Here is a 57,671-nt window from a genome sequence, read left to right as displayed (position 1 = left end):
TCCTATTACACTTTGATAACGGATATACAGCTTATTGATTTCGTATTTCCCTCTCTCAGAAGGAACAGTATTATATGTAATAACATTGGCAGAATCCGCCAGAACCCTTCCGGATACCGGAAACGGCTTTGAAAAGGTTTGCGGCAGACCATCAATGAATCGGTAGTTTAGTGAATATGGAGAATTATTGCGAATCTCAATCGTAATCAGATAGATAAGTCCCCGTTCCATTTCCTCCGTTATTGTCCGTTTGAAGAAAAGCTGTGTTTTTTTCGCTGAGAACAATAAATCAGCCAGACTAATGAAAAAGACAACAATATTAACCATAAAGACAAACCACCATGATAGATCCCTTAATATCCCCAGTGATAAAAAAATAGTCAGCACAAGGTAAGTCAGAATCAGCCGCTTCGTCGGGAGTATACCTCTATCTTGGAACAGGAACCGAGCCCACAAGCTCTTCGATGATTTGGTCAACGGTTGCTCCCTCCAATTCTACATGAGGAGATAACTGAATCCGATGACGTAAAGCAGGTTTTGCAACCATCTTAATATCATCCGGAGTCACATAATTTCGGTCTGACAAGCAGGCCCAAGCCTGTGCTGCTTTACCAATCGAAATCCCCGCCCTTGTACTGGCACCGAAGCGAATCATGTCCGTATCCCGCGTTTTCCTAACGATTTTCATAATGTAATCAAGTACATTATCACTTATTGTGATCCCTTCAATTTCTCTTCTTATGGCCACAAACGTGTCTAAATCCAATATTTGAGAAACAAGAGTCTTGTCAAAGTTGTTCTCAATAACTTGTTTCAACACATTTTTTTCTTCTTCGAAGGATGGAAAATCAACATGAAGTTTAAATAAAAATCGGTCCTGCTGGGCTTCGGGCAGCGGATAGGTTCCCTCAAATTCGATCGGGTTTTGTGTTGCCACCACAAAAAATACGTCTGGCAGCAAGTAGGTTTCCCCTTGGATGGTCACCTGCGTTTCCTCCATCGCCTCAAGCAGGGCTGCTTGTGTTTTGGCTGGTGTCCGGTTAATTTCATCGGCCAATAATATATTGGTGAAAATAGGCCCTTTCAACGTTTGAAAGGAGCTTTCTTTCATATTGTAAATCATGCTGCCGGTTATATCACTTGGCAGCAGATCCGGTGTAAACTGTATACGGTTAAAATCCCCGCCAAGCAGTCCTGCAAGCGTACGGACCATTTGAGTTTTCCCGGTGCCAGGCACCCCTTCGAGCAAGACATGGCCGCCTGTTAATATCGCGGATAATAACAATCGTAAATTGACACTTTGTCCTAAAATTCGCTTTTCGTACTGTTCCAATAGGGATGTTAGTTCTGTCCTCACCCTTCTTCCACCTCTTTCTGTAACTGGTCTAACTTTTTAGACCAAAGCAAATATTCCTGTTTAGTGATTTTGTTTTTATCGAGAATCATTGCCAATTCCTGAAGAAATAAGCGAATCTCATTAGTTTGTATTCCTGTCCATTTGCGTTCTAAATACCCCAAAATATCCTGCCATTCTTTGTGATAGGGAACATGCCACCGCTCTTGAAGCAGCTGCTTCAGATAATCGGCTTGAATCAACAATGAATCCTGATATCGTCTTCCCCGAAGATACCAGGCTGATATCGCGCGAATTCCTTCATCACTAAAACGGACCATCTCTTCCCGTGGAACCACAATGGGGCCAAACCGTTTGCCCTTATTCCAAAGCCAAATGAAAGCAATCAATATTCCCTGAAGCATCAACAGTAAAAACCACTTTGGAAAAGCAGACAAAAATGTTGAAGTTGTTTGCTCGCCATGAACATACTCATCAAAGAAAACTGTCTTCGAGTGGTTTTCATTAACCAGTGAAACTAGGAGTGGTAAATGGTCGTTTTTTAAAATCTTGCCATTCGTTATCCACTCTGGGGTAATTGCAACAATTAATTGACCTTTACCAACAGCTCGTTTCAATGCAACGGGTCCGTATTTATCGTGTAATAACGTGTCTTCTCCGTTATGGGGCTGCAGCCGAACGAGTGATAGGACTTCTGCCTTTTGGGCTTTGCCTTCCTTCCCATAGATTTTCCAGGTTTCTGAAGGCGGTAGATCTTCCTCTATTCTTTTTGTCTTTAAATCAAACAGACTATCTGGATCTCGTGCTAGTAAAAGAACTGAATTACCTGCTTTCATAAAATCGTTGTATGCGGCGATTTCTTCTTTTTCAGTAAAATTCCTGGGCTCTACCATGATTAATAACTGCTGTTCTTTATTCTTTGGCAATAAAGAAGGCGAATGGTTCCAGCTTTTTGCACTCATTTCCTTTTTCAAATATGTATAAAAGCCCTTTGTCCCGGTTGGGGAAGGAGATTCCGTTACGTAATTCGGATATACTTTCGGATTTGGAGTAAAGGTGAAATAGTTAAAAAGCACAAAAACAGTCACTAATATAAATAACCAAAGCCAACCTTTTCTAGCCTTGTGCAACGTTTCCCCCTCCCTCCTTGTTCACTTCCGACAAAAGACTCAAAACAACAGATTGAAACTGCCGGTATTCCTCTTGAAAGGCCTCCCTTTCGCCATAAGTCACTTCATCAAAAAAATGCGCGAGATGGAAAAATTGGCCGGCCCGATGTTTATTCTCTTTTCTAAGCTCCTCATAGTACTCCCAATTGGTCTTCCATTTTCTTGCCTCAAGCCATCCTTTATCGTGAAAGAAAAGAAGCAGGGCCAAAAACAGGTGTCGTGTTGCACCTGAATAATCGGCTGCAGTTTCCAGCTTTTCTGCTTCTTTTAAATGCTCATGATAGGTCCAATTTATATCCTTTAAAGATTGAAGCGGTTTTTTGTTTCGGAGAATCCGTTCTCTTTTATAATGACGAATCAGAAAAAATACAGCTAAAGCCAATAAAACAATGACCACAATAATGACGGCGATTAAAATAGAGCTTGCGGCGTTATCGGCAGATTCAATTGATGGAAACAAACCCGCTAACTTGTCGGCAATCCACTGCTTAGCCTTATCCCACCATTCAGCAAAAAGTCCTTTAGAAGCTTTGTCATAAACCCGATATTCCTTTTCGATCAGTATTTTCTCTAGCTTTTCCCGTGCTTTTTCAGTAGTTAGCATCTCAATCACCTAATTTAAAAAAGAGGTACGATCATAGTCTTCAATCATTTCCTTTAAATCATCGGCATCGTGGCGCACTTTTAAATCTAGGTACATCACGGCATATCCAACCGAGAAAATCATTGTTGTAACTAAGGTCACAAGATTTGAAATAATGGTAAACAATACGCTATTTCCTAAAGCCAGCCCAATTGTCCCTTCCACTGAGAAGCTGATAATAGTAATAATTAAATAAAAAATAATATAAAGTCCCATTAGCGGCCATGTACGTTTCTTGGTCAATCTCCAGCTTCTGCCTAATCCTGGCGATTGTCTGTCAAGAACTACCGACCCGAAATAAAAACTCCAGCGCGTTAAAAAGTAAGCTATTATTGGTGCAAAGATTAGAAATAACCCGATCGCTAATAATATGCCTAAAACAGGATTGGCCATTGAGCCAATTACTCCTGAAAAGGCGATGATTAAAATAGGAACCAGCATGATGCCAAAAACAAGCAATCCAAATAATATACTGCTGCCCAGCATTGGCCAGAATCGTGATAAGGCTTGCTTGATAACCGAACCGACTGTAAACTCCTCATTTTTGCGAATATGATTGACTGCAAAAAGAATAGCTGCCTCTGTGATCGGACCTAGAATCACTGTGATAAGTCCAATCACCGCCATTCCAATGTCAGCCCCAAAGCTTCCGGCGTCAAAGGTTCCTTGATTTTCAAAGCTGGTCATGAATTGCTCGAACCAATCCCCGCCCCCTTTCGATTCTCTAAAGAAGCTTGTTCCTGATATTAATAATATGATGGCTTGCAATAAGTAAACAGGACCTAAAAGCAAGAGAAAAATCATAAAAAAATCCTTAAATCTGTTTTTACTTAAACTGAATGTATGATCGAGTATTTCTCCGAATCCTTTCGGCTTTGAAAACTTAGAATCCAATCTATAATCCCCCTTACTATGTTTGTCACAACAATTATTTTAACATTACTTTTGTCTAATAAGTGTAAAAAGTTGCAAAAATTTACAAGTCCCATTAAATAACAAAGGCTCCCCGAGTTAACTCAGGGAGCCTTTGTTTTATTTGGAAGAACCGTCTTGATCCTTGTTATAGTTATATTTTGTTCGGTCGATTGGTTTAAAGCCATCAGGTGTATAGAAACGCAATAAGTCGCCATTTACGACTTTATCGGATTCTGCCAGCTTTTGGTCCACGATCTCGTGGTACTTCTTAGCCTCATCCAATTTATCCTGTGAGAGCTCTAAACCAGTCGTAGAATCATAATATTTATCTCTAACAGCTGTAATGGTTGGACTTACATAATCGCCATTACGGAATGGCACTAGTTGGTCGTGTTGTTCTGACAATAAATCAGTACCAAACTGCACATACTGTTTTGAATCAATTCCTAACAAGTGCAGCAGTGTAGGAAGGACATCGATTTGGCCGCCGTATTCATGATGAATTCCTCCCTGGATGCCAGGGACACGAATAAATAATGGAACACGCTGCAAGCCGGCACTTTCAAACGGAGTAATTTCCTTCCCCAATACCTGAGCCATTGCTTTATTATGGTTTTCGGATATTCCATAATGGTCACCGTACATAATAATAACAGAACGATCAAGTAATCCTGTCTGCTTTAAATAATCAAAGAACTCTTTTAAAGCTTCGTCCTCATATCTAGCTGTTTGGAAATAATCATCAACCGATGCATCACCAGTTTCTGCAGGTGCAATCGTTGCCAAGCTTTGGTCCATTTTATATGGATAATGGTTGGCTACCGGAATAAATTTCGTATAAAACGGCTCTGGTAAAGTTTCTAACATTGGTTTAGATTGTTGATAAAATGGTTTATCCATCATTCCATATTCCGCTTGATCTTCTGGGTTTACATGATAATATTTTCCGTCAAAAAAGTTATTATAACCAAAAGATTTATAAATTTCATTGCGGTTCCAAAAGCTTCCTGAGTTTGCATGAAATACTGCAGATGTATAACCCTGCTGACCTAAAATCCCCGGTGCTGATTGGAATGTGTTCATGCCTTTTGTCGTAAAGGCAGCACCTTGCGGCAGTCCGTATAAGGAATTCTCAAGCATAAATTCAGCATCTGCTGTTTTCCCTTGTCCTGTTTGATGGAAGAAGTTATCAAAGTAAAGGGTATTCTGGTCACGTGTTAACGAGTTTAAAAATGGTGTTACCTCTTCCCCATGAAGCTTATAATTAATTAAAAAGTTTTGAGTCGATTCAAGATGCAAATAAATAACGTTCATGCCTTTAGCGGCACCAAAATATGCCGGGTTCGGTGCAGCATAATTGGAGTTGGTGTAGTTTTTCACCTCAGTAACATCGTCGCTGCTCGCCATTACCCGTTGAGCAGAGGCTGTCGTACTTTTCACCGTATCATAAATCGTGTAATTGTACATACCTAAATATTTTACAATGTAATTTCGGTCAAAGCCTCTTGTTAATAATTGTGGTCTGTCAGCTTCTGCTAATGAAAGATTAGCACAAGAAATGGCAAGTGCCATGGAGAATAAAGCAGCCACCTTCGGACGGCTCATATCTTTTTTCTCGATTTTCACAATCTTAAAAACAAGTAAAGCAATTAATAGAATCGTATCAATAAAGAATAAGAAATCATATGGCTTCAATAAAGAAGACACACTGCTGCTGACATCACCAAAGTTCTGTGTTTGGGTTAATGTTGGCAACGTGATGAAATCATTAAAGAACCGATAGTACACTACATTAGCAAACAATAAGAACGATAATAGAAAATCAATGACAATCAGTGTAATATATTTTTTTCTGCCTTTAAATAATGCGGAAATCCCTAAAAATATTAATGCCGATCCTAATGGATTTAAAAATAATAAGAACTTCTGGATTGAATTCTGGACTCCTAAGTCAAATTGTGTTAATTGGGTAACATATGTTTTAATCCAAAGAAGAATGACGGCCAAAAAGAAAAAGCCAATATATTTTTGAAAAATACTTTGACCTTTCAGTTTCATTATTAAGCACCTTCCTTCTAGCAACTCATTATTGCATATTTTTAATTACTTTCCTATATGGGATTAGTACTATTTAGCATAATAATTATCTTAAATGGTAAATATGAACAAACTATGAATAAAACAAGAAAAAACGTAAATGACCTGCTCACAAGATAGTAACTATACTACTTTTTTTGAAAAAGTCAACCCATATGTTTAATGCAATCTTGTCCATTATATTTAGGCGAGAATGGTATAATACATGTAATCTTGATATTTAATTACATATGTTTCCATCAATAGATCTGAGGTGAAAAAAAGTTTGTCTCTAACAAAAAGACGTCAGGAATTCCTTGATCATATCTACCGTCAATTTAAGAAAACAAACAACCCTGTCCATTATTCGAAGGTGGCGGAAGCCATTGGCGTAAGCAAATGGACAGCCTATGATGTATTAAAAGAATTGGAAAACCAGGGGCTTGTAAAAAGAACGTATTCCACGAATGAGAATGAAGCAGGTCGTTCACTTGTTGTCTTCTCCCCTACAGAAATTGCAGAAAGCTTTTTCCAAAAAGAACGTAGAGAGCTATCAAATGCGGAAGAGTGGGAAGTCATCCTGCCAGAAGTCATTAAATTAGTTGATAATCCGCAAAATCTGCCGTTAAGAGAAGCGATCCATCATATCATTTCGCTCATGAAAAATGTAGAAGTTAAGCTGGAGTTTTGCGCCTACTTTCTTAGTATTTTGCTATTATACTTGAATACACTGGGAAAAAACGTGAAGGAATTAACGGTGAACTTAATCAATGCTTCCAAGGAAGCAAAGTTGCAGTTAACTGTTTTTACCGGGGCAGTTGTTGGTATGATTATTCAATCAGTTGGTGAGGAATTAAGTCCTGATATGGTGAAGCTCGTTCAACAATTCCTTGACAATGTCAGCGAGCTTAATGCTGGCGAATTAAGTTTATTAATTAATTTTATTGGACAAAGTTAAAATCAGCCGAAATCGGCTGATTTTTAGTTTCATAGATAGTTTTTTGGTTTGATTTCAATTCTAGTTTATATACTACAAAGGAAGTATATTTCAGAATTTTTTAAATATTCTCTTGACGTTCTCTCCATTTTTACGATATATAGTTTGTATACTTTTTTGGTTTTTTGGGTATTTTGTGTATTTTTATTTTTTATTGAAAGCGGGGGATTATTGATGTACGAATTATATTGCAGAACGTATCAAGGTGGGATGAAGGTAGCCTCCTTTATACTTCCTTGGCGAGAGCCGGAATTATTAGAAGGAGAAAACAGCCTAAGTAGACTTCCAAGCCTTATTAAAAGTATGCGAGTTGAAAGCGTTTTAATCGTGACAGATCAAGGGATTATTTCCATTGGCCTGATGGACACTTTTTTAGATGGCTTGAAAAATGGGGGCATCCAATTTTTCATTTATGATAAAACCGTTCCAAACCCAACAATAGAAAATATTGAAGAAGCCTTTCAAATGTACAAGGAGAATAAATGCCAGGGGATTGTTGCATTTGGCGGCGGCTCGCCAATGGATTGCGCAAAAGGTGTAGGCGCCCGCGCGGCAAGGCCTAAAAAAAGTATTCCACAGATGAAAGGTGTATTGAAGGTATTAAAAAGAATACCACCTCTGTTTGCCATCCCAACGACAGCAGGAACAGGCAGTGAAGCAACGCTTGCCGCTGTTGTCTCAAACAGCGAGACACATGAAAAGTACGCGATAATGGACACGGCCCTTATCCCCCATTATGCTGTATTAGATCCGCTTCTTACTGTTAAGCTTCCTCCCCATATCACTGCTGCAACCGGTATTGATGCACTGACACATGCAGTCGAGGCGTATATTGGGAAAAGTAACACGAAAAAAACAACACAGTGCAGTATTGAGGCGGTACAGTTAATTTTTGAAAATCTTTATGAATGCTATACAAACGGTACGAACATTCAGGCGAGAACGAACATGCAAAAGGCTGCATATTTGGCGGGAATCGCTTTTACCCGGGCATATGTTGGCTACGTGCATGCTATCGCCCATACCTTAGGCGGGTTTTATCAGGTTCCCCATGGTCTGGCGAATGCGATTATTCTTCCATATGTACTGGAGTATTATGGGGAATCCGCTCATAAACCGTTGTCAGAATTGGCAGATTTGGTTAACATAACAAAGCCTACCGATACTGTTGAACAAAAAGCGCGGAAATTTATTGATGCCATTAAAGAGCTTAATGAAAAAATGGCTATTCCGACCAAGGTAAACGGAATCATCGAAAAGGATATTCCGCTCATGGTGGAACGGGCTTTGAAAGAAGCAAATCCTCTCTATCCTGTTCCAAAGATTTTTTATAAAAATGACTTATTAAAGCTTTATCATCTGATAAAGGAGTAGATATGAATATGAGTATTTCCTCTCCCGTTTTAAATGAAAATGAAGGCGGTACTAAAGAAAATTACAGTTTCCTAGTTAATAAACAAAAGGCTTTCTTCCGTAAAGAACAGACAAAAAATATTTCCTTCCGATTGGCTGCCTTGAAAAAATTGAAGGATGCCATAAAGGTAAATGAGCAAGAGATTATGGCAGCATTAAAAGAGGATTTAAATAAATCAGAGCTTGATGCGTATGCGGCAGAAATCGGATTTGTCCTTGCCGAGTTGACTTTTACAATTAAAAACTTGAGCTCTTGGGTTAAAGTAAAAAGTGTCAAAACGCCTATGACCCATTTTGGTTCGACGAGTTACATTTATTCAGAACCCTACGGTGTGGCATTAATTATTGCGCCATGGAACTATCCATTTCAGCTGGCGATTGCTCCGTTAATCGGAGCGATTGCGGCGGGAAATTGTGCCGTTTTGAAACCTTCTGAATTAACACCAAAAACGTCTGAAGTATTGGCGAAGCTTATCAATGGTCTTTACCCTGAAGAGTATGTTTCGGTTGTTGAAGGCGGTGTAGAAACGAGTACAGCGCTCCTGGAAGAGAAATTTGATTATATCTTTTTTACTGGAAGTGTACCTGTCGGGAAAATTATTATGAAGGCGGCGGCGAAACATTTAACTCCGGTTACGTTAGAGCTTGGAGGCAAAAGCCCCTGCATCGTCCATGATGATGCCAATCTTAAGGTAGCTGCTAAACGGGTAGCCTGGGGCAAATTCACGAATGCTGGCCAGACCTGTATTGCCCCCGATTATCTTTATGTTCATAAAAATGTCAAAGACAAATTTCTAAGCGAGTTTAAAAATACGATTAAAGAATTATATGGAGAAAATCCGTTACGTAATTCCGATTTCACCCATATTGTTAGTGAGCGGCATTTCAAGCGGCTGGAGGGCTTTTTGGATAATGGTCAAGTATATTCTGGGGGTAAAACAAATTCGGAAACCCTAGCGATTGAGCCGACTGTTTTAACGAATATAAGCTGGGATGATCCAATTATGCAGGATGAGATTTTTGGCCCGATTCTTCCTGTTATGGAATATAGCAATTTATCAGAAGTGGTCGATGGCATCCATAATCATCCGAAACCGCTTGCCCTTTATATTTTTTCGGAAAATAACCAGGTCCAGCAAACGGTTCTAAATAGTGTTTCGTTTGGCGGCGGCTGTGTGAATGACACTGTCTATCACTTTGTCTCCCCTCACCTGCCCTTCGGCGGTGTCGGACCAAGCGGCATTGGCTCTTATCACGGGAAAGGCAGCTTTGATACCTTCTCCCATAAGAAAAGTGTCTTAAAGCAAACCACCCTTTTTGACATCCCGTTCCGCTATCCGAATTTTAAGAATGGGCTTAAGATGTTGAGGATGTTTTTAAAATAAAGGAAAGTCCCTGATTCTCAAAAAGAATTCAGGGACTTTCTTTTTAACCTATTTTATATTGCTGGTTTTCGATCTGTTGATGGTCTGCTTCAGATTTTAAAATAAACATTACGATTTGATCTCCTGGATTTGAATCCGCCAAGAAGGCATATGCCGCTTTTTGCTCATCAACCTCATCCTGTCCTGGATCCCCTTGGTCAACACTTATAGAAATGCTTACTCGATCCGGACTTTCCTTTGGAGAGCTTGTTATCGAAAAAAAACTTGGTTTAAGTGAAGGCAATAGCTCTAAGAAACGTTCGAATGGCATTTCACATGCTTCATATTTTTCAAGCAAGTCAAGCATCGAAACTCTATTTTTCAAAACAAGTTCTTCATAGACCCCATCCGCTAATAACGCTTCTAATTCCCGCTTATGCGGAGGGCAAACCGTATAGGCAGCTAGTTCACGAATTTGCGTCCTTGTTGCCGCTTCGTTCACTTCCACACTTTGACTTATAAGATCAACTAGACTTACCGGGCGGTCTAATGGAAGATGGGAAACAGAACGGCCGCTTGCGGTAATAATCACATGGTCCTTCCCATTTAATCCAAACCGGTTAAGAATTTGCTGAACGGTTTCTTTGCTATTCCATGAAAAGACCCCAAGTTGGTTACCTTCCTGATAGGTTTGCCCTTCTGGCAAGGAAATCACAATTTGCCGTGTTGGTTCATTTTCGTTATTAAACACTAACTGATTTTCTACAATCGAACCTTGTACGGAATCGTACTTTCCAGCCAAAGGTGAACCCATGACAGTATTGACAAACTGTATGGAAATCGTATTTGACTCTTTTTCAGTCCTTTTGTCCACTTGAATTCCGAAGGTTTTAAAGGCATCCTGCCACATCTGGTTTTTCCATTCTTCCAATTGCTCTTCAAAGTCACCGCCTGCATCACCTTCCCCCCGCTCTGAAAATCTGACTGCTCCTTTAAGGGCAAGTTGTTCATCAATAAAACGAGGCACATCCTGGTAGGTGTTCGCCCAGTTGTGATCTCCACATCCAAATACCGCGTACTGGACACCTTTTAAACTACCTGTTTCCAGATGTTCTAGCCACTGAACAAATTGGCGTGCGTTTCTCGGCGGTTTCCCATTATAGGAGGATGTGACAATGATTACGGCTCCTTCAGTTGGTAACTTACCAATCCTGTCGTTTAGGGGAGCAGCCTCGCTTCTTACCCCATGCAAACGGGCAATATCGGCAAGCTTATGTGCAACCCGTTCTGCTGTTCCCATATTGGAACCATATAAAACAAGCAGCGGTCTATTATTCACGCCAATAAGTGAATACTTTGGAGCTTCTTGGTCATTTTTCGGGGCTGCCACTTTTTCAGTAGATAAAGCAAATGTATCGATTCTTTTATTTTCCCGTAATTTTACAAGAATTTTAAAATTATCCGGTTTCAGCGTTAATGTTTGCTTAATTTTTAATTGATAATTCATATGGTCGATCAAGTCAAAATGCTGGAGAATCATGCCCAATACAACTGTTGCCTCATGGAGGGCGAACTGCATCCCGATACACGCTCGCTGCCCGTTACCAAACGGCTTATAGGCATCTGCGGGAATTTTAGTAATATCTGCAAACCGCTCCGGACGAAAAGCTTCAGCATCCTCTCCCCATGCATCCTTATCGCGATGAAGTTTTGGAATAATAACGGACACATTATCGTATTTTTTGAGCCGGTATTTCCCGCCAATGACCGTATCCTCCTTTGCGTACAAAGTAAATTGGGGCGCAGTAGGATAAAGACGTAATGCTTCATTTAATATCATCCGAATGTACTTAAGGTCGAGTACCTGCTGATACGAAGGAATAGAATCGACTAGAACCTGGTCAACTTCCTTGTATGCCTTCTTCAATACTTCAGGATGCTTCAAAAGTAAGTAAATGGCAAAAGAAAGCAATCCACTTGTCGTTTCATGTCCTGCGATCAGGAACGTAATGATTTGGAACCGAATATTTTCATCATCAAGCCTCTCTCCTGTTAGCGGGTCCTTGACATTCAGCATTCGTGCCAGTAAATCAGTTTCTCCTTGATCGCCGCCTTCTTTGCGTTCAGCGATAATTTTATCTACTAGAGAAAACATTGATTTAATGTCGTGTTCAAACTGCCGCTTGGTTCTTACCATCAGCTGGTTTTGGATAGGCAGCCTTGTGCTTTGGTGCATTGCCTCGTCAAGTGCCCGGATCATACTGATGATAAACGGATTGTGGGTTTCCCGATAGAAACTGTTAAAGCGATAGTTAAATCCGCATAAACCAATCGTATCAAGGGTCAGACGGGTCATATCATCGGGAATATCGATGCTCTCATTTGGATTCAAACGTGACCACTTTTGTACGAGTTGCGAGGCGATGTCAACCATCATCGTATGATAGCCTTTCATTGCTTGCTGGCTGAAGGCAGGCATAAGAATGTTATGAGCTTTCTGCCAATTCGGCTCTTTTGTTTTGCTTGTAAATAGGCCATCTCCTCCCAAAGAACGCAGAAAATACAACCCTCCGGAGAGACTCTTGTCAAAGCGGGATTCATCACAGACCTCAGCGATTAATTCATGACTAGAAACAAAATGCATGATAAATCCGAAAGCCTCAAAGCGAAAAATCGGACCGTATTCATCGGCGATTTTCCAAAATGACAGCGTCGGTGCGTCTTTATCGATCAACGGTATATTTCCTAAAAGGCCATACGTTTTTGGCTGCGGAATCCGCATAAAATTTTCCATAAAAAGCTCCTTTCTGCTTATAAGTCACTTTTTTCCTAATAGGCCGTATAAAATAACATCGGCAATTTCATCCTCCATATGATCGAGCGGTAATTTTTCTGAGATGATTTCTTCCTGGAGTTTTTCAAAGTTGAGTATGGACCAAATAGCGCTAGTGATGCCAAGCTCATATAGAAGGGATTGGACTGGGGTGAGATTTCCGTTAGATATCTTTTGCAAAAGCTGTTCCATACTTTTGTCCTGAATATAAATTTGCTCCATAAACATCTTTGCCAGCTCTGGATGGTTTGGCGATTCCCTAAAAAGGATGTTGAAGCTGTCCAAATTGCTTCGGATTACTTCCACCCTTGCTTTGATGACGTCCCTGACCAGATCGGGATTATGATCAGAATTCATCTTGGGGGGCACAAAAACAGACGGAGTAATGCAGGCAAGAAAAATATCCTTTTTGCCTGAAAAATGTTTATAAAGAGCAGCTTCTGAAACTTCAACACGCCTGGCAATTTCGGCGGTTGTGGCGCCATTATATCCTCGTTCGGCAAAGAGCTTGCGTGCCTCCTGGATAATTTTCTTTTTTGTATCCGATTGCAATCCCAAATTCTTCACCCTCTCTTTTGGTTAGTGAATACTTACTAACTATTATATACAGTATTCAGAATCTTCTGTAACGGGATAATATACCTATTTTTCAAATGAATCAAATGGCGTAAATTTTCTACCTCTTTCACCAAATTTAAGACATCACTTATCACAATTTTTGTTTTTTTATCATTACCTGTATCCTGCTGTTTTTTGGTGTTATTTCGTGTAGAAATATTTCAATATACGAAGTAATATGCTTGTCCTATAATCAAAGTGGCTGAATATTAGAACTAATATTCCCAATATTATATTACCTAGGGGTGGTTTCATGAAAAAAAGAAAAAAAGGATTTGCATCCGTTTTAGCTACAACTCTCTCTTTATCTGTACTCAGCTCCGTAGCATTTGCAGACCAGCCTTCACCTTCACCATCTGATTCATCCACTTCACTGAATATTAAACCGCCAGAGTTTTTTGTTCCTAATGGGCAGAATAAGAAAAATTTTTATGTGGATAAAACACAATTAAATTCTTTATCACATTTAGAAGGGTATGAAACAACAAAACTGTTTAAGGGCATACATAACGGTGCCGGTTACTGGATAGAAGCTCCTAAGAATTGGAATGGCAAACTGGTATTGTATGCCCATGGTTATCGTGGGACTGGCAGTGCTCTAACTGTAACTGCACCGTCTGTTCGTAAAGAGCTTCTTGAGCGCGGATATGCTTGGGCCGCATCGAGTTATAGTACAAATGGTTATGATGTTGAATCTGGTGTAAAGGATACACATGATTTAAACGGTTTGTTTAGAAAATTGGTCGGTAACCCTAAACGTACTTATATTCTGGGCCACTCTATGGGTGGTCATGTTACTGGTGTATATGCTGAGCAGTACGGTGATGTTGATGGAGCCTTGCCAATGTGCGGAGTTTTGGGAGACTCGGAGTTGTTTGACTTCTTTACGGATTATGGGCTGGTGGCTCAAGCGTTAGATGGAAAAACAAAAGAACAACAAAGGTTTGTGGCAGATGATAATTATTTTGTTAATTATGTTCCACATTTAAGAGAAATTTTAGGGAATGGATTGACTAAAGATCCAATTACGGGGTCTATTGTTTTTAAATCATTAACTGACAAAGGGGTATTATTAGAGAAGGTTACTGAAAACCTCTCAGGTGGAGATCGGCCGTTATTTAAAATTGCTTATGAGAGAATGTTTGACGATTTCCTTCTTCAGCGTATGCCAACAAACCCTGCATACGGGGAAGCAACAGGCAATGTTATAAACAATACTGATTCTGTTTACCAGTTAGATAATGATCCAGAACTGTCGCCTGAAGAAGTGGCATTAAATGAAAGTGTCCTAAGAATTTCTAATGATCCAAACGGCCGTCATAATAACGGTTTGGCTGCCATTCCAAAGGTAAACGGAGACCTAAAGGTGCCAACTGTTACGTTACACACATTGGGAGATCTTTATGTTCCTTTCTCAATGGAACAAATTTATGCGAAAAGAGTGGCTGAAAAAAATAAGGAGGACCTATTAGTATCTCGTGCAATTCGTGGAATAGGACACTGTGAATTTACAAATCAGGAACAAATTAATGCATTTGATGATTTGGTGAATTGGGCAGAAAATGGGGAAAAACCAGCCGGAGATAATATCCTTGATCCAAAAGTTGTTGCAGATATTAACTTTGGTTCAAAGTTTACTTCGGTCAGACGCCCATATGATCTAACGCCATGGGATGTTAAATAATAAACTTATGAGAGCAGAGAGACACAACTCTCTGCTTTCGTATTATCATATATTTTATTTGCTTATTCTGTATTAATCTCTTGATCATAAACCATCCACCCAGTCCCATTGATTCTATTTGAAACATCAATAATTTTCTTGTTCACTCTATCAAACTCCGAACCATTTAACTTGGTAGGCTGGTAATTATTTTTCGACGAAACAGAAGAAATCGAAAATGGAACAATATTGATTTCTTTTTTATCAGTCAGCACTCCATTTTCGAGATGAAATGTCTGTTGAAAAACGTACGTGTCTTTATCAGATGGATTCCTGTTTCCTCCAAACATAAAATTCCCAAGACTGTAAACAATAAATTTACCGTTATATTCTTCAATTCCCTGAACGACATGTGGATGGTGTCCTAGAATCAAATCGGCACCACTATCGATTGCAAAGTGGGCCAATGATTTTTGCGAGGCTGTTGGAACGTATTGCCGTTCCACTCCCCAGTGAAAATGAACAAGAACAATCTGTGCCCCCTGCTCTCGCAGTTGTTTAATACCTTGTGAAACCTTATTCCTTACTTCACGTGTATCCTGCCAGCCCTCATAGCCTAAAGCCCCGATTTTTACGCCCTTGACGGTTGTTATATATTGATTTTCATAGCCGAAGTAGCCGATTTGTTGGTTCTTCAAAGCTTCAATCGTGTCTGCATATCCTTTCTGAAGGTAATCATGGATATGATTGTTGGCGAGGTTAACTGCCTCAATACCGCCCAGTTTTAAAATTTCTGCATAACCGGGGTCTCCTTTAAAGCGAAACGTTTTTTGCGCTTTTTGTGTTGAATTTGTTAACGTCGTTTCTAAATTGACCGTAGTAAGATCGTCCTCCAGAAAAATATTATCGAGTCCTTGAACAAAATAAGCCAAACCATTTGCCGATGCTGTATGAACAAAAGTATCTGGATATGTAAAAGTTTCATCTGTCCCCAATGTAAAATCGCCTGCTGCACTTATTTTAATTGTCGTTTCTGCATTCGGCTGAGTTTGTATTTGAGCCTGAGATTGTTCAGGCTGCTCCTCCTCTATCACACTCTTCTCTTCTTTCTTAGAATCATTAACTTTTTCAGAGGAACTCGAAAGTACAGCCTTATCCGTCTTCATATAAAACGCAGCAGCAAAACCTCCGGCCGCTAAAATAAATACTGCAAGCAGGGTAAAACGTAATGAATTTTTGAACCGCTGTTGTTTAGCTGATTTCGTCCTGCTTAAGTGGTTCTTATTCTCCATTTCTCCCAATAGCCCCTTTTTATTTATTTCTTTGGAAATGACTTACATTTACAAATTGTACTATAATTCGAGCTGTGCATAAAGAATTTTCTGAATTTTATAACTCTACAAGATATTACCATCCACTCCTTCCTCCTTATCTGTTAAACTTTTAATGTCATATTTTTATAGGAGGAAGTCAGCCATGAATAAACGAAAAATCCTCCTTGCACTGGTAATCTTATTTACCTTTATTGGAGGAATTGCTGCCGGATTGTTCTTTTCCGCAAATCATCATGATTCAAAAATAGTAAAAATAGATCAATCACCAAAATCCGCTTTAAAACCAAAGGAAAAAGCAATCCCTGAAGTGGAAAAAGCGCACTCAAAAGTTCTCATTGGATATGTACAAGATTTTCGTGACCCAAATACGTTCGAATATGACAAGTTATCCCATGTAATCTTCTCTTTTGTGCATCCGACCAAGGATGGCGGAATTTTGCTAAACGGAGATACAGCGCTTGGTAACTTGCGAGCAATGGTCGCAAATGCGAAAAAACATAATACGAAGGCAATTTTAGCCATTGGTGGATGGTATCACATTAAAGGTGGGGAATCGTATGAATATTTCAAAACGGCCATTTCAAATCCGGAGTCGCGGACAAGACTAGTAAATGAACTAACTGGAATTGCCGATAGAGAAAATTTGGACGGGATCGATATCGATTTTGAACACCCTCGTTCCGCCGACGATGCTCAGAATCTGGCCGCGTTCGCGAAAGAATTAAGCGAACAGCTTCACCCTAAAAACAAAGAGCTTTCTATTGCAGTATATTCAATGATTCATGCAGTAACATTAACGGAAATTGGGTTTGTTAAATATGAGCCAGAAATGTTTCAATACGTGGACCACGTAAACATCATGGCCTATGACGGACAATGGGATGACGGCTACCATGCTGCTAATTTATCTCCCTACCCATTCACTGAAAAAATCGTAAGCTATTGGACGGGACTTTTTGATAAATATAATATTTCAAAAGAGAAATTGGTTTTGGGAGTTCCGCTTTATGCGCAGCCTGAGGATCCAAAAATCAAGCAGGTTTCATTCGGAGCTATATTAAATCAAAATCCTGCCAATGCTGGAGCTGATACAGTCCAAATGAACGGTACAACCTACTATTATAATGGTGAAGAGACAATGAAGAAAAAAACGAGATTGGCCCTTGACCACGGCATGGGCGGAATGATGATGTGGGAGACCGGACTTGATGCCCAAGGACCGGAAAGCATCACAAACACAATCTCAGAAGTCCTGAAGGAATCCGAAAAGGATCCGATAAAATATTACACTGTAAAAAGAAATTAAGGATGAAAGGGCCTGACCCCGCTGCGCTGCTGTTTATAAGTGCAGGGGATCAGGCCTTTTTAGTGTAGAGAATTTATATGACCTCGATTGCTTAAAAAAATCATCGCTTTGGTAGCATAGAACCTTTATATGAGCTCAAACGCTTGAAAAAAACATCGGTTCGGTAGTATAGAGCCTTTATATGAGCTCAAACGCTTGAAAAAATCAACGGTTCGGTAGCATAGAACCTTTATATGAGCTCAAACGCTTGAAAAAGACATCGGTTCGGTAGCATAGAGCCTTTATATGAGCTCAAACGCTTGAAAAAAACATCGGTTCGGTAGCATAGAGCCTTTATATGAGCTCAAACGCTTGAAAAAAACATCGGTTCGGTAGCATAGAGCCTTTATATGAGCTCAAACGCTTGAAAAAGTCATCGGTTCGGTAGCATAGAGCCTTTATATGAGCTCAAACGCTTGAAAAAAACATCGGTTCAGTAGCATAAGAGCCTTTTATACAGCTTTAATCTATGAGCACTCCCGGGTTAAGAATATATCCAGGGTCTAGTGTGCGTTTTACCGATTTTAGTGCAGAGGCGAAGAGGTCCGGACGCTGTTTGTCATACCATGGCCTGTGGTCACGGCCAACTGCGTGATGGTGGGTAATCGTGCCGCCGAGGGAAATGATGGCCTCAGATACAGCCGCTTTGATTTCGTCCCACTGCTCCAGTTCACTGCCAGGCTTTCCAAGAGCTTTAACGGTGTAATATGGTGCCGGTCCATCAGGGTAGACATGTGTGATTCGGCATGTCACCCATCCATTATGGCCGGAAATTTCTCTAACCGCCTTTTGAGCGGCCTCCATTACTCCAGTATGAAATCCTTCAAAACGGTCCCATGTTATCGCTGTTTCGAAGGTTTCCACGATAATCCCTAAGCCGACAAGGACATCCCTTAGATACGGTGCTTGGATAAACGCATTTCGCCACGTACCCACATCACCTTCCCTGCTTGCGGATGAATCACTTCTAGTTTTGATAACATCCTGCCCATATACTCCGCCAAATTCCTTACAGCATTCTAATGCCCTAATCATCCAAACGTCAAGAAGATGATCATGCGACTCAAAGCCAAGGATGAGTACTGCTGTTTGTCCGTCCCCTGCCCCAGAGTCGTGCGCCTCACCTGTATCAAGCAAACGGCAATTGGAAGGATATAAACCAGATTGGCTTAGTACCCGGACGGCTTTCACTCCGGACTGAAAATCCGGGAAACGTACCGAGGCTGCAGTTCGATAAACCGGACGGTCCTGAAGCCTGACCCAGGCCTCAGTGATTATTCCAAGCGTACCTTCAGAGCCAATAAACATCCTGTCAGGGCTTGGTCCTGCACCAGAACCAGGCAGCCTTCTTGTTTCAACCACGCCTTTTGGAGTAATGACACGTAGCGATTGCACGAAATCATCGATATGTGTGTGCAGGGTGGCAAAATGGCCCCCTGCACGGGTAGCAATCCATCCTCCTAACGTGGAAAATTCGAAAGACTGTGGAAAGAAACGGAGAGTTAAATCCTGCTCCTTTAATTGCTTTTCAATAGCCGGCCCGCGAATCCCCGCCTGAATACGTGCAGCACGCGAAATTTTGTCAACCTCAAGGACTTGATTAAAATTCCTTATATCAATCGATACTGAACCCGAATATCGGTCATCGATTTCAGGCTCAACCCCTCCTACTACACTTGTTCCGCCGCCATAAATAATAACAGCAGCCTGAATTTCGTTACACCAGTCTAGAATATTAATAAGTTCATGGTCATTACGGGGAAAAGCCACTATGTCTGGAGCATTCGTAAAATCACGGCGAAAAGCCCTCACGACATCCCTGTAGGATTTTCCATATGTGTGCGATAAGCGCTCGTGGGTATCATTAGTACATAGATGCTGAAGAGATTGTGGTATGTGTATGCGAGGCTGCTTGAGAGATATTTCAGTGATAGCTGGCGGCGGCGTCTTCTTCCAATCGCTTACTCCAAACCGTTTTGCCATTGCTGCTTCCACTTGATACTGAACCTGAGGGGACAGGCCATCTTCATAGCCCCATCCCCAAAATTTCATTTTGCGAGGTGTCACTTAAATTCCCCCTCATTAATTAATATTTTCATATAAATGAAGCTCCAATTCCTGTCTGATATCATTAGGAATTGGTTCGGATTTCTGCGTTTGAAGGTTAAAATTCACATATACTGCAGTACCAATAACGCATAGTCTGCCCTCTTGATGAATTTCCTCGTATAGCTCCAAACTGGAATTGCCGATTTTCTTCACCCATGTTTTTACCTCTACGTCTTTACCAAAATAAATTTGTGCTACGTATTCTACATTTGTTTTTAAAATAATCATCTTCCAGTCATGAAAGGTATCCTCCGGGTTGAATAATTTAAAAAGCTTGTTTCGGCCTGCCTCCAGCCAAATTGGGATCGTCGTATTATTGATATGGCCGACACCGTCCGTTTCAGAAACCCTTGGTTCGATTAATGTCAAATACATGAGAAAACCACCTTTAATCTAAGCCGTTAAAAGCCATTTGATAAATTTGATAGATTTCATCTTTGCCGAGAGGTTTTGGGCTTCGGGCCAGGAGTCTTTTTTGTTTGATTGCATCTTCAGTTAAGCTTGAAAGACTGGATTCTGGTATGCCATATTCTTTTAGTGTCGTTGGAAGCCCGACGCTTTCGACCAGTTTATAAAATAACGTTAAAATTTCATCTTCAGTTCGTTCCTCACCGTGATTGGTTAATATGTTGCATACCCGATTCAGTTTGTTACGGCAGCTTGGAGAAATCGTTTTCATGACATACGGAAGTAACACAGCGTTGGACTCTCCATGCGGTAATTTGAACTGGCTTCCGAGCGGATAGGCAAGGGCATGAACACCGGCGACACCTGCGTTGAAAAAAGCCAGTCCGGCAAGATAACTGCCGTAGCTCATCGCAGTTCTTGCTTCCCTGTCTTCTCCATTATCAACTGCATTCATTAATGAGCCACCGATTAATTCGACAGCTTTAATAGCAAGTGCATCTGTTGCCTCGTTTGCATTAACAGAAAGAAAGGCTTCCACAGCATGTGTTAAGGCATCAATTCCGGTGGCCGCTGTTATTCTTTTAGGAACAGACAGGGTTAATTGTGGATCAACTATCGCAATATCAGCTAGTAAGAAATCATGAGTGACGACATCCTTGGTCCCTTCAAGGGAAACAACGGCAATATCTGTTACCTCACTGCCAGTTCCAGATGTTGTGGGAATTAATATTTTTGGGACTCCCCTCGTTTTTAGCTTCCGTGTACCAGTGAGATTAAGATAATCTGCTGTATCACCCTCATTTTGCGATATGACGGCAGCGATTTTTGCCAAGTCTAATGCACTACCGCCACCTAAACCGATTACACAATCGAACCCGCCTTCGCGAGCATACGCCGCTAATCTCTCTGCACAAGCGAGCGATGGTTCCGGCTCAACATCAGTATAAAGGCTAACATCATATTGTTCATTTAGGGGAGATAAGTATTGATGGACCAATCCGATTTTAACAAGGGTTTGGTCGGTAACTACTAGAATACGGCTAGGCTTCATATCCTCCAGTTCTTCAAAAAGCTTCGCTATGGAGCCCCAGCCGGTATATGATTGTTTTGGGAATCTTAAGGTTGAAATCATTTACGTTGTCCCTCCTTTAAAATTTTCAGTACCTATTAAACTATTTCAACAAGGAAGGCAATATCCCTGCTGATTTTTACATAATAAATAGCCCGGCGGACACCAGGCTATTTATTCGAAATCAAAGCTTATTTAAATTTTGTAATGACATTAAAGCCATAGGTTTTAAAATTAGTCATATCATTGAGGACGTCATTCACTTGGTCTAGAGCTATCTCCCTTGATACGAGGGAACGTGGATTTAATTTTCCCTGAGCAATCATTGACAATAATCCATCGTACTCCGACCGTGGATTCCCTAGGCTCCCGACAATTTCTAATTCCATCGCTGTGATTGCATCAATCGGAAGGCCGGCAATTCCTTGTTCGTTATGGGTTGTTAAGCCGATTTGGACATGGCGGCCGCCCTTTCTTAAACAAAGCACGGAATTTAATATGGTTTCCTGGATTCCCAGTGCTTCGATAGAGGCATGGGCACCCCCTCTAGTAATTTCCTTTATAGCTGCCACCACATTCTCGCTGCGTGCATTGACCGTCGCTACAGCCCCTTCTTTTCGGGCCATTTCCAGCTTGGCATCATCCACATCTACCGCAATGACTTGAGCGCCAATAGCATTTCCGACCTGAACGGACGACAACCCTACACCGCCTGCCCCGTGGACCACCAGAAAATTTCCTGGCTTCAAGTTGGCACGCACCACACCATGGAAGCCCGTCATGTAACGGCAGCCGATTGCAGCAGCAGTAACTGTATCAACTTCATCCGGAAGTGGAACTAAATTAAAATCTCCCTTAGGCACTTTTACATATTCCGCATAAGCTCCATCATGGGCAAATCCAAAAATTTGCAAATTATCACAGCGGTTAGAATGGCCGCCTAAACAGCTTGGGCAGTGTGAACAACCTTCATGAAATGGTGCCGTCACCCGGTCGCCTGGTCTGAAGTTTTTTACTTCTTTTCCGACGGCTTCGACAACTCCGCCAAATTCGTGGCCTGGTATAATTGGCAGCACTGGACTTAGACCAAGCCATGCCCAATCTCCCATCCACGCATGCCAGTCACTCCGGCACACGCCGCTTGCCTCTACCTTGACAATCACATCATGTGGACCAGGTGTTGGATCAACTACATTTCCGATTCTTAATGGCTGTCTTTGCTCAATAATTTGTGCAGCTCTCAAATAGATTCCCTCCCAAACTTTTCACCTATTAATTTCAAATAATTACCTTAAAAGATATTCTATGTCCTAACAAAAAAAGAACAAACTATTGAAGATTTATTTCTTTTTTAACGGTGTTTTCAGAATCTTTCCAGTTGTTGTTTTCGGCAGTTCTTTCATAAAATATATTTTTCTAGGAATCTTGTAATAAGCCAGCTGTTGTTTACAGAAACTTGCGATCTCATCTGGTGTGATTTCCGATTTCGTCACAACATAAGCGGCTACTTCTTCTCCAAAAACAGGGTCAGATTCGCCAACTACTGCGCACTCTACTATATTTGGGTGAGTATAAAGTACCTCCTCTATTTCTCGTGGATAGACATTGTAGCCGCCGCGGATAATCATGTCCTTTTTGCGGTCAACAATATAAAGGTATCCTCGCTCATCCCTCCTCCCTAGGTCTCCGGTATAGACCCAGCCGTCTTTTATCGTCTCGTTCGTTGCTTCTTCTTTTTTATAATAGCCTTTCATGCCGTTTGGCCCTTTAAAAATAATTTCCCCTACTTCGTTAACAGGGACTTCCCTGCCATTCGGGTCGACTATTTGCAGCTCGATACCAGGAACGGGCACCCCGACTGACCCTGGAACCTTTTCAATATCGCTAGGGAAACAGCTAATCATGACAGTGCTTTCGGTCTGGCCATAGCCTTCGCCGATTTGTACACCCATTTCCTCCTCCACTTTTTCTAGAATTTCAACTGGGAGACTGGCTCCGCCTGAACCTGCAAGTCTGAGGCTGGAAAAATCTAATTCTTTTATTTTTGGCGAATGGATAAACTTCGTGTACATGGTAGGAACACCGAGAAAAATGGAAATATGGTTGTCGGCAAGCTTCTGTAGGATAACATCTGGAATAAAGCGTTCTTCCAAGTAGATCGTAGCCCCTCTTAACAAACAGATAAGTAAGCCCTGCAGCTTTGCATACGCATGAAATAATGGGAGAACGACAAGAACCCGGTCTTCCTTTGTTAGCTCCAAAAGGTCAGCACTCGTTTCCGACATCCAACCCAGATTTCCGTGTGTAATCAATGCCCCTTTCGGCTTGCCAGTTGTTCCTGAAGTATAGATTATTTGGGCATTATCATATGGATTTTTTTGTTCGATAAAGAAATTTGCGGGTTCACCAGAGACTTCTTCCCACGCGACATAGGCTTCTGTTTTGGTTAAAGTGAAGATAGATCTTACTGATGAGAGAGACTTGTGGGCCTTTTGAACTTCACCAAGGCCAATTTCATCAACTATAAGGGCAACAGCATCGGAATCATTTAGAATATAGGTTATTTCATTTTCTTTGAAGGTAGGATTAAGAGGAATCACAGTGGCACCAATTGCTAGCAAGGAAAAATAGGCAATTACATATTCCGGCTTATTGGCCATCATCAGACCGACATGAGAACCGTTTGTAATTCCATACTTTCGAAGTCCTGCCGCTTTTTCCTTCACCTTATCAGATAACTCATGATAGGTAATTTTCTCGTTCCGAAATACAATAGCAGCATGATTGGGCATTTCTTTTGCCGTTTGAAACAAAACTTCACTAATATTCAACAATGTCCCCTCCTTATTCTATTGTTCAGAAAAATAGGCATATAGAAAAAGTGTATGCGCTTACATATTAATCTATGAAAAAGAAAAGTGTCAAGCAATATGGTAATTTTTTCATATCGCTTGACTCTTCGGTATAATATATATTTTTAATTAAAACTCAAGACATTACGTTCTTTTAGGAAATTTAGCGCAAATTCAAGGTCTTGTTTGTGTAGGTTAAAGGTTGATTGCATCATGTTGAGCCATTCGTCCTTATCTTCGAAGTTCTGGACTTGGATATGCTGGTCCGATTTGATGATTAGTTTCGAATTCACGACTGCATAGCTAACCCGTTCCTTAAAGATGGTCGCTACAATCCTGCGCATAAATGGGTTTTCCCCCTCATCCCGATGGGAATGGAAAATATCTTCTTTAAAACTCTCAAGCTGTACTGGAACCCATTCTATTGTTTTGACGACAAAACTTTTCCCGCCAGTTCTCCTATCAATCAGATATTCAAGCTCTTTTTCTTTTTTTATGATAATTTCTTCGCCGCAGCGAATCAAATAGGGCTCCTTCTCAATTAATAGCGGTTCGAACAACGGGGCCATGTACCCGACATCTGAATAATAGGATTTACCCTCGATTGTCACCATCAATGCTAAATGGTTATTTCCGCCTCTAGCACGGACAAATTTTGCTTCGAATCCCAGAGATTGTAGCAGTTCCCCGAAATGAATATTTAAAATATAACAATTTCCTCCAAAGCCTCGTTCAAGAAAGTTATCCAAAAACTTTTCCTTGGAGGGAATGAGCTCATTGTCTTTCTTAGTGGAGAAATAATAATATTTACTGCATACTTCAAATGGTAAACGATGTAAATGAGCCTCTACTAAGCGCTGCAAAAATTCATAGTTTGGTGCAGCTGCCTCAACGTTTAATATTGATAAATACTTTTTCGTCCATTGATCCAATTTTCTCCTCTCCTTATACCGGTTTTAAGACCATCAGAGCAATAATCACCAATACAATCACACATGAGGCGATATGGTAGTTTCGCACTTTTGAAAGAAGGTCTAGAGTTATTGGATTTGTTTCGGATTTGCCCTGTTCGGTTAATTGGGTTAGAGTCATAGCAAGCTTTTTAGCCGCAGGAGTCAGAAATCCAATGATGACCACTTCCGCTAAAATAAACAAGATGAGCACGGCCGCAATCCATAAAGTAAAAAACGTGCCGTAATTGCCAAGCCAGACCAATAATATCCCGGTTAACAACGTTAATCCGCCAAAGATTTTTGGAAGGATCTCTAATCTTGTCACCAAGTCCGCCATCCTTTTTACTTCCTCCAGTGATTTTTCCTTCCTTAAAATCAAAGGAAAGGCATAAGCAGGGCCAAGCCCGACAACTGCCGATACAACATGTAATAAAACAATCCATTCCATAAAAAACACCACCTATTCATAAGTCTTGAACTTATCATAAGTGGTTTGCCAATTGAAAAATATCGGTTAAAATACGTAATTTTAAGTGGATGATTCTGTCAGGCCATTTTCATGAACATACTTTGTCAAGGCAGCGCGGGAGCCTATCTCTAATTTTTGATAAATCCTTTTCAAATGGGTGGTGACCGTCCGCTTACTTATGAACAAATTTTGTGCGATTTGGTCATTCGAAAGTCCTTTTGCGACCTGTATCGCAACCTGGATTTCCCTTGGACTTAAAGGAATTTTCACCTCAGAAGTCTGTTTTGAGACCTTAAACAGGACATGTTCAAGCTCCTGTTCCATTATCTTCAGACGTTCGTTTTCGTCATTAATTCCGCTGCTTTTTTCAATTAACTTTGCCAATCCTCTCGAAAAGCTCTCCAATACCTCTTCTTCAAACCTACGAAATTTATCAGAATCATTGCTTTGACAAGCAATGACGGCAATGACTTCCCCGTGTTCCCCTATAAGTGGGAGGGAGATAAAATGTTGGTGGATTTTCCTATAGTCTTGGCCGGTGAAATTTTCTTGACCATCCTGAAGGCGAAGAAAGGTGGTAACTGCATATTGAAACTGCGATCTGATATTTAAAATCCGTAATGGCTTTTTTTGCTGAAGAGACAACTGCGCAACCCGTTTCAGAACTGTAGCTGCTATTTCCTCCTCCATTCCGCGTATTGTAACAAGATGTAGTTCATCAGAATTTTCATCCTCTATCCATACTCCCGAGGAATCCCAGCCTAATTTTTTCTCTAATTGTTCCAATAAGGGATTATATAAATCGGTATTAGAAATCAAATGACTATTTTCTTCGTCACAACTACGGACTGACAGTACCTGGAATACCTCAGCACTTTTTACAGTGATAGGTATGCCAGACTCCAGCATCATCGAGAGAACCTCATATTGCTTCTTCATTTCCGTGAAAATTGCTCCGTCCAAATTTGAACCCTCGTATTCTACATCCAGTTCCCATGTGGTAAATGTATTAGTATCCATTGTCCGAATAAAGGCAAATCGATTGTGGCGCAAATTTTGAATGCTCTTGTTTAACATATGGTTGGCGATGGCAACATGATGAGAATCAACAAACCATATCCTGGCGATATTTGTAATATTGGGTACTCCATCCTTATTGCTAGTAATTATGGTTGCTGGTACTACTCCCATTAAGGCCGGATGCATTTCCTCAGGTATCATGGGTGTCCACTCCTTTTTCATACCTACTCCCGGCATAAGGACCGGGTGTTTGGACATAAACTTGTTCTACATAATACGATAAGGAATCACAAATCGTAGCTGACAATGGAAATTTGTCGTACATTTTTGGAAAAAGCTTTAGGCTGCCTTTCCGATACCGTGATAAGAATTCATTATCCTCCTCAGTACACAATTTTGATTCTATATAACTCCCTTTTATTTGATAGGATTCATTCGTAAAACCATCCGTTAATAAGCTCGAAATTCTCCCAGAACCTGAATGAATAAAAGATAAAACCTTCTTTGCTTGTGATTTAAGTATGAAAATTTTAAGCTGGTCCTTCCCTTCATTTGTTTGCACACCAAAACCCCCGACGGAATAGGAACGCCCTTCAGAATTGGCGACAGCAAGATGTATATAAAGCGGTTCTGTTTTTCTTAAAAAATGAACAACCGAATCGTCTAAAATCATAAAACCCTCCAAATCAACCATCCTAAGAACACCAATCTGGCTCCAACAATATTTTCTTTATTCTAATGAAAAATTCCTGCCCGATAATAAATAGAAAAAGAACCAAATTGGGATTTATTTGAAAAATACCAATTTGGTTCTCCGCTATTTTATAAACTTCAATTTTAGTTGAACAATTTCAGACTGAGTACCAATTCTTAAGGGCGTTCCCCAGAAACCATATCCCGACGTGACTATCGAATGTAGCTGTCCTTTTTTTAGATAGCCCCAATCATTTTCATAAATCTTATTTGTTATCAAATTAGCCGGAAACAATTGTCCGCGGTGAGTATGTCCAGACACCATCAGGTCTACTCCATTATTTTCGGCAACATCCAAATCATACGGCTGGTGGTCAAGGAGAATAACCGGTTTTGATAAATCCACCTGTTTCATTAAATCGGAAAGCTTCATCCTAACCACATCCTGATAACCGCGGTCTTTCCTGCCAACCAAGGTAATCCCATTATCTAAAACAATTACTTCATCTGCCATTAACCTCATACCGCTGTTATTAAAAATTTTAATCAGATCAATCCCAGGGTCCTCCCGGTCATGATTCCCCATAGAGGCATAAACCGGTGCTTTTATCTTTTTCAAAATATCTGGAATTCCTTTATCGAGAAAAGGATCCACATCATCATCAATAATATCCCCCGGAAAGAGCACAAGGTCAGGTTTCAAGGCATTGATGTGTTTAACAAGATTTTTAGCGTGGTTCGCCCCCGACATCTCACTAAAATGCATGTCGGATGCCATGACAATGTTAAGACTTTTTACCGCTTCCACATGCTTCGGAATGTTTATTTCATAGGTTCTTACGACAGGAGTAAAGGCATTGTATAAGCCTACTGCAAATAATCCGGAAATAATCAATACAGTGGTAAAACCGGACCATTTTACAACCTTTTCTTTTTGAATACAGGTAAACCGTGTTAAAAATACAAAAAGATTCACAAATGGAAGCAGCAAAACCGAATAATAAAAAATCCCCAGCCAAATCCCGCCAAGCCATGTAAAGATGGCACTGTCATCCAAAAACCTGGCGTAGACAAAGGTATAGGCAACAAAAACGAGGATCAGCCAGTAGATAAACCTTGCCCGATTTTTTCCGATAATAAATGTTTTCATCCATTTCCAGCCATTCCAGCCGATATAGAACAAAAGTAAATTATAGATTACTAAAACACCTGCAAAAAACCCCACACATGATTCCCCTTTACCATACGAAAATACTAATTCTATTAGACCTTATTTAGGATAAATTGACAACTTTTAGGGCAACAGACACAATTTCGGCATATATTTTGGTGTTTTTCAAAAATATTACCGGGTATTTTGAAGGAGATTGTCGAAATAAATAGAATGATAGTACAGAGTTTAATTAAAGGAGGAAAAAAGTATGAAGAAAAAAATGTTGACCGTTATTTGTGGTGGATTTATTGCTCTTTCCCTTTTTGCTGCACCCGGTAATCCTGTAAAAGCAGCGGAAGATGAAAATTGTACTTGTCATGATGTTACTCCTATTTACGGGGCACAGAAAAACAAAATAATTGCAAATTTAATCAGCAGTCAGGAATTTAAAAAAACAAAACTTTCTATTATTAAGGATGGAGATAACTGGAGAGGGATAAATAACACTGAAGTACTTGTACATAATTCTTATGGAATTACAATTGTAGGGGTACCTTTTATATCTCAAGACGGCACAATTATGATGGCAACTTTCTTTGATGGATCCTTTATGGGCTCTGCACCAAAAGATGAATAGGGGTTTATATAATTCCTTCCCAATTTCATTTATTGGGAAGGAATTAATTTAATTTTATTGTATTTCTCCATCAATAATCGTCATTTCAACCGAAGTTTGCAGCAGTTCATCAGGGTCTTCAAGTTCGAATAGATTTTTCGAATAAACTGTCATATCCGCCAGCTTTCCTCTAGAAATTGTTCCTTTTAAAGTTTCTTCGTTGGTAGCGTAGGCACCACCAACTGTAAACAATCTAATAGCTTCCTGTATAGATAGCTTTTCTCCGGCATTCCAACCTTCATGGGAATCCCATGGGGCTCTCCGAGTTATTGCTGAATGAATACCTAATAAAGGGTCCACAGGTTCAACTGGGGCATCAGAACCACCCGCACAAATGACACCTGCCGCAAGCAACGATTTCCAAGCATACAAATACTGCTCCCGCTTCTCCCCTAATCTTTCCTTAATCCATGGATAATCTCCGACCACAAATCTTGGTTGAATATCAGCAATTCGGCTTGGCACTGCCAACCTCTTAATCAAATCCGGCCTTACCAAAGAAACATGGATAATCCGGTCACGATACTCGACCGCCGGGAATTGCTCAAGCACATCCAGAACATTTTCCAATGCTTGATCACCAATAGTATGTACGGCAATTGGCATGCCATGTTCCCTAACGTTTTTCACGATCTCATATAGTTTTTCTTGGCTAAGCATTGCATCCCCATACGCACCAGGTTGATCATGATATGGCTCAGATAATAGAGCCGTTCTTCTGCCAAACGCGCCGTCAGCGAATATTTTGATAGAGCCGATTTGCAATTTCTCATTCCCGTAACCGGCATACATTCCTCTATCCTTCAATGCTTGAAGATAAGGATAATCGATCAAAAGATTGCAGCGTAAGGCTTTACCTTCCTGATTATTTAATTCATCATACATTCTATAGGTTTGCTCTAATCCGCCAAAAAAGGCTGGGTCATTCGTGTGGACACTTGTTAACCCTTTTTTTACAGCATAATTCATTGCCTTCTCTAAACCGCTTTTTAACTCTTCATAGCTTTTCTCCGGAATATGATTGGTAAATAGTTTAGATGCTGATTCCAAAATCATTCCTGTTGGTTTTTCCGTAATAGGGTCTAATACAACCGTTCCCCCGACAGGAACCTCAATGGCAGGGTGGTAACCAGACACTTTAAGAGCCTTACTGTTTACTAAAAAGGCGTGGTGGCAAATTCGTTTTAAATAAATTGGACAATGCGGTGCAGCATAATCCAGCTCTTCTATAGTCGGAATTCCGCCATCGGTAAACAAATTCTCATCCCAGCCCATTCCGACCAGCCATTTTCCGGGTGGAATGCTGTCAGATTTTGAACGCAATTTATCGAGCATTTCCTTTTTCGATTTGACCCCTGTTAAATCAAGGTCTAAGAAATTAAAGGCCACGCCAGAAAGATGCAGATGACTGTCAATCAGTCCGGGAGTAACCGTCCTTCCTTGCAAATCAACAACACGAGACCCATCTCTTCCCCATTGAAGAGTCATTTCAGCATGAGTACCTAAATCAACAATTCTTCCATTCTCCACTACAACTGCCTCTGCCAAGGGCTGAAGTTCATCCAGCGTATAGATTTTTCCGTTCGTGAAAATTGTCTTCGCCATACAGACACTCCTCCAAAAAACTGATATGTATACCTTTCTATATAATACCAAAGCCGACAGTGCAATGGACTAAATGTATAGTCATTTCACTGTCGGCTTGTTAAATGTATTTGAATCTATAAATAATTATCCAAATTGCCAAACACTATGTGTCAAGTTTCCATATCGGAAGCTGCGGTGCAGCAAGGCTGCTTTTTTCGCATTGTCGGCGGCACCCATCGCGTAAAACAGCGGGATAAAGTGTTCTCTTCCATATGGAGGAACGGCATATTCCGCATTTGGAGCTAAGGTATCATATTGGAATAATGAGTCTAGGTCCCAATGGTTCAGATGGTAGGCAAGCCAGTCTTCAAATTCGAGCGCCCATTGGTCCACTCCGCTATCGGCCCAATTGACGGCTCTTAAGTTATGCGATGTTCCCCCGCTGGCAATGATTAAGATATCTTTTTCTCTTAGGCCGGATAAAGTTTTGCCGATTTTATACTGTTCCTCAGGCGACAAAATAGGATTTACCGACATTGCAATAACTGGGATATCTGCGTTTGGATAAAGCATCCTAAGAACAACCCAAGAACCGTGATCCAGGCCCCGCTGCATTTCGGTTTCAAACGGAACCTCATTCTCGTTGAACAAATTCTCTATTTCTTGCGAAAGTTCATGATTTCCCTGTGCAGGATATTGAATGGTATATAATTCAGGAGGAAAACCTCCAAAATCATAAATGGTACTATATTGTTCAACATCGCTTACCTTTTGAACTCTGGACTCCCAATGTGCTGAAAAAATAACAATTGCCTTTGGACGAGGAAGATTTTTTCCTAATTGATTTAAAAACTGTGTGTATTCATTGTTTTCAATCGCCAATAATGGCGCGCCATGTGCGATAAATAATGATGGAAGCATTATTATTCCTCCTTTAATTAAGCCGCTTTACTAATATTATTGTCTTTCTTTTCTTTATTGAATAATAGTTGGTCGAGAGCGAACAACTTGCTGTTATTGATGGCAATTAATAAAGCCATGGCCAGAAAAGCAAGTTCTAATTCATAACCGGCACCTTGACCATTTCCCAAAAAGCCACCTGCTAATTTTACTTTAAAAATGGCACCAGCCATTAACAATACAAATAATGCGGAAACGATTCTGCTTCCAAATCCGACAATTAAGGCGATACCCCCAACTATTTCAATAAGACCAACCGCATAGGCCATGAAACCTGGCAGCCCGATACTTGCAAACCAACCTGCAATATTTTCGATTCCGCCTTGAAATTTAACAAATCCATGGATAAAGAACGTCACACCTAAAACTATACGTAAGATCAATGTACTTACTTCATATTTTTTCAACATTTTCTCATCTCTCCTATTATTTTTTTATTTTTCTAGTTTGTTGATTAACCATTGTGTAAAGTCTTGTTGATTCTTTAATGAAACAGTATGTCCTGCTGGATACGAATGGAAAGCAACTTTTGCACCCAGACTTCTAAAGTATTCATCGTTTTCAACACCCCATTGGTATGGAAGAATCTGGTCGAATTCACCGTGGGAAATAAAAAGCGATAGTTCCTCTACCGGGTTCTTTTCATATTCTTCTTTCACAAATCCAGGAATGTACCCACTTAAAGCGGCAATGCCTTTAATACGGTTACCCAGTTTAATTGCGAGGGACATCGAAAGAATTGCTCCCTGACTAAAACCGGCCAAATAGAGTTGATTTGGATCTACCGGATATTCCGCCAAAACATCATCAATAAAATTGGAGATCATCCCTACTGTCTCATCAAAAACATGGCGGTGCGGTTTTCCAAAGCCTTCAATCGTAAAAAACGCGAAGCCAGGTGGCTGCACTAGCGGACCACGGATACTAAAAATGAAAAATTTCTCTTCCAAACCGGCAACCAATGGCAGTAAATCTTGTTCATTACTGCCCATTCCATGCATCAAAAATAAGGCAGGATAGGATTTATCGGGATCAACTTGCTCAGGCTTAAGAAGTGAGTAAGTCAATGATGATTTCAATGCTATCACCCTTTCTATAAAAATAAATTATTGATATCTATAGGTTATCTATAGACGTAAATACTAATCCCAAAGAATTGAGAGTCGTGGTATTTAAATAATAAACAAAGATTCATATTAGAAAACTTTAATGCAAAAAAATAAACGTGTTTCTTAATATGAACTTTTGTTATTTATAAGATAACAACGGATGTGTGGATTGTCAATTAATTTTTTGCTAATATATAAATAAGTTCTATATAAGAGAACATTAGAGGTGAAAAAATTTGGATATTGGATCGAAAATACGCGCCATCCGAAACAGGAAAAAAATAACGATTGCCCAAATGTGTGATGGCACTGGTCTTTCAAAAGGATTTATTAGCAATGTTGAAAATAATAACACCTCTCCATCGATCAATACTTTGCAAACGATTGCTAATTATCTAGAGGTCCCATTACCGTATTTATTGTTAGAAAAAAAACAGCACATGCGGGTTGTCAAAAAAAGTGAGCGTACCTATTCCACTTTTAATGAGTTGAAAATTGAGCATATCGCGTCCATTGGAGGGTTAAGGCTAATGAGTGTGGAGTTTCCACCCGGAGCGTCTATGGGGGAGGCGAATGCCCATGAGGGTGAAGAGTCTCATCTAGTCTTGGAAGGCAAGGTCCTTGCTGAACAAGGCGAAGATTCCTACATGTTAGAGGAAGGCGATTCCTTTAGCTGGAATGCGAGTGTCCCGCATTTTGTTAAAAATATAGGAGAGCAAAAAGCAGTCATCCTGATTGCAACTTATACTGACTCTGAACATAATCGCATTTTTTAAAAAAGAAACCTCAGGATCATAAAATCTTGAGGTTTGCTTTTTCTGTAATATAAATGGATTAAGCTATGACGTTCCTTAATGTCCCAATATTCTCAATCGTGACTTCCATTTCATCACCAGGTTTCAACCATATCTGCTCATTCTCCGGCAAACCTAAAATGACTCCTTCAGGTGTTCCAGTGAAAATTAAATCTCCAGGTTTCAAGGTCATATGCCTGGATATGTAACTTACAATTTTCGCACAATTAAATATCATATGTTTTGTATTGGATGATTGGCGGACTTCACCGTTTACCTTACATTCAATGTTTAAATTGAATGGATCAATCTCTTCAGCTGGGACAACATACGGTCCTATCGGAGCAAAACCGTCTGGCGATTTCCCAATCAGCCACTGGCCGGTTAAAAATTGCAGGTCACGGACAGATAGATCATTTCCTGCTGTATAGCCGAAAACATAGGATAGAGCTTCCTCTTCTGATACATCCTTTGCCTCTTTCCCTATCACCATAACAAGCTCAGCTTCGAAATCAAATTTTTCCCCAACTTTAGGCAGTGGGATATTTTCACTGTGTGCTGCTAAAGCATTGTTAAATTTACTAAATAAAACAGGGTTCTCAGGTACATTTACCAGCTTTGCTTCCTCTACGTGACTTTGATAATTCAGGCCCACACATATAATTTTTTCCGGATTCAGTAATGGCGGTAGAAATTCGATTTCTGCCTCACTTACGTAGTTTTCTGAGCCCGTGTTATTAATGATTTCTTTTACAAGTGACAGTCCGTTTTCATTTTTCACTAATTCTTCGAGATTTAAATCAAGCCCAGCTTTATTCAGGTCAAGGATGCCCTTGTCTGTCTTCACACCAAGCTTGACTTCATTGTCTTTTTTAAAGGTTAGTAATTTCATACGTAACTCCTCTCTCCTGAAAAAATATATATCTAACTTTAAGTATTAACGAATTGTCGAAATTGTCAAGAAAATGTCGTGATAACTTTTATAAGCTCATTTGGAGTTTCGTACATACTCATATGTCCGGCGTTTTGTATTTCAGCGTGCTTGATGTTTGTTCTTGTAACCGAAAAAGTTTTTTCAACTGGGATTATTTGATCCTGTTCTCCCGCAATTAATAGGACAGGTACCTCGGTATTTTGTAATACATGATTGCGGTCTGGGCGATTTCTCATTGCTAAAAGTGTATCCATTGCCCCTTGTGGTGAAGTGGTGTAGCCAATTTGTTTTGCTTTTTCTACATAGCTTTCATTTAGATTTTCCGGTGAGAAAAGCTTCGGAACCAACCCATCAATAAAAGTACGAATGCCTTCGTCCTTTATTTTTGCAACGCCTGACTCTCTTCCCTTTTTCGCTTCATCTGAATCCGGGAAGGCAGTAGAGTGTACAAGGGAAAATCCATTTATATAGGAATTAAATTTTTCCGCAAAGGCAACCGTTATGTATCCGCCTAGGGAGTGGCCAAACATCGATACCTTCTCAATGTTTAACGCATCTAATAATTCTTTTATTTTTTCTGCGAGGTCGTCTATTGAAAATCCGGGCTTTAGTGGTGAAGATTGCCCATGCCCTGGCAAATCAGGAGCGATGACACGATTATGGTTGGCCAACTCAGGAATTACTTTTTCCCAATACTGAGAACTACCGCAGAAACCGTGCAGAAGTACAACAGGATTCCCAGCGCCTTCGTCTATGTATGCTAGTGTCGATTCATTTAATTGATGCTTTTTTATATTCATTATTTTCACCTGTCCTTTTTTGTATTTTATCCCATTAAATATTCTGGATTGGTAGCTAATTTCCTACCCATGTAAAATAAAAAAGAGAGAGAATTTATCCCTCTCCATTCTAGCTAATATGTTCTTCAGTGCCTTCACTTGGACTTAATAAAGCTCTTTTATTTTGAATTTTTGTCAGGTTTGATCTTTTAAGGAGATAGTTCATATGGTCAACGGGCATCGCCCCATAACCCTTTCCTTCCCCCAGTGTAAATTGAACGGTTACTCCATTATTTGAAATGACCGTTAATAAATCTGCGGAGTTAAAGAAACCTTGTGCACCTTGAGAAATTTGAAACTTGGCACCTTCTTCAATAGGCATTTCGTCTCTCCTTTGAATCTTAATCTCCCTAACATTATGCCAAGTATTTTTTTATTCATACATATATTTTCCAAAAACAGATACTGTCTTTGGATATGTATTTATTTGTAAGGAACTATTAGTTTAATTCTTGATTCGGGGAGTTATAACCATTTCATAACGACTGAACAAAGCATAAAACCTTGCTAAGGTCGTTATAAACAAAGATAACTCCCTAACAAGGCTTTTACTCAAAAATTACTCTTCATCTTCTTCCGCTTCCATCATTTCCTCAAAAGCGGCGACAACCTTATCAAATTCCTCGTCACTCTCAATGGCTGAAAAATCGCCATCTTCATCAACCTTTAAGAAAAAGATATCAATATCTTCTTCACCAGCCTCAAGGATATCCTCTACAAATCCAACAGCCACATAATCGGTTCCCTCAAGCGTCATGACTCCGAGAACTTCAACTTCCTGCCCCTCTTCATTTTCATCATCACTGATTGTAAAAATTTCGCCTACTTCAACTTTAGTCATCGTAAATTCCTCCCAATAGAAAAATCCATCCTTATTCATTATCTCATTAAGGATGGATTTTAAACAGCATTATATTAAACCAAGCATTCTGACAGTTTGTGTAATAACGAACGGAACAAAAATAGCAATAACTGTTGGGATAAGAAACGATAAGAAAGTCCATTTTTTACTTTTCGTTTCCTTATATACATTTAACAGCGTTGTACCGCAAGGATAATGCAGTAAAGAGAATAACATCATATTTAAAGCCGTCAGCCAGGTCCAGCCGTGGTCCACTAAAATCTTTTTTAAAGCAACTAGACTATCAACCTCTGTTAAGGAACCGGTGGATAAATAGCCCATCAGTAAAATTGGAAAGACAATTTCATTGGCCGGCAGTCCGAGGATAAAGGCCATCATGATATAGCCATCAAGTCCAAGCAGCTTTCCAAATGGATCTAAAAACTGTACGGCATACATTAAGATGCTGGTGTCACCTATATAAATATTGGCAAAAACCCAGGTTAGGATTGCTGCTGGAGCGGCTACTTTCACAGCTCTTACCAAAACTGACCAGGATTTTGTCACCGAGGAACGAATAACCGTATCAAAAATTTTCGGCTTGCGGTATGGTGGCAGCTCCAATGTGTAATGTGTTGGAACCCCCTTTAAAGCCGTTTTGGATAAAACCCAAGAGACAAAAAAAGTAACAATAACCCCAAACATAACAATTCCTATCAGGACACCAGTTGTTACAAGGGATTTCACTCCTCCTGTATAACTGGCTGCCATAAACAAGGAGGAAAGAACAATAAGCGTTCCCCAGCGCCCATTACAAGGAACAAAATTATTAGTCAGGATAGCGAGCATCCGCTCCCGGGGAGATTCTATGATTCTCGTAGAAATAACCGCTGCCGCGTTACAGCCGAATCCCATTGCCATTGTAAGTGACTGTTTTCCATGCGCCCCAACCCTTTTAAATAACCGATCCATATTAAAGGCAACGCGCGGCAGGTAGCCGTAATTCTCCAGTAAAGCAAACGTTGGAAAGAAAATGGCCATCGGCGGCAGCATTACGCTGATTACCCAAGTTGTGCCTCGGTATAAGCCAAGTACCAGAACCCCATTCACCCATGCAGGGGCATGAATAAGTGTAAAAAAGCTAGTTATATATTTTTCAAGCGAGCCAAAAAACTCTGCCAGCATCGCAGAAGGTATGTTGGCCCCTGCTATCGTGATATAAAAAACCAGACCAAGCATGGCAATCATGATCGGAAACCCAAGGATCGGGGAGGTGAAAATGGCATCCAATTTTTCCGTCCTAAGGTCTCGATCGGATTTGGTATAAGAAACACCTTCCTGGCATAATTGATGGCTTCGATCATAAAGCTGCTGAACAATATCGTCCCTCATTTTTGCCGTCGACAGCTGCTGAGCCTCGCTATAAAGCTCTTGAATACCCATTTACCTCACCCCTTCTGGTACAAAACGTTTATTTAGTTCGTTCAATAGGGCCTCATCCCCATCAAGCAAACGTAATGACACCCAGCGCGACGAAATGCGGTCGCCAACCATCTCCCGGACTTTTGGTTCAATTTTTCGAATTTGTTCCTCGATTTCGTCCGAGTACTTCATTTGTGCCGGATGGCATTCAATTGCACCAGTAATAATGCGGTCAATTGTATCCAAAAGCAGCGGAAAACCGATTTTATTACGGGCAGAAATTTTTATCACTGGTACTCCCAAACGGTTCATCAGCAATTTTTCATTAATCTTGATGCCTTGTTTTTCCGCTTCATCAATCAAATTAATACAAATAACTACATTCTTGGTCATTTCCAATACCTGCAGGGCGAGATTCAAATTCCTCTCAAGTGAAGTGGCATCTAAAACTACCAGAGTAACATCCGGCTTTTCAAAGACGATGAAATTTCTGGCCACTTCTTCATCCTTGGAATTGGAAAAAAGCGAATACGTTCCCGGCAAGTCAACCAATTGAAACACTTTATCCTTAAACGGGACACTTCCCTGTGCCATTGAGACAGTTTTCCCAGCCCAGTTTCCTGTATGCTGTCTAAGACCAGTCAAGGCATTGAACAATGTGCTTTTACCAGTATTCGGATTACCGGCCAAAGCAATTCGGTATTCATTTCCCACTGGAAACCAACTCCCCTTCAATTTTCGCACTTTCCTCTTTGCGAAGGGCAATGGTCGTTTGACTGACTCGAAAAGCAATCGGGTCGCCTAACGGGCTTTTCCGAACAACCTCAACCAATGCACCCGCAACAAACCCTAAATCTAATAATCTTCTTCGCATGACACCATCTAGATTTATAGAAGTAATTTTTATAATATTCCCTTTTTCACCATTAACCAATTTTACAAGTTTTGGCTCATCCATCACTCTTGCACCGCCTTCAAAGTTTTTACCTCGTGCAACTTTTTGTTAATTATATGATAAAGATTCTAATTTTGTCATCAAATTTGCAAAAATTCCGCAATAAAAAAAGCACCTCTTCCATTACTGGCAAAAAGTGCTTTAAATAATCGTATACGTAAGCCATTCTTCCGGCATGAGAGCTTGATATTTCCGCTGAAGAAACCGGTCATCAACAAGGACGATGGTACCTTGGTCCGTTTCTGAGCGAATCAGCCTGCCGCCTGCCTGCAAGACCTTGTTCATCCCAGGGATAACATAGGCATAATCATAGCCATTTTTATTTTTTTTGAAAAAATGATCCTTGATGAGATTCCGTTCAAAACATAGCTGCGGCAGCCCCACACCTACAACGACCACCCCATTTAACCGGTCTCCTTTTAAATCAATGCCTTCGGAAAAAATACCACCAAGGACTGCAAAGCCTACTAATGTTTGCTGTAAATCTGGTTTAAATTCAGCTAAGAATTCTTCTTTTTGTGCTTCCGTCATCCCCGTTGACTGCAGAAGTAATTTCGCTTCTTCATTGAACTGTCCAAACTGTTCATAAACCGTCATCATGTATTGATAGGAAGGAAAGAAAATTAGATAATTCCCCTGTTGGTTTCGTGTTAATGAATGTATTAATGAAGCAATTTCACCCGCCGTTTGTTCCCGATCGTTGTATCTTGTTGATAAAGGTTTAACATAAACCTCAGACTGTTCCTTGGAAAATGGGGATTTGACTGACAGCTTATAGTCCTCTGCTTCGCCACCAAGTATGTCCTGATAATAGGAAATGGGTTCAAGCGTTGCCGAAAAGAATACTTTAGAGCGAAATCCTTTTCCCATTTGCTTAAGTAAGTTGGAAGGGTTGATACAAAAAAGCTTGACCATTACGTCGTTTTTATTCTTCTCCCCATAGATGATATAATTTTCATCCAGTAGGTTTAGGATTTTCAGGAAAGATTGAACTTGAAAGTATGCATCTAATAACGTTGGGTTGCTTCCTGCTGCCAAAACCTTTTCCGCTTCTGATACGAATAATTCCAGTAGTTCTGAAAGAGGTTCTTCCAGCTTTTCCAACACAAATTCAGTCTTATTTTCTTTTTTCAAAGCAATAAACCAGGCATTTATTTTATGGGCTATTTCATAGACAGGTCTATTCAGTTCTTTGAATTCACGTTTTAGTTGCAGAAACATGTCCTTATTAATAGAAGCCGAAAACATTTCCCGGCCGCGGTCAACCAAATTATGGGCCTCGTCCACCAATATTGCCGTGGATTTCTTTTGCTCTTCATACAATCTTTTTAAAGACACTTGGGGATCAAAGATATAATTATAGTCGCAAATGATGGCATCTGCTGCATAGGCAAGGTCAATCGAAAACTCAAATGGACAAACCGTATGTTTGCGAGCATATGCTTCAATAACATTGCGGGTCATTTCGTTTTCATTCATTAAAATATCGAGAATGGCACCATTAATCCGGTCATAATAGCCATTGGCAAACTCGCAATATTCCTTCTGGCAGTTGGTTTCTTCTTTAAAACAAACTTTGTCCTTCGCGGTAATCGTAACGCTTTTCATACATAGTCCACATGAGTGCATTTGTGCGAACGCCTCTTCTGCCGTCGTTCGGGTAATCGTTTTTGCCGTTAAATAGAATATCCGGTCAGTATGTCTTTCACTAATAGCCTTTATGGCTGGAAAAAGTGTTGAAATGGTTTTGCCGATTCCGGTGGGAGCCTTGGCAAATAGATTTTTCCTTTCTGCAATGGTTTTGTAAACAGCACCAGCTAATTTCCGCTGGCCATCCCGGTAAGATGGGAATGGGAACCGCAACTCTTTGCTGGTTTCATTCCTTATTGAACGATGCTTCGCCTGCCAACTTGCAAAGGGTGCATAGCTTTTTATAACGTCGAAGACAAATGTTTCTAGATCCCCTGCCGTGTACTTTCGTTTAATATGTTTCTTTTCTTCGGTATCAACCTGGAAATATGTAAGCTGAACATCAATTTCCGTTAGCTGGTGATCCTTCGCATACATATAGGCATACATTTTAGCCTGTGCCCAGTGGACTGGATACCCATCATCTTCAAGTTCATCAATGGGATGCGAAAATGATTTAATTTCATCGATGGTTACCTCTTCTCCATAGAAAAGCAGCCCATCGCAGCGTCCATCAATAACATAATAAAGTCCTTCGAAAGGAATCTCGGCCCGAAGATAGACTTCCTTCTGGTCACCTTCCTTATAGGTCTTTTGTATTTTTTGATGGGCTCTCGTCCCCTCTAAAAGCGTTGATGTCGAACGAAACCGCGAATCAATGCTGCCGCTGCGAAAGACATATTCAACGAGGGTTCTAACTGATATACGGATTTCTTCCAATTGAATCACCGGCCATTAAACAGCAGAATGTATGTTTGTACTTCCAATTATAACAAAAGTGGTTCATGAAAACATTGTTGGTTTGTAACATAGGATTAATAATTTGAAATATGGAAGAGTTGAGGGAATATAAACACTTGAGTGAAATAATAAATTGAAGGGTCTATTATCAAGAAAGGTTAGCATACTTCTTTTGGATAAAAATTTTATAAGTTCAGTTGCTTTAAAAAGTTATATACGAAACCTGTATTGATGGCCGAAACCAGGAATCTAATAAGGTTAGGGTCGCCAAAAACCTGTATTGGCAACCAAACTCAGTGATTCCCACAAGTTAGGGTCGCCAATAGCTTGTATTGGTGCCCGAAACCAAGAATCCAATCAAGTTAGGTCGCCAATAATTTGTATTGGCGACCGAAACCAGTGATTCTATCAAGTTAGGGTCGCCAATAGCTTATATTGGAGACCAAAATCAAGAATCTAATCAGGTTAGGGTCGCCAATAACCTGTATTGGCGACCGAAACCAGTGATTCTATCAAGTTAGGGTCGCCAATAACCAATATTGATGCCCGAAACCAGGAATCCAATCAAGTTAGGGTCACCAATAACCTGTATTGGCCCCCGAAACCAGGAATCCAATCAAGTTAGGGTCGCCAATAACCTGTATTGGCGACCGAAACCAGGAATCTAATCAAGTTAGGGTCGCCAATAACCTGTATTGGCGACCGAAACCAGGAATCTAATCAAGTTAGGGTCGCCAATACCCTGTATTGGCGACCGAAACCAGGAATCTAATCAAGTTAGGGTCGCCAATAACCTGTATTGGCGACCGAAACCAGAAATCCAATCAAGTTAGGGTCGCCAATAACCTGTATTGGCGACCGAAACCAGAAATCCAATCAAGTTAGGGTCGCCAATAACCTTTATTGATGCCCGAAACCAGGAATCCAATCAAGTTAGGGTCGCCAATAACCTGTATTGGCCCCCGAAACCAGTGATTCTATCAAGTTAGGGTCGCCAATAACCTGTATTGGCGACCCTAACCAGCGATTCTATCAAGTTGAGTTTCCCAATAGTCAGTCATTAGTGCCCGAAACCAGGGTTTTTCCACAAGGTCTGAGAATTTGTCTAGTTCGGTTTCTTATTGTAAAAAATGCATTTTAGGATCGGATTTGTCCAGTTCCGCGTACAATTGCTTTTGATGTTGTGATTGCTTTAAGCCCCATCGGGCCGCGGGCATGCAACTTTTGCGTGCTGATGCCGATTTCGGCGCCATAGCCAAATTGCTCACCATCAGTAAAACGAGTTGAAGCGTTATGATACAGCACAGCGGCATCAACAGCCCGGAAAAATAAACTAACGTTATCTTCATTTTCGCTAATGATCGCTTCCGAATGCTTCGTTCCATATTGATCAATATGGTTAATCGCTTCTCGCACATCACCGACTAGCTTTACAGCAGCAATTGGAGCTAAAAATTCAGTATACCAATCGTTTTCCTCAGCAGGCTTCACAAAAGCATTCGCTCCCGCTAATATCTCATCCCCTCGCAGCTCTACTCCTTGGCCATGAAGAGCGGATAGTAATTCAGAAGCATAAGGCCATTTCTCATGAATAAGAATCGTTTCTGCTGCGTTGCAAACGGATGGGCGGTGCAATTTTGCGTTTATGGCAATTTGGATGGCCATTTCCCGCTCAGCCGACTCATCAATAAATACATGGCAGTTGCCGACGCCTGTTTCCAACACAGGTACAGTTGCATTTTGAATGACAGATTGAATAAGGCCGGCCCCGCCGCGCGGGATGAGCACATCCAAATACTGATTCAGCCTAAACATTTGCGAGGCTGTTTCCCTGCTCGTATCCTCCAATAACTGCACGGCATCTGATGGAATTGCTGTTTCGGCCAAGGCAGCACGCATGACGTGAACAAGTGCCTTATTTGAATTCAGAGCGGATGAACTTCCTCTCAACAAGACAGCATTCCCTGACTTCAAACAAAGACTGGCCGCATCGACCGTCACATTTGGCCGTGCTTCATAAACCATCCCAATAACACCAAGTGGAACACGGACTGTTTCAATTTGCAAGCCGTTTGGCCGGTCCCATGATTCAATTACTTCCCGGATAGGGTCATCAAGCCCGATTACCTGGAGGACACCATCAACGATTTGATCGATTCTCTCAGAAGTCAGGAGCAGGCGGTCTAAAAGGGAATCAGATAGACCATTACCCTTGCCAGCTAAAATATCCTTTTCATTTTCCTGAAGAATCCATTCCTTTTCCTCAGCAATGCGAGCAGCCATTTGACCTAATGCATCATTTTTCTCACTAGTTGACAGCATCCCTAATCTCTTTGAGGCAGCCTTTAGCAGCTTTGCCTTTTTGATTAATTCACTCATATCATTCACTCCTCCCGTAAAATAACCCAATTATTACGATGAATCACTTCTGCACGCTTATTGATGGAATAAATCTTCGATTGTTCGCTTGGCAGCCCTTTTACTTTTTGTAAATCCTGTGAGGAAAAATAAATTTGCCCTTTTCCGATGGTTTTCCCCTTTTTGTTCCGGACCTCAACCACATCCATAGCATTAAATTCACCAATGACGTTTGTAACTCCAACCGGAAGCAGGCTTTTCCCCTTTTGCACGATTGCTTGTTCTGCCCCGTCATCCACTTCAATGACTCCGCCAACCTGTGAATGATAGGCAATCCATTGTTTTCTCATTTGCATCTGTGTTTGGAATGGTCCGCCGAGATATGTTCCATCCCCTTTGCCAGCTAGAATGTCTAACAATTTTTCCCGCCCCGACCCAGTTCCGACAAACACACTAACACCAAGAGACAATGCTTTTTTTGCAGCCAGAAGCTTGGATTTCATCCCGCCAGTCCCCAAAGAAGAACCGCTCCCGCCTGCCGCTTCCAGCATTTTCTCCGATACCTCAGGGATGAAATGATATTTCTTGGCATCCTTGGAAACTTTCGGATTCCCGTCATATATTCCATTTACATCCGTTAAAATAATCAGGGCATTGGCATGAAGAAAACCACTTACCAGCGCGGAAAGCATATCATTATCACCAAATGTCAGCTCCTCAATAGATACCGAATCATTCTCATTAATAATTGGCAGCATGCCCCGGTGAAGCAGCTCGGTCATCGTGGAATAAAGGTTTTGAAACCGGACCTGGCTGTAAAAATCCTCCCTGGTTAATAACATCTGTGCCGGCACTATTTGAAATTGTTGAAAAAGCTGGATATACTGCTGCATTAACAGCCCCTGCCCAACGGCTGCTGCGGCCTGCTTGCCAGCCACTGTTTTTGGACGAGCAGGATAACCAAGCGAACCAAAACCGGCTGCTATTGCACCGGATGAAATAAGGATGACGTCATGCCCTTGTTTTTTTAACAGGGCCAGTGCTTCCACATGGTCGCTCATTTTTTCTTCAGAAATTGTCCCAGCCGGTGCCGTTAAAGAACTGCTCCCAATTTTCACTACCACTAATTGTTTCTTCATTTTCAAACCCTTCTTTTTGAAAAAATAAAAAAACGATTCTTCTGCCCTTATACAAAGGACGGAAAAATCGTTTCCGCGGTACCACCTTATTTGATGCCATGCACCCACTTGAAACCTTAACGCGGACTAGACGGCTTATGTTTGCATAAGCAGCATTCATTAGGGCAGGTTCAACCTCTTCCCGTGAGAAACCTTCCAGCCTTTAGGGTTTCACTCTCTTGCACGTTCCAAAAATTTACTAGTCCCTTGCTTTTAATATAATTTCTTTGATTATCATAGGAAAAATAGGAAAAGTCAATAGAATTTTTTGAAAATTTGAAGTAATATTAAAATGAAGTAAAAATTAAGAAAATTTATAATTTTTAATCTATAATAATACTTCTATTCTCGAAATAATGTTAAAATAAAAACTACAATACGTTGTTAAAAATGTAAAGGAGCGTACTAAATGGAGCATAAGAACCAAAATAATCTGTTTACATATGCCTTGATTGGAATGTTAACAACCGCTGTCGTACTGGCTTTCGCAAGACTTTCATATGGGGTGATACTGCCATTTATGCGGGATGGATTAAACTTATCATATAAAGAGGCAGGCTTTCTAGGAACAACTACCTCGTTTGGATATTTAAGCACACTCATCTTCGCTGGCATTCTTGCGTCTAAATGGGGCAGTAAAAGGACCGTTTTACTCGGTATTTCATTGGTTACAGCTGGACTCGCAGGACTTTCTTTAGGCAACTCATATTTGTTAGCCTTTTTGTTTATGCTTTTATTGGGGATTGGTACTTCCTTTACCTTTACACCGTTTATCACCTTGCTCGTTTCCTGGTTTCCACTGAAAAAAGGATTTGTCATTGGTTTAACAACTAGTGGAGCGGGAATTGGTATCCTTTTTGCCGGTATGATTGTTCCGTATCTTAGCAGTATTAATAGCGAAAATGGCTGGAGATGGGCATGGGGGATTTATGCGGCTATCGGCCTTTTGGTTGTCATATTAACGATGATTTTCATTAAAAACCCGCCTGCTGAGCCTGTATCTGAAAAGCAGCAGCAAAAGACACCGGCAAAGGAAATCTATAAAAATCCAAAGGTCATTAATATTGGCTTGATTTACGGTGTAGTAGGGCTCACCTATATTGTTCAGGTAATTTTTATTATGAGTTATATGATAGATGCGGGAATAAGTGTAAAATTTGCGGGTCAGCTAATGGCTTTAAACGGAGTATTATCCATCTTTGGCGGGCCGTTTTGGGGATTTGTTTCTGATAGGTTCGGCCGGAGAAAATCGTTAATCCTCACTATGGGACTAACCATGTTCTCGATGCTCCTACCGGTATTATTTCCTTCGCAGCTTGGCTTCACATTGCACATCATTTTAATGAGCAGCACCTCTACCGGCCTTTTCACTTTGACACAGGCAGCGAGTATGGACCATGTTAAGCCTTCTGAAATGCCGATTGCTTTTAGCTATGTCACTTTCTATTTCGCTGTCGGCCAATTGGTTGGGCCTGCCATTGCAGGCTGGTTGATTGAAGATTTGGGCGGCTTTAGAACGGCGTTCATTTTCTCAACTGTTTGCTTGGCTGTTGGGATCATTTTAACGTTAAAGGTTAAAAATGCGGCGCAAAATGAGCAAGTGAAAATCAATCTAAATACGGATTTAAAAGAACATATCAGTCCATAAAAAAAAGCATCAAATTGATGCTTTTTTTTATGGATCGTTATACAACTTCTTTTTCTTTCTCCAGTTCCTTCATTAATTCTTGGCGTAATTTATATTTTTCAATTTTGTTGGTCGGTGTCCTTGGAATGTCTAGGGTAAAGCGGATATGCTTCGGCCACATATATTTTGGGATTTTTTCCTTCACCCAGATCCTTAATTCCTCTTCATCGATTTCGGCACCATTTTTCTTCACCACATAAATAGCGACATCATCTTCATCACCAACTTCAGCCGGTACAGGGAAAGCGGCACACAAATCAATATCAGGATGGCTGTTGATAATATCCTCCAATTGATAGGAAGAAATTTTTTCACCGCGGCAGCGAATCACACCGCCAAGACGGTCGACGAAATAGTAAAAGCCGTCTTCACCTAGATATGCGGCATCACCACTGTGGAACCAAAGATTTTGAAAAGCCTTTTTGGTCGACTCTGGCTTGTTGAAATATTCGGATAATACTAAATGTGGCAGACGGGGGCGGAAGGCAATTTGTCCTACTTGCCCGACAGGAACCTCCTCATCTTTTTCATTCAAAACAATGACATCAAAATATTGGTTAGGTTTCCCCATGAACCCTTTATTTAATTCCTTTTTGCCGTCAATAATCGGAACTTGCTCCTTTTCGCAATTGGCAATAATCTCCTTTCTTGAAAGCCCTTTATAAAGGTGCATTGGGGTACCTTCTCCCTCTTCTGTTTCCAAGATAACGCTGGACATAGGCGCTCCGGCTTCCGTCTGTCCAAACCCGGCCGTGACGATATCAAACCCAAAGCGTTTGGCTACCTCATTGTGATATTTTGGCAACGGTTGCATATGGACTTTATTGAGGGTATTGAACCTGTCGTTTTCTGATGGTTTTGCATTCATCAGCCAAGGGATCATGACATCAAGTAAAATTGCTACACTTGCCCCTGATTTTTCAATCCTCGTCCAAAATTGATTAGGGCTGAATTTATCCCAGATCGCTACCGTACATCCTCCATAACAGGCTCTGGCAATATTGGCAAATGCACCGCCGACGTGATACAAAGGAAGATCGTTATAAACAACATCCTCTTGCGTCAAACAAGAGCGTAATCTTAATGTATAGCCATTCACCCATCGATGGGATTGAACGACTCCTTTAGCTGGTCCTGTTGTTCCGGATGTATAAATGATGTTGGCGATGTCATAATAGTTTAACTCGATATTGAGATTATGTGTTTCAGCCTGCAGCATCCGGTCAAAGGAAATTTCATTAAAAACTAGATTTAACGGGATATCCGACATTTCCGCTATATAATCATGATCGCCTTCTTGAGGATTGAAGACAACGGTTGACAACTGTTCAACTTCGGAAGCAATTTCGTTTAAAATTGGTACCATTGAACGCTCGGTAAAAAGTACTTTTGGCTGGGTATCGTTTAACTGATAACTGAGCAGCCTTCCACGGTAGTTAAAATTAATGGGGCTGAAAACACCCCCGCATTTCCAAATTCCAAACATTACCATGGTAGTAACAAGAGGGTTTCTCAAAAAGACCGAGATCCGATCCCCCTTTTGGACTCCCCTGGCTTTTAAAGAATGGCCAATGCTATTGGCAATCTGATTAAATTTTTGATACGAAATTTTTTTATCTGATTCCCCGTAATAAATAAAGGTATTATCCCCTGTTGTTTCCGCCCAATATTCAAGACATTTGGGCACCACTTCCTCACGGGAAGATAATTCATTTAATAATTCTGTCTGATTCATCTCCTCAAACCTCCTCCATTATGCCAGCTTTTCTATTAATAAATTATGGTCTCATTCCGTGACTGGAAGGACCCAATTGCTGCGGAAGCAGCTCGTAGGCATCCCGGACCCAATCACAGAGTAAGGGACGGGTGTCTCTAGGGTCGATGATTTCCTCTACGCCAAAGGCTTCAGCTGTTCGAAGTGGAGATCGTACGGATTCCATTCGTTCTAATAAGTCCTTTAGTAAAGCTTCAGGATTATCGCTTGCTTCAAGCTCGCGGCGATAGGCTACATGGACACCGCCTTCAACAGGGAGTGATCCCCAATCACCGGAAGGCCAGGCATATCTTAAGTTTAATCCGTGACCATTAGACATTCCTGCCCCGCCGACACCAAATACTCTTCTGAGGATAATTTCCATCATCGGAACAGTAGCCTGATAGATGGCTGAAATAGCCCGGACCCCTTTGCGAATCGTTCCTTTCTTCTCAGAAGGAAGTCCGATTATCATTCCTGGCTGGTCGACTAAGTTCACAATTGGTAAATGGAAGGTTTGACAAAGGTCGACGAACCGTTCTATTTTTTCTGAGCTTTCGGCTGTTAATCCGCCTCCATTGACAAACTGATCGTTGGCCATTACTCCAACCGGATATCCATCAAGTCGCGCGAAACAAGTGAGAGTACCACCGCCATAATACCGACCCATTTCAAAAATGGAATCCTTATCAAAAATCATTGGCAGGATTTCACGGATTTTATAAGGAACCCGGCGATTTTTCGGGATAACGGAAATCAACCGTTCCTCTCGCCGCTCTGGGTCATCGTTTGATGGCAATACGGGCGGAAGCTGCCATACGCTTGATGGCAAATAGGATAGGAACGTGCGAATCTGCTCAAAGGCATCTTCCTCAGACTTCGCCATATTGTCAACAGCGCCGCTGGTACGATGGACTTGTACACCACCAAGTTCTTCTTTCGTTAAATCCTGTCCCATCCCAAATTTGACAACTGGCGGGCCGGCAACGAATAACTGGGACGTTTCCTCCACCATCACTGAAAAATGTGAAGCGGCAACTCTCGCTGCGCCGAGTCCGGCAACTGAGCCTAAGCAGGCAGCAACAACTGGCACGCGCTCCATGTTGCCAACAACCAAATCCCACGCAGGATTAACAGGAACATAGGTATGCCCCTCCATATCCAAGAACTTCACGCTTCCCCCGCCACCGGTTCCGTCTACCAACCGAATAATCGGCAGCTGCAGATCATGTGCCAGACGTTCCGCATATACCTGTTTGCCGCGGATGGCGCCATCTGCAGCGCCCCCTCTAACGGTGAAGTCATCTGCACCAACAACCACCTTCCGGCCATTGATCCTTCCAGTGCCCACGAGAAAATTCGCTGGTGTAAAGTCTGTTAAATTGCCATTCTCATCATATTTGCCTTTTCCGGCAATCGCCCCGGTTTCATGGAATGAACCAGAATCAAGCAAACTATCAATTCTTTCTCGTACTGTCAGTTTCCCTTGCGCTTTATGTTTTGCTACACGCTCTTCGCCGCCCATCTGGCGGGCGAGTTCTTCACGGCGCCGCAGTTCTTTAATTTCTGGCTCCCATGTCATCTTGTTCTTCTCCTCCTTATTAGTAGATTCGATTAGTTTTTCCACCATTGATAACCCTCCTTGGGCCGAAACCATTCTAATTTATATCAAATTTCTACTGTAGAAATTATTCTTTCTTATTTAATCTTTACTTTCGCTTTTTCCTCGTCTGCCAGCACTCTTCGCAGCAATTTTCCCGTCCCTGTCTTTGGCAGGGTTTCACGGAATTCAATATGACGGGGGTACTTATAAGCCGCCATTTTTTCTTTGCTCCATAGGATGAGCTCTTCTGGAGTTATGCTATTTTCATAGTCTGGATGAAGGACAACGAATGCTTTAACGGCCTCGCCGCGGATTGGGTCTGGTATCCCGATTACAGCGGACTCAGAAACAGCCTGATGTTTGTTCAATAATAATTCTACATCTTCCGGAAACACACTGTAACCGGAACATTTAATCATTTCTTTGATACGCCCTAAAAAGTAAAGATAACCATCTTCGTCAAACTTTCCGATATCCCCGGTATACACCCAGCCATCCCGCAGTGTTTTGGCGGTTGCTTCCGGTTTATTCAAATAACCTTTAAATACACCGGGACTTTTGACCACGATCTCGCCTTCTTCACCAATTGGAAGTTCTTGACGTGGTTCATTTAGGGAAAGAATTTTAATCTTCGTTCCCGGAATTGGTTTTCCAGTCGTCCCGAATTTAATAGCTTCTGGTGCCATCAACGAGTCTCCTGTATGTGTTTCGCTTAAGCCATAAGCGGATTCAAATAATCCGATGCCTGTCAGAGCCTTCCACTGATTCGAGATTTCTTCTGTCAATTGGATCCCAAAGCTAGTACAGGAATTGACTCTTAGTGAACTGAAATCGACTTGGGCTGCATGAGGATGATTTATAATGGCCACATTCATTGGTACAACAGTTTGCGCCACTGTTACTCGATGCCGTTCGATGACATCCATCGCGGCTTCAGGTGTAAATCGATTAAGCAGAACAATAGTTCCGCCTGTGTAAAAACTTACATTCATAAACAACATGCCGGCAATATGGCAAATTGGCATAATCGATAAGGCTACATCGTCGGAATGAAATCCTCTTGTTTCTGCAACACCCTGAGATTTGTAAAGTGCGTTCCGGTAAGTGAGCATCGCACCTTTAGGCAGACCAGTCGAACCGGATGTGTACACGATAAGGCATACATCTTCATCAATATCTAAACCGACATTTGGGCAATCTGCACTCCATGTACGGAGGATGTTGCTTAAATCTGTTGCATCAGGATAATATTTCTTTTCCTGCAGTACCTCAGGGAATTCAGGAATCGGTTTCTCCGGGAGGAAGTCTATGTAGCTAGTTGTAATCACCAATTGGAGCGTGGTATTTGGCTTTGCTTTTTCGACGACTGGATACAATTGATCCAGAGTCACAATTGCTTTTGCCTCAAGGTCATTGACTTCATATTCCAGCTCCCATTCCTTGAACATCGGGTTACATGGCCCTACGATCGCACCAATCTTTTGGATTCCAAAATGGCAAATAATATATTGCGGGCAGTTTGGCAAAAATAGAGCTACTTTATCACCCTTGCGAATCCCCTGGGAATGCAAATAATGGGCAAAACGATCCGATAGCTCATCAAGGTCCTCGTATGTCAGCGTTCTTCCATAAAAAATGACGGCTTGTTTATTTGGGCTTACTTTTGCATGGCTTCTTAGGTACTCGTGTAATGGCTTTCCACTATTCAAGGAACACATCCCTTTCGTATACATAATTACTTTCAATCTTTTTATATCTAAAACTGTGAATCAACCATGATAAAAACAAGCAACCCATCTGCCCTCGGAGACCTGTTCAAGCGGCGGCTCTTCAAGCCTGCAGCGCTCATCCGCTAGCGGGCACCGAGTAGAAAATCTGCAGCCTAACGGCGGATTTGCCGGATTCGGAAGATCTCCGCTTAGTAGAATGCGTTCACGGTTCCGAACTGTTGGATCAGGTTCCGGCACAGCAGAAATCAATGCCTCTGTATAAGGGTGAAGCGGCTGCTCAAAGAGTTGATCCGTTTCTGAAATTTCCATGACCTTTCCTAAATACATCACCACAATCCGATCACTGATATGCTTGACCGCTTGCAGCCCATGGGCAATGAATATATAGGAGAGACCCATATCTTCCTGGATTTCTTTTAATAGATTTAAAATTTGAGCTTGAATCGACACATCTAATGCTGAAACTGGTTCATCACAAACAATCAAACTTGGATTAAGGGCCAATGCTCTGGCAATGCCAATTCGCTGCCGCTGCCCGCCGGAGAACTCTTCTGGATAGCGGCTTCCATGTGCCGATGTCAACCCTACCTTTTCAAGCAGTTCATCCACACGTTTTTTTCTCTCGCTGCTGGTACCAATTTTATGAAGCACTAATGGCTCGGCAATAATGTTGGCCACATTCATTCTCGGGTTCAGCGAAGAATATGGGTCCTGGAAGACCATTTGAATTTTTTTCCCCAAATCACGCTTATTTCGTCCTTTGGATAAAAGCGAATTTCCCTCAAATACGACTTCACCAGAAGTGGGCTCCAAGAGGCCGACAACCATCCTGCCAAGTGTCGATTTTCCGCAGCCTGATTCTCCAACCAGACCAACTGTCTCACCGCGGTGGACATCAAGACTTATTCCGTCCACGGCCTTTAACCATTTGCCTTTTTTGCTAAATAAACCGCTGCCAATTGGATAGTGTTTTTTGACGTCTTTAATCGATATCAATGGTTCAGGCATGTACTGTCACCTCTTCCGTTTGCAAATCTACAATATGCCAGCATGCTGCTCTACGGTCTTTCCCCGTCTCCACCAGATTTGGAGCCTCTGTGAGACATTTTTCCGTGGCATAACTGCACCGCCCGGAAAAATTACAGCCTTTCGGCAGCTCAAGCGGATTCGGCACAGCGCCTGGAATTGTGTGAAGAAGCTTTTCCGATGCCCCCCTGAGTTTTGGGACGCTTGCCAGCAATCCCTTTGTATACGGATGCTGGGGATTTTTGAACAGTGAATAGACATCTCCCTCTTCGACAATTTCCCCGCAATACATGACAAGGACGCGATCAGCCATTTCAGCCACAACGCCTAAATCATGCGTAATAATTAGGATGGAAATGCCTGTATCCTTTTGCAAATCTCTCATCACATTTAGAATCTGCGCCTGAATCGTTACATCAAGAGCTGTTGTCGGTTCATCGGCAATCAGCAATGATGGATTACAGGCTAATGCCATTGCAATCATAATCCGCTGCCGCATTCCCCCGGACAATTGATGGGGATAATCATTCAGCCGGTTTTCCGGATCAGGAATCCCGACCTTTGCCAGCAAATTGACGACAATTTCCTTTGCCTTCTGATAGCTGACACCTTGATGAAGCTGAATTGGCTCGGCAATTTGTTTTCCAATCGGATGCAATGGATTTAACGATGACATCGGATCCTGAAAGATCATCGAGATCTCATTTCCTCTAATCTTTTTCATTTGCCTTTTTTTCATCTTTAGCAAATTCTCACCTTTAAAGGAAATCACGCTATCTTTCTCATATTTAATTGATGGTGAATTCAAACCCATAATGGACAATGCTGTTACGCTTTTGCCGCTTCCTGATTCTCCAACCAAAGCAACAATTTCGCCCGCTCCGATTGAAAATGAGATATTGTTAACTGGTTTGATGACTCCCCTGGATGTGGGGATATATGAACATAGATTTTTTACCTCTAAAACAGGTTCGTTCGGACCTCTCAATTCAATACCCCCTAAGATCTCTTCATTTTTGGGTCAATAGCCACTCGTAATCCGTCTCCAAAAAAGTTGCCTGCCAATACGGAAATCAGGATGGCTAGCCCTGGGAAAAGCATCATGTATGGATTCACAAATATCATGCTGTAAGCCTGATGCAGCATTCCCCCCCAGCTGACTTGAGGCGACTGCGCACCCATGCCAAGAAAGCTTAATGAGGCTTCCACTAAAATGGCAAGACTGAAGCTAAAGGACGCCTGAACAATGATGGGAGATAATATATTTGGAAGGATATGCTTCATCATAATCCACAAAGGACCTGCACCTGATATTTTGGCCGCTTCCACATAAGGCTCCCTTCTGACTTGAAGGGTCTGCCCTCTTGCAAGGCGGGCAAATTGCGGCGTAAATATAATGCCGATGGCAATCATCGCATTCCATAAACTAACCCCTAATGCACCGGTAATTCCCAGGGCAAGAAGAATGGCGGGAAACGATAGAATGGCATCGACAATTCTCATGAAAATATCATCAATAATTCCGCCTAGATATCCCGAAATGATGCCAAGCGGAACTCCAACAAAAAGAGGAATTAAAATCGCCACAACACCAGCTTGAATCGCTGCCTGCGCTCCCATCAGTACGCGTGAAAACACATCACGGCCCAATTCATCCGTTCCAAACCAATACGTTCCGTCAGGTGGCAGCATGACTTTGGTCAAATCTTGCTTATTTGGGTCAAAAGGAACAATCCAAGATGCAAAGAGTGATAAGAATAGTAAAAGCAGCAAAAATATCATACTTACAAATGCCAGCTTTTCGTTAAATAATCGTTGAAACATTAAACGGAATTGCATCAAGCTGCCTCCTTCTTATTTAATTTCAATCCTCGGATCCAAAACGCTATATAACACGTCGGTCACGAAATTGATAATCAATACCAATATAACCATGACTAACACAACGCCCTGCAGCATAGGAAAGTCCCTCTGTAAAATGGAATTTACAGCAAGCTGCCCCATTCCCGGGATGGCGAATACCGTTTCGATGACGACGGTTGCCCCCAACATGTTCCCAAACAACAGTCCAGTTGTTGTGATAACTGGGAGCAGGGAATTCCGCAGTGCATGCTTCCAAATAACCGGCCAAAGCAATAATCCCTTTGAATAAGCTGTTCGAATATAATCCGATTCCAACACTTCAAGAAGAGATGATCGTAATTGCCTGGTAATTTGGGCTGCGCCAAAAGCCCCTAAACAGATTGCTGGCAGGATGATGCTCTGGAAAAAGCCGCCTAGATTATCAGAAATACTTGTAAATCCTGTTGCTGGCAGCCAGCCAAGGTTTACACTAAATACAACGATAAGGAGCATTGCCAGCCAAAAGTTAGGGATGGCCGTGCCGATTGTTCCCATAAATCTTGAAATGTAATCCATCCAGCTATTCGGTTTAATAACCGACCCAATCGCGAAAATCATTCCAAAAATAAATGAAAAGACGATAGACGCGACGACAAGCTGGAAGGTAATACCAAGTCTTGAAAAGACTGCATCACTCACAATCTCCCCAGTAAAGAGAGAACGTCCCAAATCACCTTGAACCGCATTGGTAAGCCAATTCCAATACTGAATCAGTACGGGCTGATCCAGCCCGAGCTGACTTCTTAACAATGCCAATTTCTCTTCAGTCGCATTGTCTCCAAGAAGCGCCAGAGCAGGATCTCCCGGAATGATCAAGATGAGGGAAAAGACGATCAGTGTCGTTACAATTAGCATTGGGATTACATACATCAAACGCCGCAGTAAAAACTTAAAGAACATGGATCTCTTCCCCTCTCTACAATTCTATTGATCTAACCATAAGGTTGAGAATTTCGGTTTTCCAAGCAATGTCCCTTCAAAGCCTTTCACTTTCGTTGTCATGGCAGCGGTTGAAGGCTGGAACAAAATTGGCACTTGCATGGCTTCGTCTAATATAGAGATCTTGTTAATTTCTGCATACAATTTTGCCCGTTCCTTTTGATCGTAAGAAGCAGCGGCTTTTGAAATTAGTTCTTCCTTTTCTGGTGTTGATTCACCGCCAGCATTATAGAAACCCTTTTGGCTTAGGAATAAATTGACGGTTTGCTGCGGGTCTGGCCGGCCAGTCCATGACGTTAAGTTAGCAGCAATTTGCTTTTCGTTGAAATACAGCGCTACTCCTTTTGTTAATTCCATTGGCTGAATATTAATAGTAAATCCTGCTTCCTTTACCTGACCTTTTATTGCTTCAGCCAACCTTGTATAGAATGTGCTCGTAGGTACAAACATATCAAAGGTTACGCTGTCAACACCGGCTTGTTTTAATAGTTCCTTTGCTTTTTTCGGATCATATGAAATTTTTACATCTGGAGATGCTGCCCAATAGTCTTTTGGAAAGGTTTGATAGGCCGCTTCTCCTTCACCGAATGTTAACGCTTTAACCAATGCTTCCCGGTCAATGGCATATTCCAATGCCTGTCTGACTTCCTTTTTGTCAAATGGAGCCATTTTCGTATTGATGTACATATTATAGAAAGCAACCTTCATTTTCGTATCTAACACGATATTCTTGTCATTCTTTAATACCTGGCTGTTATCAGGCGAAACATTCCAATAGAATTGAATCTGGCCTGATTTAAGAGCATTTAAACGCGTATTTTCATCTGGCATAATCTTGGCTGTAATTTTATCCAAATATGGAAGTCCTTTTTGCCAATAATCTTTATTTGCTTCAAAGTCAATTTCCCCATTGCGGACCCATTTGACCATTTTATACGGGCCCGTACCTACCGGATTTTGGGCATAATCTGCACCGAATTTTTGAACAGCGGCAGGTGATACCATCATCCCCGAACGATCGGATAAGGCAAGTATGATAGAAGAATCTGGCTGTTTGAGATGCAATTTAACGGTATTCTCGTCCACAACCTCTACAGATTCCACATTTGATAGATCGGAAACCTTTGAATCCTTGGAATTAATCCGTTCAATATTAAACTTCACTGCTTCTGCATTAAATTTGGTGCCGTCGTGGAATAAGACATTTTCTTGGAGGTGCAGGACAATCGTTTTATCGTCCGGTGTATCCCAGGATTTTGCAAGTCCTGGCTCAGCCTCTAAATTTGCGTTGTAGTTTACCAGTGTGTCATAAACAGGATAAAGAAGTGCGTGGTCATTACCGGAATTACCTAAAATCGGGTCATAGTTACTTATATCAGAATCATAAGCAACAACAATGCTTCCGCCCTTTTTCGGTTCGGCTTTCGTTGTCTCCCCCGACGTTTTTCCTGAAGTTTGATTAGTCGTTGAATTCTTTTGTGAGCATCCAGCGACAAGCAGAAGAATTGCTAAAAATAGGGCAACAAATAGTTTACTAGATTTCATCATATGAAACCTCCTTAATAAGTGGGGTTTGACGGGCAAGTAAGCGCAAATATTCGTGTTAGGGCTGGATGGTGCTAATCAAACTTAATTAGGACATCTCCTTCGTTTACAAAATCTCCTTCATTTACCGATACTTCACTAACTGTCCCCTGCGCTTCTGCTGTAATGGGTATTTCCATTTTCATGGATTCCAAAATGACGACATCTTCACCAGGAGAAATCGTATCCCCTTCTTTTACTAGGACTTTAAAAACGTTGCCTGCCATATACGATGTGATGGAACTCATCTTATTTGCCACCTCCTTCTAAACAATCGCTTAAAGAAAGCGATTTCAAAAATTGTCGATTTGTGTCTGAATATTCAGTATTTACTTAAAGTATATAAAATTGGTAGAATTGACACAATGTAGGTTCATTTACATTTTAGGTAATATAAATAGAGTTTTTTACATTGAGGTGTTGTAAAGTGCTTAACCATTCTTTTCTAAGGACATTTCTAAAAAGGAAATTTTCCTTATCTTCCTATCAAATTTGGATTTATTCTCCCATGGAACACAAATGGGAGCTAATCGACAGCTATGATTCTGATATTGAAAATATCGATTCCTCCGCACAGGAACTATCGCCTTTAAAACTGGCTCATCAAACCATTATTATGCTAGATTACCCACAGGGCTATAAAGTATATCTTTTATCCTCTGAAGAAAATATCACCCAAGAAAAAGAAAATATTGATATTTTTTATCATCTTTTATACCCCATATATACACAGTACGCTTTGAAATCGAAAAATTTAGAAATGGAAAAGCTGATTGAAGGAGTACAAAACATCACCTCCTCGCTCGACTTAGATGTGCTGCTGACAAAAATTCTTGATAATGTAGCCAGCATCATCCCTGGTGCTGACACAGCGGCCTTTTGGCTTTATAATCCAGTCATCGACCGGCTCGTTT

Annotated in this window: 50 protein-coding genes and 1 pseudogene (2 of these 51 only partly in view); 9 read left to right on the top strand and 42 right to left on the bottom strand. The window is 41.1% G+C overall.

What is annotated here, in order from left to right; all coding sequences use genetic code 11:
- The 6 genes from KHA99_RS01340 to ltaS form a co-directional block, all read right to left on the bottom strand.
- On the bottom strand, positions 1 to 477 hold the 5' portion of the coding sequence (locus tag KHA99_RS01340) for a DUF58 domain-containing protein (protein ID WP_213115637.1). 882 nt of this gene lie to the left of the window's left edge; only the first 477 of its 1,359 coding nucleotides appear in the window; the start codon lies at positions 475 to 477; its stop codon lies beyond the left edge, outside the window.
- Positions 428 to 1,357 (bottom strand): AAA family ATPase, encoded by a 930-nt coding sequence (locus KHA99_RS01335; protein ID WP_213115636.1) that lies wholly within the window; start codon positions 1,355 to 1,357, stop codon positions 428 to 430. The genes KHA99_RS01340 and KHA99_RS01335 overlap by 50 nt, the downstream gene beginning before the upstream one ends.
- On the bottom strand, positions 1,354 to 2,484 hold the full coding sequence (locus tag KHA99_RS01330) for a DUF4350 domain-containing protein (protein WP_213115635.1): 1,131 nt from the start codon (positions 2,482 to 2,484) through the stop codon (positions 1,354 to 1,356). Before KHA99_RS01330 ends, KHA99_RS01335 begins: the two co-directional genes overlap by 4 nt.
- The gene (locus tag KHA99_RS01325; protein ID WP_213115634.1) at positions 2,471 to 3,127 is read right to left on the bottom strand and encodes a DUF4129 domain-containing protein; all 657 of its coding nucleotides are present in this window, start codon (positions 3,125 to 3,127) and stop codon (positions 2,471 to 2,473) included. Before KHA99_RS01325 ends, KHA99_RS01330 begins: the two co-directional genes overlap by 14 nt.
- Before the next feature lie 9 nt (positions 3,128 to 3,136).
- The gene (locus tag KHA99_RS01320; protein WP_213115633.1) at positions 3,137 to 4,060 is read right to left on the bottom strand and encodes a DUF7847 domain-containing protein; all 924 of its coding nucleotides are present in this window, start codon (positions 4,058 to 4,060) and stop codon (positions 3,137 to 3,139) included.
- A 138-nt stretch (positions 4,061 to 4,198) separates the two neighbouring features.
- On the bottom strand, positions 4,199 to 6,139 hold the full coding sequence (gene ltaS, locus KHA99_RS01315; protein ID WP_213115632.1) for a lipoteichoic acid synthase: 1,941 nt from the start codon (positions 6,137 to 6,139) through the stop codon (positions 4,199 to 4,201).
- A gap of 304 nt (positions 6,140 to 6,443) precedes the next feature.
- Here ltaS and KHA99_RS01310 point away from each other — a divergent pair, with 304 nt between their 5' ends.
- From KHA99_RS01310 to KHA99_RS01300, 3 genes are all read left to right on the top strand, one after another.
- Positions 6,444 to 7,115, top strand: coding sequence for a helix-turn-helix domain-containing protein (locus tag KHA99_RS01310; RefSeq protein WP_249366385.1), 672 nt, complete (start codon positions 6,444 to 6,446; stop codon positions 7,113 to 7,115).
- A gap of 213 nt (positions 7,116 to 7,328) precedes the next feature.
- Entirely contained in the window at positions 7,329 to 8,528 is a 1,200-nt protein-coding gene (locus KHA99_RS01305) for an iron-containing alcohol dehydrogenase (RefSeq protein WP_213115630.1), read from the top strand.
- An 8-nt stretch (positions 8,529 to 8,536) separates the two neighbouring features.
- A complete protein-coding gene (locus tag KHA99_RS01300) occupies positions 8,537 to 9,952 on the top strand; it encodes an aldehyde dehydrogenase (protein ID WP_213115629.1) in 1,416 nt (471 codons plus the stop codon).
- 76 nt (positions 9,953 to 10,028) lie between these two features.
- Here the strand turns inward: KHA99_RS01300 and KHA99_RS01295 are convergent.
- Together KHA99_RS01295 and KHA99_RS01290 are read right to left on the bottom strand one after the other, a co-directional pair.
- Positions 10,029 to 12,725 (bottom strand): annotated as a pseudogene (locus KHA99_RS01295) (cytochrome P450); the annotation flags it as partial.
- A 24-nt stretch (positions 12,726 to 12,749) separates the two neighbouring features.
- Positions 12,750 to 13,322: a TetR/AcrR family transcriptional regulator gene (locus tag KHA99_RS01290; RefSeq protein WP_213115627.1), complete on the bottom strand. Its 573-nt coding sequence runs from the start codon at positions 13,320 to 13,322 to the stop codon at positions 12,750 to 12,752.
- A gap of 313 nt (positions 13,323 to 13,635) precedes the next feature.
- Between KHA99_RS01290 and KHA99_RS01285 the strand changes: the two genes are divergently transcribed.
- A complete protein-coding gene (locus KHA99_RS01285; RefSeq protein WP_213115626.1) occupies positions 13,636 to 15,066 on the top strand; it encodes an alpha/beta hydrolase in 1,431 nt (476 codons plus the stop codon).
- 62 nt (positions 15,067 to 15,128) lie between these two features.
- Here KHA99_RS01285 and KHA99_RS01280 read toward each other — a convergent pair whose 3' ends face one another.
- On the bottom strand, positions 15,129 to 16,337 hold the full coding sequence (locus KHA99_RS01280; protein WP_213115625.1) for a CapA family protein: 1,209 nt from the start codon (positions 16,335 to 16,337) through the stop codon (positions 15,129 to 15,131).
- A gap of 184 nt (positions 16,338 to 16,521) precedes the next feature.
- On the opposite strand from KHA99_RS01280, the gene KHA99_RS01275 reads away from it, so the two are divergent.
- Positions 16,522 to 17,685, top strand: coding sequence for a glycosyl hydrolase family 18 protein (locus KHA99_RS01275; protein WP_213115624.1), 1,164 nt, complete (start codon positions 16,522 to 16,524; stop codon positions 17,683 to 17,685).
- Between the two features lie 501 nt (positions 17,686 to 18,186).
- Here KHA99_RS01275 and KHA99_RS01270 read toward each other — a convergent pair.
- From KHA99_RS01270 to KHA99_RS01225, 10 genes are all read right to left on the bottom strand, one after another.
- On the bottom strand, positions 18,187 to 19,791 hold the full coding sequence (locus tag KHA99_RS01270) for an FAD-binding oxidoreductase (protein WP_213115623.1): 1,605 nt from the start codon (positions 19,789 to 19,791) through the stop codon (positions 18,187 to 18,189).
- Positions 19,792 to 19,806: 15 nt separating this feature from the next.
- The gene (locus tag KHA99_RS01265; protein ID WP_213115622.1) at positions 19,807 to 20,208 is read right to left on the bottom strand and encodes an acyl-CoA thioesterase; all 402 of its coding nucleotides are present in this window, start codon (positions 20,206 to 20,208) and stop codon (positions 19,807 to 19,809) included.
- A 13-nt stretch (positions 20,209 to 20,221) separates the two neighbouring features.
- Positions 20,222 to 21,373 (bottom strand): iron-containing alcohol dehydrogenase, encoded by a 1,152-nt coding sequence (locus KHA99_RS01260; protein ID WP_213115621.1) that lies wholly within the window; start codon positions 21,371 to 21,373, stop codon positions 20,222 to 20,224.
- 128 nt (positions 21,374 to 21,501) lie between these two features.
- Positions 21,502 to 22,554, bottom strand: a complete 1,053-nt coding sequence (locus KHA99_RS01255; protein WP_213115620.1) for a zinc-dependent alcohol dehydrogenase family protein — start codon at positions 22,552 to 22,554, stop codon at positions 21,502 to 21,504.
- A gap of 96 nt (positions 22,555 to 22,650) precedes the next feature.
- Positions 22,651 to 24,141: a long-chain-fatty-acid--CoA ligase gene (locus KHA99_RS01250; protein WP_213115619.1), complete on the bottom strand. Its 1,491-nt coding sequence runs from the start codon at positions 24,139 to 24,141 to the stop codon at positions 22,651 to 22,653.
- A 146-nt stretch (positions 24,142 to 24,287) separates the two neighbouring features.
- The gene (locus KHA99_RS01245) at positions 24,288 to 25,094 is read right to left on the bottom strand and encodes an arylamine N-acetyltransferase (protein WP_213115618.1); all 807 of its coding nucleotides are present in this window, start codon (positions 25,092 to 25,094) and stop codon (positions 24,288 to 24,290) included.
- 13 nt (positions 25,095 to 25,107) lie between these two features.
- Positions 25,108 to 25,563, bottom strand: coding sequence for a DUF2269 family protein (locus tag KHA99_RS01240; RefSeq protein ID WP_213115617.1), 456 nt, complete (start codon positions 25,561 to 25,563; stop codon positions 25,108 to 25,110).
- Between the two features lie 81 nt (positions 25,564 to 25,644).
- The gene (locus KHA99_RS01235) at positions 25,645 to 26,805 is read right to left on the bottom strand and encodes a LuxR C-terminal-related transcriptional regulator (RefSeq protein ID WP_213115616.1); all 1,161 of its coding nucleotides are present in this window, start codon (positions 26,803 to 26,805) and stop codon (positions 25,645 to 25,647) included.
- Complete coding sequence (locus KHA99_RS01230; protein ID WP_213115615.1) at positions 26,795 to 27,277, bottom strand: hypothetical protein; 483 nt, start codon at positions 27,275 to 27,277, stop codon at positions 26,795 to 26,797. Before KHA99_RS01230 ends, KHA99_RS01235 begins: the two co-directional genes overlap by 11 nt.
- 144 nt (positions 27,278 to 27,421) lie before the next feature.
- A complete protein-coding gene (locus KHA99_RS01225) occupies positions 27,422 to 28,522 on the bottom strand; it encodes a metallophosphoesterase (RefSeq protein WP_213115614.1) in 1,101 nt (366 codons plus the stop codon).
- A 196-nt stretch (positions 28,523 to 28,718) separates the two neighbouring features.
- On the opposite strand from KHA99_RS01225, the gene KHA99_RS01220 reads away from it, so the two are divergent.
- On the top strand, positions 28,719 to 29,087 hold the full coding sequence (locus KHA99_RS01220) for a hypothetical protein (protein WP_213115613.1): 369 nt from the start codon (positions 28,719 to 28,721) through the stop codon (positions 29,085 to 29,087).
- Positions 29,088 to 29,141: 54 nt separating this feature from the next.
- On the opposite strand, the gene KHA99_RS01215 is transcribed toward KHA99_RS01220, so the two are convergent.
- The 4 genes from KHA99_RS01215 to KHA99_RS01200 all read right to left on the bottom strand — a co-directional run bounded on the left by KHA99_RS01215 (position 29,142) and on the right by KHA99_RS01200 (position 32,761).
- Complete coding sequence (locus tag KHA99_RS01215) at positions 29,142 to 30,731, bottom strand: amidohydrolase (RefSeq protein ID WP_213115612.1); 1,590 nt, start codon at positions 30,729 to 30,731, stop codon at positions 29,142 to 29,144.
- Between the two features lie 126 nt (positions 30,732 to 30,857).
- A complete protein-coding gene (locus KHA99_RS01210) occupies positions 30,858 to 31,634 on the bottom strand; it encodes a dioxygenase family protein (RefSeq protein WP_213115611.1) in 777 nt (258 codons plus the stop codon).
- 17 nt (positions 31,635 to 31,651) lie between these two features.
- A complete protein-coding gene (locus KHA99_RS01205) occupies positions 31,652 to 32,083 on the bottom strand; it encodes a DoxX family protein (RefSeq protein WP_213115610.1) in 432 nt (143 codons plus the stop codon).
- Between the two features lie 24 nt (positions 32,084 to 32,107).
- Entirely contained in the window at positions 32,108 to 32,761 is a 654-nt protein-coding gene (locus KHA99_RS01200) for an alpha/beta hydrolase (RefSeq protein WP_307851962.1), read from the bottom strand.
- 257 nt (positions 32,762 to 33,018) lie between these two features.
- Here KHA99_RS01200 and KHA99_RS01195 point away from each other — a divergent pair, with 257 nt between their 5' ends.
- On the top strand, positions 33,019 to 33,558 hold the full coding sequence (locus KHA99_RS01195) for a helix-turn-helix domain-containing protein (protein ID WP_213115608.1): 540 nt from the start codon (positions 33,019 to 33,021) through the stop codon (positions 33,556 to 33,558).
- Between the two features lie 58 nt (positions 33,559 to 33,616).
- On the opposite strand, the gene KHA99_RS01190 is transcribed toward KHA99_RS01195, so the two are convergent.
- The 10 genes from KHA99_RS01190 to proB form a co-directional block, all read right to left on the bottom strand.
- Positions 33,617 to 34,468 (bottom strand): fumarylacetoacetate hydrolase family protein, encoded by an 852-nt coding sequence (locus KHA99_RS01190; protein WP_213115607.1) that lies wholly within the window; start codon positions 34,466 to 34,468, stop codon positions 33,617 to 33,619.
- A gap of 65 nt (positions 34,469 to 34,533) precedes the next feature.
- Complete coding sequence (locus KHA99_RS01185; RefSeq protein ID WP_213115606.1) at positions 34,534 to 35,310, bottom strand: alpha/beta fold hydrolase; 777 nt, start codon at positions 35,308 to 35,310, stop codon at positions 34,534 to 34,536.
- A 109-nt stretch (positions 35,311 to 35,419) separates the two neighbouring features.
- Positions 35,420 to 35,671: a hypothetical protein gene (locus KHA99_RS01180; RefSeq protein ID WP_213115605.1), complete on the bottom strand. Its 252-nt coding sequence runs from the start codon at positions 35,669 to 35,671 to the stop codon at positions 35,420 to 35,422.
- A 237-nt stretch (positions 35,672 to 35,908) separates the two neighbouring features.
- Positions 35,909 to 36,190: a DUF1292 domain-containing protein gene (locus KHA99_RS01175; RefSeq protein ID WP_213115604.1), complete on the bottom strand. Its 282-nt coding sequence runs from the start codon at positions 36,188 to 36,190 to the stop codon at positions 35,909 to 35,911.
- A 69-nt stretch (positions 36,191 to 36,259) separates the two neighbouring features.
- Complete coding sequence (locus KHA99_RS01170) at positions 36,260 to 37,633, bottom strand: nucleoside recognition domain-containing protein (RefSeq protein WP_213115603.1); 1,374 nt, start codon at positions 37,631 to 37,633, stop codon at positions 36,260 to 36,262.
- The gene (locus KHA99_RS01165) at positions 37,634 to 38,326 is read right to left on the bottom strand and encodes a FeoB small GTPase domain-containing protein (protein ID WP_213115602.1); all 693 of its coding nucleotides are present in this window, start codon (positions 38,324 to 38,326) and stop codon (positions 37,634 to 37,636) included.
- Entirely contained in the window at positions 38,316 to 38,570 is a 255-nt protein-coding gene (locus KHA99_RS01160; RefSeq protein ID WP_213115601.1) for a FeoA family protein, read from the bottom strand. The genes KHA99_RS01165 and KHA99_RS01160 overlap by 11 nt, the downstream gene beginning before the upstream one ends.
- Before the next feature lie 138 nt (positions 38,571 to 38,708).
- Positions 38,709 to 40,976: an ATP-dependent DNA helicase gene (locus KHA99_RS01155; RefSeq protein WP_213115600.1), complete on the bottom strand. Its 2,268-nt coding sequence runs from the start codon at positions 40,974 to 40,976 to the stop codon at positions 38,709 to 38,711.
- A gap of 1,158 nt (positions 40,977 to 42,134) precedes the next feature.
- Positions 42,135 to 43,376: a glutamate-5-semialdehyde dehydrogenase gene (locus KHA99_RS01150; RefSeq protein WP_213115599.1), complete on the bottom strand. Its 1,242-nt coding sequence runs from the start codon at positions 43,374 to 43,376 to the stop codon at positions 42,135 to 42,137.
- Positions 43,377 to 43,381: 5 nt separating this feature from the next.
- On the bottom strand, positions 43,382 to 44,494 hold the full coding sequence (gene proB, locus KHA99_RS01145; protein ID WP_213115598.1) for a glutamate 5-kinase: 1,113 nt from the start codon (positions 44,492 to 44,494) through the stop codon (positions 43,382 to 43,384).
- Positions 44,495 to 44,942: 448 nt separating this feature from the next.
- Here proB and KHA99_RS01140 point away from each other — a divergent pair, with 448 nt between their 5' ends.
- Positions 44,943 to 46,181 carry an MFS transporter gene (locus tag KHA99_RS01140; protein ID WP_213115597.1) on the top strand — a complete coding sequence of 413 codons (1,239 nt, stop codon included), beginning with the start codon at positions 44,943 to 44,945 and terminating at the stop codon, positions 46,179 to 46,181.
- Positions 46,182 to 46,218: 37 nt separating this feature from the next.
- Here KHA99_RS01140 and KHA99_RS01135 read toward each other — a convergent pair whose 3' ends face one another.
- The 9 genes from KHA99_RS01135 to KHA99_RS01095 form a co-directional block, all read right to left on the bottom strand.
- Positions 46,219 to 47,955, bottom strand: coding sequence for an AMP-binding protein (locus KHA99_RS01135; RefSeq protein ID WP_213115596.1), 1,737 nt, complete (start codon positions 47,953 to 47,955; stop codon positions 46,219 to 46,221).
- Between the two features lie 43 nt (positions 47,956 to 47,998).
- Positions 47,999 to 49,603, bottom strand: coding sequence for an acyl-CoA carboxylase subunit beta (locus KHA99_RS01130; RefSeq protein WP_249366384.1), 1,605 nt, complete (start codon positions 49,601 to 49,603; stop codon positions 47,999 to 48,001).
- 68 nt (positions 49,604 to 49,671) lie between these two features.
- Positions 49,672 to 51,285 carry an AMP-binding protein gene (locus KHA99_RS01125; protein WP_249366383.1) on the bottom strand — a complete coding sequence of 538 codons (1,614 nt, stop codon included), beginning with the start codon at positions 51,283 to 51,285 and terminating at the stop codon, positions 49,672 to 49,674.
- Between the two features lie 60 nt (positions 51,286 to 51,345).
- Positions 51,346 to 52,314: an ABC transporter ATP-binding protein gene (locus KHA99_RS01120; protein ID WP_213115595.1), complete on the bottom strand. Its 969-nt coding sequence runs from the start codon at positions 52,312 to 52,314 to the stop codon at positions 51,346 to 51,348.
- On the bottom strand, positions 52,307 to 53,320 hold the full coding sequence (locus KHA99_RS01115; protein WP_213115594.1) for an ABC transporter ATP-binding protein: 1,014 nt from the start codon (positions 53,318 to 53,320) through the stop codon (positions 52,307 to 52,309). Before KHA99_RS01115 ends, KHA99_RS01120 begins: the two co-directional genes overlap by 8 nt.
- Positions 53,321 to 53,331: 11 nt before the next feature.
- Positions 53,332 to 54,171 (bottom strand): ABC transporter permease, encoded by an 840-nt coding sequence (locus tag KHA99_RS01110; RefSeq protein ID WP_213115593.1) that lies wholly within the window; start codon positions 54,169 to 54,171, stop codon positions 53,332 to 53,334.
- Between the two features lie 15 nt (positions 54,172 to 54,186).
- Positions 54,187 to 55,134, bottom strand: a complete 948-nt coding sequence (locus KHA99_RS01105) for an ABC transporter permease (protein WP_213115592.1) — start codon at positions 55,132 to 55,134, stop codon at positions 54,187 to 54,189.
- Positions 55,135 to 55,158: 24 nt separating this feature from the next.
- Positions 55,159 to 56,718: an ABC transporter substrate-binding protein gene (locus KHA99_RS01100; protein WP_213115591.1), complete on the bottom strand. Its 1,560-nt coding sequence runs from the start codon at positions 56,716 to 56,718 to the stop codon at positions 55,159 to 55,161.
- 74 nt (positions 56,719 to 56,792) lie between these two features.
- Complete coding sequence (locus KHA99_RS01095; protein WP_213115590.1) at positions 56,793 to 57,005, bottom strand: acetyl-CoA carboxylase biotin carboxyl carrier protein subunit; 213 nt, start codon at positions 57,003 to 57,005, stop codon at positions 56,793 to 56,795.
- 260 nt (positions 57,006 to 57,265) lie between these two features.
- Between KHA99_RS01095 and KHA99_RS01090 the strand changes: the two genes are divergently transcribed.
- Positions 57,266 to 57,671 carry the 5' end (the start) of a helix-turn-helix domain-containing protein gene (locus KHA99_RS01090; RefSeq protein ID WP_213115589.1) on the top strand. The gene runs 1,553 nt beyond the window's last position, so the window shows 406 of its 1,959 coding nt (coding positions 1-406); the start codon lies at positions 57,266 to 57,268; its stop codon lies beyond the right edge, outside the window.

This window comes from Neobacillus rhizophilus (assembly GCF_018343535.1).
Lineage (GTDB): Bacteria > Bacillota > Bacilli > Bacillales > Cytobacillaceae > Neobacillus > Neobacillus rhizophilus.
Note: the sequence above shows the minus strand (reverse complement) of the source record. Positions and strands in the feature narration are given on the sequence as shown.

What these genes read in the sequence shown, in the direction of transcription:
- KHA99_RS01240 (WP_213115617.1), bottom strand. Translation starts at nt 25,563, where the DNA reads ATGGAATGGATTGTTTTATTACATGTTGTATCGGCAGTTGTCGGGCTT.
- KHA99_RS01260 (WP_213115621.1), bottom strand. Translation starts at nt 21,373, where the DNA reads ATGATTTCAACCTTAAGATTCCCAAAACAATCATATACCGGCTGGGGC.
- KHA99_RS01185 (WP_213115606.1), bottom strand. Translation starts at nt 35,310, where the DNA reads ATGAATATAAAAAAGCATCAATTAAATGAATCGACACTAGCATACATA.
- KHA99_RS01160 (WP_213115601.1), bottom strand. Translation starts at nt 38,570, where the DNA reads ATGGATGAGCCAAAACTTGTAAAATTGGTTAATGGTGAAAAAGGGAAT.
- KHA99_RS01130 (WP_249366384.1), bottom strand. Translation starts at nt 49,603, where the DNA reads ATGGTGGAAAAACTAATCGAATCTACTAATAAGGAGGAGAAGAACAAG.
- proB (WP_213115598.1), bottom strand. Translation starts at nt 44,494, where the DNA reads ATGAAGAAACAATTAGTGGTAGTGAAAATTGGGAGCAGTTCTTTAACG.
- KHA99_RS01205 (WP_213115610.1), bottom strand. Translation starts at nt 32,083, where the DNA reads ATGTTGAAAAAATATGAAGTAAGTACATTGATCTTACGTATAGTTTTA.
- KHA99_RS01095 (WP_213115590.1), bottom strand. Translation starts at nt 57,005, where the DNA reads ATGAGTTCCATCACATCGTATATGGCAGGCAACGTTTTTAAAGTCCTA.
- ltaS (WP_213115632.1), bottom strand. Translation starts at nt 6,139, where the DNA reads ATGAAACTGAAAGGTCAAAGTATTTTTCAAAAATATATTGGCTTTTTC.
- KHA99_RS01180 (WP_213115605.1), bottom strand. Translation starts at nt 35,671, where the DNA reads ATGCCTATTGAAGAAGGTGCCAAGTTTCAAATTTCTCAAGGTGCACAA.
- KHA99_RS01220 (WP_213115613.1), top strand. Translation starts at nt 28,719, where the DNA reads ATGAAGAAAAAAATGTTGACCGTTATTTGTGGTGGATTTATTGCTCTT.
- KHA99_RS01285 (WP_213115626.1), top strand. Translation starts at nt 13,636, where the DNA reads ATGAAAAAAAGAAAAAAAGGATTTGCATCCGTTTTAGCTACAACTCTC.
- KHA99_RS01135 (WP_213115596.1), bottom strand. Translation starts at nt 47,955, where the DNA reads ATGAATCAGACAGAATTATTAAATGAATTATCTTCCCGTGAGGAAGTG.
- KHA99_RS01235 (WP_213115616.1), bottom strand. Translation starts at nt 26,805, where the DNA reads ATGATACCTGAGGAAATGCATCCGGCCTTAATGGGAGTAGTACCAGCA.
- KHA99_RS01300 (WP_213115629.1), top strand. Translation starts at nt 8,537, where the DNA reads ATGAGTATTTCCTCTCCCGTTTTAAATGAAAATGAAGGCGGTACTAAA.
- KHA99_RS01215 (WP_213115612.1), bottom strand. Translation starts at nt 30,731, where the DNA reads ATGGCGAAGACAATTTTCACGAACGGAAAAATCTATACGCTGGATGAA.
- KHA99_RS01190 (WP_213115607.1), bottom strand. Translation starts at nt 34,468, where the DNA reads ATGAAATTACTAACCTTTAAAAAAGACAATGAAGTCAAGCTTGGTGTG.
- KHA99_RS01280 (WP_213115625.1), bottom strand. Translation starts at nt 16,337, where the DNA reads ATGGAGAATAAGAACCACTTAAGCAGGACGAAATCAGCTAAACAACAG.
- KHA99_RS01105 (WP_213115592.1), bottom strand. Translation starts at nt 55,134, where the DNA reads ATGTTCTTTAAGTTTTTACTGCGGCGTTTGATGTATGTAATCCCAATG.
- KHA99_RS01170 (WP_213115603.1), bottom strand. Translation starts at nt 37,633, where the DNA reads ATGGGTATTCAAGAGCTTTATAGCGAGGCTCAGCAGCTGTCGACGGCA.
- KHA99_RS01325 (WP_213115634.1), bottom strand. Translation starts at nt 3,127, where the DNA reads ATGCTAACTACTGAAAAAGCACGGGAAAAGCTAGAGAAAATACTGATC.
- KHA99_RS01110 (WP_213115593.1), bottom strand. Translation starts at nt 54,171, where the DNA reads ATGCAATTCCGTTTAATGTTTCAACGATTATTTAACGAAAAGCTGGCA.
- KHA99_RS01150 (WP_213115599.1), bottom strand. Translation starts at nt 43,376, where the DNA reads ATGAGTGAATTAATCAAAAAGGCAAAGCTGCTAAAGGCTGCCTCAAAG.
- KHA99_RS01140 (WP_213115597.1), top strand. Translation starts at nt 44,943, where the DNA reads ATGGAGCATAAGAACCAAAATAATCTGTTTACATATGCCTTGATTGGA.
- KHA99_RS01230 (WP_213115615.1), bottom strand. Translation starts at nt 27,277, where the DNA reads ATGATTTTAGACGATTCGGTTGTTCATTTTTTAAGAAAAACAGAACCG.
- KHA99_RS01275 (WP_213115624.1), top strand. Translation starts at nt 16,522, where the DNA reads ATGAATAAACGAAAAATCCTCCTTGCACTGGTAATCTTATTTACCTTT.
- KHA99_RS01100 (WP_213115591.1), bottom strand. Translation starts at nt 56,718, where the DNA reads ATGAAATCTAGTAAACTATTTGTTGCCCTATTTTTAGCAATTCTTCTG.
- KHA99_RS01265 (WP_213115622.1), bottom strand. Translation starts at nt 20,208, where the DNA reads ATGTATTTGACATTAATCGAACCAAGGGTTTCTGAAACGGACGGTGTC.
- KHA99_RS01305 (WP_213115630.1), top strand. Translation starts at nt 7,329, where the DNA reads ATGTACGAATTATATTGCAGAACGTATCAAGGTGGGATGAAGGTAGCC.
- KHA99_RS01210 (WP_213115611.1), bottom strand. Translation starts at nt 31,634, where the DNA reads ATGCTTCCATCATTATTTATCGCACATGGCGCGCCATTATTGGCGATT.
- KHA99_RS01175 (WP_213115604.1), bottom strand. Translation starts at nt 36,190, where the DNA reads ATGACTAAAGTTGAAGTAGGCGAAATTTTTACAATCAGTGATGATGAA.
- KHA99_RS01120 (WP_213115595.1), bottom strand. Translation starts at nt 52,314, where the DNA reads ATGCCTGAACCATTGATATCGATTAAAGACGTCAAAAAACACTATCCA.